The sequence below is a fragment of the Arcobacter sp. LA11 genome (assembly GCF_001895145.1).
Lineage (GTDB): Bacteria > Campylobacterota > Campylobacteria > Campylobacterales > Arcobacteraceae > Halarcobacter.
In genome coordinates this window covers 1-57671 of sequence record NZ_BDIR01000006.1, presented here as the reverse complement: position 1 = coordinate 57671, position 57671 = coordinate 1, and the positions used below count along the sequence as shown (strand labels likewise).

Below are 57671 nucleotides of genomic sequence, written 5' to 3'. Positions count from 1 at the left end.
ATTTACCTGAAATCATAGTCTTTGTATTTTTACTTTTATTTGCTGGGGGCTTTATTCATTACCAGTTGAAACAAATCAATAATAAACTTAGGAAGAAAGTAAAAGAAAGAACAGACCAACTGTTAAAGCAAAGTAGACTTGCTCAAATGGGTGAAATGATATCAATGATTGCCCATCAATGGAGGCAACCACTAACTGCAATTTCTGCAACTACAAACAGTTTATTAATTAAGCTAATATTAGAAGAAAAAATTTCAAATAATGATTTAAGAAAAGAAATATTACTAATATCAGATTATGCCCAACATCTATCAATGACAATCGATGATTTTAGAAACTTTTTTAAAAAAGACAAAGAAAAAAGTAGTATAACTTTAGAAAAAATTATAAAGAACTCAATGTCAATAGTTAATCCTTCTCTTGAATCAAAAGGGATAGAATTAAAGGTTGATTTTAACTGTAATAAAGAATTAAAGCTTTTCTCTTCTGAAGTGAATCAAGTTCTTTTAAATATTATAAAAAATTCTGAAGATGCTTTATTTGAAAATAATATTTCAAATCCATTAATCATAATAAGAACTTTTTTTGACCAGACTTATGCGATAATTGAAATTGAAGATAATGCAGGTGGAGTCCCCGAAGATATAATTGATAAGGTTTTTGATCCATATTTTTCTACTAAAGAAAGTAAAGATGGAACAGGTTTAGGACTTTATATGAGTAAACTAATTATAAATGACCATTGTAATGGTAAATTGAATATAAAAAATAGTCAAGATGGAGCTATATTTAAAATAAGAATTCCTCTTTAACTATAGTCTTATATTCAGTCAATACCATAGCCACGAGATATTAAGTTACCTAAGAATGGTAAAATAAATAATAATAATAGTTCAATTTTAATTAAGATAGTTATTATTTTAGGTATCTTAATTATTTCAGAACTATTATTTCTATTTTTAAGAAAAAATACTGTTGGATAAATTGATAATAATGAGATTAGAATAAATATTGTAATTTTTATATGAAAAATCCAGTTTGTTGAATAAAAACTACTATCTTTTCCTACCCACAACCATAATGATAATCCACCAATTAAAGTTATAATTGCACTTATTCCAAAAATCAAATCAATAAAAGCAACTTTTTTAAATTGTTTCATATTCATTTGTGAACTTAGAATTAAATGCTCAGCAACTAAAGTTGCAGATAAACTCATAATACCTATAAAATGTATATATCTAAAAATTATCTCTGACATTTTTAACCTTTATAATTTTTGGAATTCTATGTAAATATATCTTAATTAAGCAAATATTATTTATGAATATTAGCTTCTAATTTACTTGTATAATAAGAAATAGGATAAGTTAACATCAAATATCCAATAGCAAGCGGAATATAACTTTCAAGTGTTGAATAAGTATATGCATTTACTTCTTGGGCATTCATAGTAAATTCACTAATTGATATGATTGAAAGTAGTGATGAGTCTTTTATGATACTAGCAAACTGTCCTGTTAGTGCTGGCAACATTCTTCTAAAAGCTTGTGGGAATATTACATATACATACATTTGATATGCTGACATCCCTAGACTTAGACTTGTTTCATACTGTTCAAAATCTACTGATTCTATTGCTGCTCTTATTATCTCACATACATATGCTCCCGCAAAAAGTGCGAGAATAACAGTACCAACTATATATCTATTTTCAAAACCTAAGTTATTTGCAAATACGTAAAAGAAGATTAGTATTTGTACAAGAAGAGGTGTTCCTCTTATTAGCTCAATATAAAATCTTGAGAAAAATCTAAGAGGAATAAATCTTGAGTTTTGTCCATATGCAAAAAACAATCCAATAACAAAGCTTAAAATAAGTGCAAAAAAAGATATGATGATAGTCATTAAAAAACCATCAACAAACTTTTGTCTATATTCGTAAACACTTTCCCAATTAAAATTGTAAGATATGTTTTTAAACATAAAATAAAATGTAATAAGAACTAATCCAATAAGAAAAATTAGGTTAAAAAGATAAACAGCTATTGGAAGCCGTTTTTTCTTTTTAAAACCTAATTCATGAATAAATAAATCTTTTAAACGGATAATTATTTCCTAAAAGAAAAATGGAATATTTAATTCATCAAATGTTTTTTTAGCATCTGTTAAATATTTATTTGCAAGAGTATCAAATGTTCCATCTGCTTTTGCTTTCGTAATAAAAGAGTCAACTTCACCTTTTAAAGGATCATTTTGTTTTATAGCAACTCCCCAGTATTCAAAGTCTTTTTGAAAAGATTGAAGTAAAGGAACAGTTGTATCCATATTTTTTGCATAGTTTTTATAAATAGTTAATTGGTCATAAATAAACCCATCAGCTTTTCCTTGAACAACTTCAAGTACACAAGCAGCTTCTTTATCAAATACTAAAACTTCTGCATTTGGTAAATTGTCTTTTGCATAAATATGTCCAGTTGAACCTTTTTTTACTGCAACTTTTTTCCCTGCTACATTTAAATCATCAATAGATTTAACTCCTGATTCTTTATTTGCTAAGATTGCTAAAGAAGATTGTGCATATGGAATTGAAAAATCAATTGATTTTTTTCTTTCTTCTGTTATTGTCATAGATGAAATAATAAGGTCAACTTTTCCAGTTTTAAGTGAGGGAATTAAACCATCCCATGCAATATTTTCGATTACAACTTCTCTACCTAAATATTTACCTAGTGCTTTTGCAAAATCTACAGATACCCCTGAAGGTGTTCCATCTTTTTCACTCATTTCAAAAGGAGGGTAGGCTAATTCCATACCAACTTTCAAAACTTTTTTTTCAATTTTAGCTTCAGTTTTCTGTTCTTCTTTTTTCTCTCCACAACCTACTAAAACTAGAGCAAGTATTGATGAAAGAAATACTAAAAGGAGTTTCTTCATAATTTTTACCTTTATAAAATTTTCTGCATTATCTCATATTAATTATTTATATATAATAAGTTAAGTAAATTTAGGTCATAATTTTTTAATTTCTCTTAAAGAGTTTATCATGAATTTTGTAGAAAATGTAGGTAATAGAGTTATTTCATATTCTCTAGCTACATATGATTTTTTAGTCTTTTTTTTTAAAGTTATAGGCAATATGTTTTTACCAAGTAATTATGGTAAGTCATCAAGGATTTTTTTAGTTAAGCAAGTTTATTTAAGTAGTATCGAAAATCTATTTTCTTTTATTTTCTTAGCATTATTTTTAGGTTCAATTATTATTGTTATTGCAATTAGTTTTGCTTTAAATTTTAATTTGATTGACCAAATAGGCGATTTATTAGTACTCCTTGTGATAAATGAATTTTCACCTTTTTTTACAACCCTCTTTTTTATGTTTGTGTATAGTTTATCTTTAGCAGAAAAAATACAGAATATAAAAAAAGAAAGAAATAGTTTGATAAATAAAGTCTATATTCCAACATTAATAAATGGCTTGTTTATTGTTCCTCTTATGGCTTTATTTTTTGCAAGTATTATGTTAGCTAGTGGATATATAGTTTCATATTTATATTTAAATATTGATTTTTTTACATATAAAAATTTAATCATCAACTCAATAGCTTTTGAAAATATTATAGTTTTACTTATCAAAGGCTCTATTTTTGGATTTGTTACTGTACTTATTCCACTTTATTCTGGACATAAAAAGAAAAGTAATTATAATCTAACTCAAGTAGTAATAAAAAACTTGATTATAATATTAAGTATGCTAATCTTTGTAGAGTTATTATCTATATTGATACTTTATTAGAACATTTAGGAAAATTATGACTTATAATAATATAAGATTTAAAGTAGGTTTATTTGTACTTTTTTTAATTTTAAACTTATCAGGTGTTGTATATTATATTTTAGATAAAAAAGGTACTTTTGATAAAAGATATAACTACTCTTTTACTACATTTAGCGCTGATTCCTTTACTGTTGGAATGCCTGTAAAAGTATCTGGTTTTGCAGTGGGTAGAGTTGATGAAATTAAACTTTTAGATAATGGAAATGTTAAATTTATTTTCTCCGTAGATAAACAAAATCAAAAATGGGTTTGTGAAGAAAGTTTACTGATGATACGAAAGCCACTTCTTGGTTCACCCCATATTATTTTATACTCTGCAATTGGAAATCCTATTTTAAAAGATGGTTCAACCCTTGATGTTATAATAAACAATGATATCAATGATTTGGTTCTAAGTCTAGAACCTATAGTTAAAAAGATTGGTAATATTGTAAATTCTGTTGATAAAATTACTACTTATTTAGCCAAAGATAATTCAGAGTTGATGAAAATTATAAAAAATATTGAAGAGTTTACTACATCATTAGCAAAAGATAAATCTTTACTTACAAGTTTAACAGGTGATGAAAAAGCTACTGAAGCATTTATTCAAACTATAAATAAATTACCTAGATTAATTAATAACTTCAATAAAATGAGTTCAGATTTAAATAAAGATGTGGTACCTCAAGTCTCAGAATTAATCAAAGAATTAAATAATATAGCAAAAGATATTGAGTCAAAATTAAAAAGTTTAGATGGTGTTGTAAATTCTGTAGGTTCCTCAGATAAAGACATAAATACAATAAAAAAACAGATTAAAACAGGATTATCAAAAACTAATCAGATTATTGAAAAAGTTGATAACCTTTTTCAAACTGGACAAAATGAGAAAGTGGTGTTGCCATGAAAATATTTATTATGACTCTATTTCTATTTATAGTTTTTCAAGGTTGTTCTTTTAAATCTCCTCAAAATCAATGGGAGTTTAATAGTTCAAATTCTTTTAATTCATATGCCAGATATTTTTTAATTGATGAAGAAGATTTAGCACAAAGTGATTTACAAAGAGCAATAAAATATGCAAAACAAAGTGCAAACTTAGAACAACTAGGGCGTGTATACCTAGGAGCTTGTGCTCTAAATAAAAGTGTTGAACAAAATAATATGTGTAAAAACTATATTAAAATAGAAGAGTTTATTGTTTCAAAAGAGTTAAAAATATATTTTTCTATGTTAGTAAGTGAAGTAAAAGAAGAACAAATAAAATATTTACCTAAACAGTATAGAACTTTTGTGAACTATAAATCTTTAAAAAAATATGATTTAGCATTTGAATCTATAAAATCAATGGAACAATCAAGTTCAAAATTTATTGCAGCTAGTTTAATCAAAGACAAGTTAAAAAAAGAACAAATAAAATATCTAGTTGAAGAATCATCTTTTTTAGGATATAAAAAAATAGTACTTTTTTGGCTAGAATATTATTATGAAATAGAAGAAGATTTAAGTGAAAAAGAAAAGATTGCTAAGAAAATTAAGATTTTAAAGATTTAATCTTATTTTTAGTAATATTTTCTTGATGTATAATCAACTTTAAAGCCCTGATTTGTGTTATTTTTTGTAAATAATTTATAGTAAATAATTTAATTAAGACAATTTTTATCCTATTTAAATTATAATTCCACAAATTAATTTAAAATGACACTTTCTTATGGAATAGATTTTGCATAGAAATAGTTAAAAAAATAGGAATATGTATGGAAGTATATTTAGATAATAATGCGACAACAATGGTAGCTCCAGAAGTTTATAAAGCTATGGAACCATTCTTTTGTCATATTTATGGTAATCCAAATTCATTACACAAGTTTGGAGCAGGAACTCATCCAAAGATGATAGAAGCTTTAAATTATTTATATGATGGTATTAATGCTGCAGATGCTGATGATATAATAGTTACTGCAAATGCAACAGAGAGTAACAATACTGTATTAAAAGGTATTTGGATTGATAAAATTTTAAATGGTAATAAAAACCACATTATTACTTCTGAAGTTGAGCATCCGGCAATTACTGCCACATGTAAATTTCTAGAATCACAAGGTGTAAGTGTAACTTATCTTCCTGTGAATGAAGATGGTGTTTTAGAAGCTTCATCAGTAAAAGACTATATCAAAGAAGATACAGCTTTAGTATCTATCATGTGGGCAAACAATGAAACTGGTAAACTTTTTCCTATAAAAGAAATCGGAGCTATCTGCAAAGAAGCTGGTGTTGCTTTCCATACTGATGCAGTACAAGCAATTGGAAAAGTTCCTGTAGATGTTCAAGAGTGTAATGTAAACTATTTATCTCTTTCAGCACATAAATTCCATGGACCAAAAGGTGTTGGTGCTTTATATGTTCAAAAAGGTTATGAATTAACTCCATTGTTCCATGGTGGTGAACAAATGGGTGGTCATAGAGCAGGTACAGTAGATGTTGCATCAATGGTAGGAATGGGTGTTGCTATGAAACTTGCAGTTGAACATTTAGGTTATGAAAATACAGAAGTTAAAAGATTAAGAGATAAATTAGAAAATGCAATTTTAGAAATCCCTGAAACAATTGTAATTGGTGGAAAAGATAATAGAACTCCAAATACAACTTTAATCTCAATTAGAGGTGTTGAAGGTGAATCAATGTTATGGGATATGAATCAAAAAACAATTGGTGCATCAACTGGTTCAGCGTGTGCAAGTGAAGACTTAGAAGCAAATCCAGTAATGAATGCCTTTGGAAGTGATAGTGAGTTAGCTCACACAGGTGTAAGATTTTCTTTAAGTAGATTTACTACTGAAGAACAAATTGATTATGCAATTGAAGTGGTTAAAAATGCAGTAAATAGATTAAGAGATATTTCTAGTTCATATGCATACACACCAAAAAATCACGTGTCACAATTATAAGAAAAAAAGAATAGAAGAGAAGGAAAATTAATATGGCTAAGAATGATTTAATTAGTGGTTCAATCTGGGATGAGTATTCAAACCAAGTAATTAGAAGAATGGATGAACCTACTCATCAAGGTGAAATTACTGAAGATATGGCAGCAACTATAGGTGGTAAGTTAATTGTTGCAGACTTTGGAGCAGAATCATGTGGTGACGCAGTAAGACTTTACTGGGTTGTTGATGAGGAAACAGATGTAATTAAAGATTCAAAATTTAAATCTTTTGGTTGTGGTACAGCAATTGCATCTTCAGATGTTATGGCAGAACTTTGTATTGGAAAAACTGTTGATGAAGCTGTAAAGATTACAAATATCGATGTTGAGCATGCACTTAGAGATCATCCAGATGTTCCTGCTGTTCCACCACAAAAAATGCACTGTTCAGTTATGGCTTATGATGTTATCAAAAAAGCTGCAGGTGAATACAAAGGTGTTGATATGGAGTCTTTCGAGACTGAAGTTATCGTTTGTGAGTGTGCAAGGGTTACATTAGGAACGATTCAAGAAGTTATTAAATTAAATGATTTAAAAACTGTTGAAGAGATTACAGATTATACAAAAGCTGGAGCATTTTGTAAGTCTTGTATTAAACCAGGTGGACATGAAGAAAAAGATATCTACTTAGTTGATATTTTAGCTGATGTTAGAGCTGAGATGGAAGAAGAGAGACTTAAAAATGCAGCAGATGCAAGTGCAGCTGGTGAAGCTTCATTTGATAAGATGACAATTGTTCAAAGAATCAAATTAATTGATGGTATCTTAGATACTGATATTAGACCAATGTTAATGATGGATGGTGGAAACATGGAAATCATTGATATTAAAGAAAATATTCCTCATTATGACTTATATATTAGATACTTAGGTGCATGTAATGGTTGTGCTTCAGGAGATACTGGAACTTTATACGCGATTGAGTCAGTATTAAAACAAAAAGTTGATGAAAATATTAGAGTTTTACCAATCTAGTAATTAGAAATTTTAATCAGTAAAAAAAGAGAAGAGTCTTTCTTCTCTTTTTTTTTGTCTAAAATATATAAATTACATTATTTATTATGCAAAATTAAGAATTTTTTATGTAAAATTTTTTAATTAAAAATATTAATAAAAATAAAGGATTTCTGTCTTGAAAATAAAAAATATACTACTATTAATTTTTTTGTTATTTGGAAATACATATGCATGGGAAGCAAAAGTAACAGATATCCTACATCATGATTCGTATGCAGCAATCAGACTTAGTCCTGATCCTGGACCTGGAAATTGTACTGTTGGTTCACCTTATCTTCTTAAAATTGATGATACAATAGCCTCTAAACAAAAATTTAATATGCTTTTATCAGCTTTGATCTCAGGGAAAATTGTAAAAGGGTTTTCAGACTCTTGTTCAACTGCAATCTGGGGGACATCTAGACCAACACTTTATCGTTTGTATATAACTAACCGCAATTAAAATATAGTAAAAAAGAATAAAAAAACCTGTAATATTAGCTCTTTCTGTTTTATGGATTAAAAATTTGTTGATAGGGTACTTAATTATTCAATTGAGTATCTTTGATTCTAAATAAAAATATAATTATTTTTTAGATTACTAAGATAGCTTTCTAATAAACACTACTTTTAAATAAGAACCTTCTCTAAACTCATCTATAACTTTAAAATCTTTAGGAAGTGAAAAAGATTCTTCTATCTTATATTTTTTGTGGGATTCTTTAAATGCTTTCGCAATGAAATCTCTAAACGTTACCATTCCAAAATTTGCACAGTTTGTAGATGCAACAATTATTCCATCTTTATTTGTGATTTGAATTATCTCTTTTAAAAGTTTTACATAATCTTTTGCTACACTAAATGTTCGTTTTTTTGACCTTGCAAAACTTGGTGGATCAACTACAACCATATCAAATTTAAAACCTTTTTTTACTGCAAAGTTAAAGTAGTCAAATACATCTTGAACAATAATATCTTGTTGTTCTACATCTATATTATTTATTTCAAATTGTTCTTTAGTTTTAGGTCTACTTCTATTTGCTAAATCAACACTTGTAGTCTTTTTAGAACCTCCACAAGCTGCAAATACTGAAAAAGCTCCAGTGTAAGAAAAAGTATTTAATACTGATTTATTTTTTGAATATTTATCTCTTATAGTTTTTCTAACTTCTCTTTGGTCTAAAAAAACTCCAACCATAGGTCCATCATCTAAATAGATTGCAAAATTAATATCATTTTCTTTTACTATAAGTGGTTTAGGTGCTTCTTTTCCACAAACAAAGTCATTATCACCTTCAAGATATTGACCTTTTGTATCAAACCTTCTTTTTTGATAGATACCTTTATATTCTACTTGAGCTTTTAAGGCTTCAAGAATATCTTCTTTAAATTGGTAAATTCCTAAACTATACCAAGTTAGTAAATAAAATCCATTAAAATAATCTATTGTAAGACCACCAAGATTATCCCCTTCACCATTTAAAACTCTAAATGCCGTAGTTGATTTATTTTCAAAAAAGTCTTTTCTATATTCTATTGCATTGTTTATTCTTTTTTTGAAAAAATTTATATCTATTTTTTCTTCTTTTTTAGTAGATAAAACCCATCCAAAACCTTTGTTTTGTTTCCCATGATAGCCTTTTGCAATAAATTTTCTTTTATTATCCAAAAGATTAATTATTATTCCTTCTTCTGAAATTTTATCCCATGAAGCAATAGATTCTTTTGATATTAAAGGATAACCATCTTTATATTCATCAATACATCTTGGTTTAACAATTAGGTCTATTTCTTTGTACATTTTTTATTTTGTCCTTGGATATAATTTTTTAATTATACCCAAGGCATTTTAATATTTACTGTTAGTAAACGAATTTTTTTGTAGTAGTGTAGTTTAAATAATATTCTATTTCAAGTTCGGTCAATATTTTTATTGTATTTGTACTTCCTGGCACTCCTGCTGGATATCCAATAGTTACAATATATGGCCCATTTTTATCTAATAAATCTTTTTCTTTTAAAATTCTTAGCATTCTTTTAATCATTCTAGTGGCTTTAGATTCTTTTATAGTTTCTATTGGAGTAACTCCCCAGATTGGATTTAAAGAATTCAATATTTTTTGTGAATGTGTAAATGCATAGATTGGTGTTTTTGGTCTATATCGTGACATTTTTATTGCTGATTTACCTGAACTTGTAAGAGATAAAATTCCTTTTGCATCTAAATCATCTGCAAGTTTTGTAACGGTTGCTTGAATAACGTCAAATTCATCAAGATAATCAAACTTTTCTTGCTTATCATATTTGTAAATTTCTTCTGTTCTTTTTATAATATTACTCATTGTTTCAACAACATTTATTGGATTTTCTCCAACTGCTGTTTCTTCACTTAGCATTACAACATCAGTACCATCTAAAACAGCATTTGCAACATCAGATATTTCTGCTCTTGTTGCTCTTTCATTGCTTGTCATTGATAATAGCATCTGTGTTGCTGTAATAACTGGAATTCCCGCTTCATTTGATTTTCTAATTAACATCTTTTGGATTGTTGGAACATCAAAGTAGGGTACTTCTATTCCTAAGTCACCACGTGCAACCATTATTCCATCACTATGTTTTACAATTTCATCGATATTTTCAACTGCATCAAACTTTTCTATTTTTGCAATTAATTTTCCATCATATCCTTGTAAAAGCTTTTTTGCTTTTTTCATATCTTTTGCATTTTGTACAAATGAAATTGCAAAATAATCTACTTCATTTTCAATTCCCCAAGCTATATCATTTTCATCTTTTTTTGTAATTACATTTATATCAATTTGTGTATTCGGGAAATTTACACCTTTTCGTGAAGATAGCGTTCCATTATTTTCTATTCTAGCTTTAATGCTTCCTTTTACTGATACAACTTTTGCTCTTATGATTCCATCATATAAATATATATATTCATCTAGTTTAATCTTTTTTAAAATTTTAGGGTAGTTTATTGAAACAATATATTCATTAGATGATTTTTTATATCCAATTGTTTCTTCTTCTAAAAATGTAATTAAATCACCTTTTTTAAGTTCAAAGTTCTCTTTTAATTCTCCAACTCTAACTTTAGGACCTGAAATATCTTGAAGGATTCCTACTGTTGTATTTAAATTTTTCATAGCTGTTCTAATAGTATTTAATGTATTTAAATGATACTCATGAGTTCCATGGGAAAAATTTAATCTAAACATATTTGCGCCAGCTTTAATCAGCCCTTCAATGGTTTTTAAATTATCACTATTTGGTCCTAGTGTTGCCAATATTTTTGTTTTCTTTTCGATGATATCTCCTTTTAAATACTAGAGTTTTATCTAGTATTTAATATATGCTGTTTTAGTTGTTGTGTAAAAATCACTTGCGGCATATGATTTTTCTCTTGAACCATAAGATGAACCTTTTCTTCCTCCAAATGGTACATGATTATCCATTCCCGCTGTTGGAAGATTTATCATTACATTTCCTATTTCTGCATCGTGTTTAAACTGCATTGCTCTTTTTAAATCATTTGTAATAATTCCACCAGATAAACCAAATTCTGTGTCATTTAATACTTCAATTGCTTCATCATAATCTTTTACTTTAATTACACAAGCAATAGCTGCAAACATCTCTTCTTGATTTATTCTCATATTAGATTTACCATCTATAAATAAAGCAGGAGTAAAATAATAACCATCTGTTTCAGTTTTTATAGCTTCTCCTCCACAAACTAAAGTAGCACCTTCTTCTTGTCCTAATTTAATATATTCAAGATTTGCATCAAGCTGTTTTTGGTCAATACAAGGTCCAATTTGACTCTTAGGATTCATTGCATTTCCAACAACTAATGCTTTCATTTTTGCTTTGAATAGTTCAATAAATCTTGTATAGATACCCTCTGTTACTATTAGTTTTGAACAAGAAGTACATTTTTGACCATTTGCATTATAAGCACCTTTTATAGCTGCATCTACAGCTGTATTTATATCTGCATCATCTAAGATAATCAATGAGTTCTTACTACCCATTTCAAGTTGTAGTTTAGTCATTGAAGTGATTGATCTTTTTGCTAATTCTCTACCTGCTGCAACTGAACCTGTAAAAGTAATTGCTTGTACTTTTTTAGATTCTGCTAAAGCATTTCCTATAACTCCACCTTTTCCAAATACTAATGAAAATACTCCTTTTGGAAGTTTTGTAGTATCAATAATCTTTGCTAAAATATATGCAATAGCAGGAGTTTGACTTGATGGTTTTAAGATTACACTATTTCCATATGCAAGTGCAGGTGCTACTTTCCAAGCAGCAATTGCTAAAGGATAATTCCATGGTGTAATTACTCCAACAACTCCCACAGGTTCATTTATAACTTCAATATCAACTGAATCTCTTGGTGAATCCATAAATGCACCTTTTTGTCTAATTGCTTCAGCAGCAAAGTATGAAAAGAATTCTGCAGATTTTACAACTTCATCTGTTGCCTCTTTTATAGGTTTTCCTGCTTCTCTTGCAATAATCTCTCCATAATAATCTTTATTTGCGAGTAATTTTTCTGCAATATCATTAAGAATTTCTTGTCTTAAATAGATTGAAGATTTAGCCCAATCTTTTTGTACTTCTTTTGCAAAATTAATAGTGTCAAAAATATGATTATATGTCCCTCTATAAAATGTAGATACTATATCAGAGGTATCAGAAGGATTAATATTTTTACTTATTTCATGACTATCTTTCCATTCACCTGCTACTAGGTTTTTCATTGTTTCTTTACTAATTGTTTTTAAAAAGTTTGATTTTAATAAATCATTTTGATTTAAATTTTTCATCTTATCCCTTTCTGAATATTTATTATAACATTATAATGATTATAAACTTATACAAAACTTAATCATTATAATGTTATAACAAATAAAATATCTATAAAAAAATGATTTTATCTATATAAAATAGTGTTTTAATTGAGGAGATTTTAGAGATAATATGAATTATCTCTAAAATAAAGTTAAATAAAATAGGTTATTTTGTTAGTGTTTTTGATATTGCATCTTGCCATCCGGCATAAAGTTCTTCTTTTTTTCTTTCTTCCATTTTTGGTTGAAATCCTTTTTCAAGTTTCCAACTTTTTGAAAAATCATCTTTTTTTGGATAGAATCCTGCTTTCATACCTGCAAGCCAAGCAACACCTAAAGCAGTTGTCTCTAATATTTCAGGTCTATCTATAGATGAACCTAGAATATCTGATAAAAATTGCATAGTATAATCAGATGATGACATTCCTCCATCAACTCTTAGTATTGTTTTAGAGTTCTTAGATTTATTAAAACTACTCCAGTCATCATTCATAGCTTCAATTAAATCTCTAGTTTGATAACCAACACTTTCTAGAGCAGCTTTTGCAAATTCATTTGGACCAGAACCTCTTGTCAAACCATATAAGGCACCACGACATTTTGTATCCCAGTAAGGAGCACCTAATCCAGTAAATGCAGGAACTAAATATAGTTGTTGATTTTCATCTGCATTTAAAGCCATTTCTTGAGCATCACTTGCTTTTTCTATAATTTTTAATCCATCTCTTAACCATTGAATAACTGCACCGGCAATAAAAATTGAACCCTCTAAGGCATATGTTGTTTTTCCATTTAATCTATAAGCAATAGTTGTAAGAAGTCTATTTTTTGAAATAATCATATCTTCACCAATATTTAAAATAGCAAAACAACCTGTACCATAAGTTGATTTTGCCATTCCTGGTTCAAAACAAGCTTGACCTATAAGTGCAGATTGTTGATCTCCAGCAACTCCATTTATAGGAATTTCTTTTCCAAAAAGTTCTTTATTTAAAAATCCAAAATCATCAGCACAATCTTTAACCTCAGGTAACATATTCATAGGAATATCTAATAGTTTACAAATCTCTTTATCCCATTCATTTGTTTGAATATTATAAAGTATTGTTCTTGCAGCATTTGTAGCATCAGTTACATGAGTCTGTTTATTTGTTAGTTTCCAAATTAAAAAAGAATCAACAGTTCCAAAAAGTAAATCACCTTTTGAAGCCTTCTCTTTTGCTCCTTCAACATTTTGTAAAATCCATCTTAATTTCATTCCTGAAAAATAAGGATCTAATAAAAGCCCAGTTTTTTCCATTATCATTTTTTCGTAACCAGCTTTTTTTAATTCATTACACTCTGCTGATGTTCGTCTATCTTGCCATACTATTGCATTATAAATTGCTTCTCCTGTATGCTTATCCCAAACAACAGTAGTTTCTCTTTGATTAGTTATTCCTATAGATACAATATCTTCTATTCTAGCATTTGCTTTTTTTAATACTTCTTTACATGAATTTAAAGTTGTTTCTAATAAATCATTTGGATTATGTTCTACCCATCCCGAATCTGGAAAATATTGAGGAAACTCTTCTTGTGAAATTGCTTCAATCTTCATCTCTTTATTAAATAGTATTGCTCTACTTGAAGTTGTACCTTGATCTATTGCTAAAATGTATTTCATAATTGCCTACTTAAGTATATTCATTTGTTAGATTTTGTTAGTATAGCAAAAGCTGAGAATTTCTCTCAACTTTTACTTGTTTTTTATATATTATTTTGTCCAAGATTTGATTAGTTCATCATAAGAAACAGTCATTGGTTTTGGTTTCTCATTTGCTAATTTAGCTTTTGGAGAACCTGGTTGTTTTAACCAATATTCTGCATCACTTTTCTTATTAAGTTTTGGACCAATATCCCCTTGAACACCAGCTCTTTGAATTCTTTTAAGAACTTTTTCTTGTGCTTTACAAAGTGAGTTTAAAGCTTCTTGTGCTGTTTTTGCTCCAGAAGATGCATCACCAATATTTTGCCACCATAATTGTGCTAATTTTGGATAATCAGGTACGTTTGTTCCAGTTGGAGACCATTGTACTCTTGCAGGAGATCTGTAGAATTCTATAAGTCCACCAAGTTTTGGAGCTCTTTTTGTAAACGATTCATGGTTAATAGATGATTCTCTAATGAATGTTAACCCAACATGTGATTTTTTTAAGTCAACTGTTTTAGATGTAACAAACTGTGCATATAACCAAGCAGCTTGAGCATTTTTAACAGGTGTTGATTTCATTAAAGTCCAAGAACCAGCATCTTGATAACCAATTTTTGTACCTTCTGTCCAATAAGCACCATGTGGTGATGGAGCCATTCTCCATTTTGGAGTGCCATCTTCATTTACTACAGCAATTTTTTCTTTAACCATATCTGCTGTAAATGCAGTATACCAGAACATTTGTTGTGCAATTTCACCTTGAGCTGGAACTGGTCCTGCTTCAGAGAATACCATACCTGCAGCACTTGGTGGTGCATATTTTTTTAACCACTCATTGTATTTGTTAATTGCGTAAACAGCAGCAGGAGAGTTTGTTGCTCCACCTCTTTCAACACAAGAACCAACAGGTTGAGATTTGTCATTTACTCTAATTCCCCACTCATCTACAGGAAGACCATTTGGCTCACCAACGTCACCCATACCTGCCATAGACATCCAAGCATCTGTAAATCTCCATCCTAAAGATGGATCTTTTTTACCATAATCCATATGTCCATAAACTTTTTTACCATCAATAACACGACCTGTAAAGAACTCTGCAATATCTTCATAAGCAGACCAGTTAACAGGAACACCTAGTTTATAACCGTATTTTGCTTTAAAATCAGCCATATTTTTTGGGTCTGTGAACCAATCGTATCTGAACCAATAAAGGTTAGCAAATTGTTGGTCTGGCAATTGGTATAATTTCCCGTCAGGACCTGTTGTAAAAGAAGTACCAATAAAGTCTTTTAAGTCTAACCCTGGGTTAGTAACTGCTTTACCTTCTCCTGCCATCCAAGCTGTTAAATCTCTAGCTTGTTTATATCTCCAGTGTGTACCAATTAAATCAGAGTCATTGATATACGCATCATATATATTTTGACCTGTTTGCATTTGTGTTTGTAATTTTTCAACAACATCACCTTCTCCAATAATGTCGTGAATTACTTTAATACCTGTTAAATCGTAAAATGCTTTTGTTAATGTTTTACTCTCATAAACATGAGTTCCAATACCTTCAGATACAACTTTAATAGTCATTCCTTTATAAGGCATGGCAGCTTTTTCAAACCAATTAAGTTCGGCTTTTTGTTCAGCTTTTGTTAATACAGATGGTTGAAATTCATCCATCCACTTACTCATATCTGCTGCACTAAAAGCAGATGTACTTAAGGCTAACATTCCTGCTAGAACTGAAGTAGTAATTCCATTTTTAATTTTCATTTTATTTCCCTTATATTAATGTCACTATTAGTGTAAAAATCAACTTTAAAATTGACTTTTATACTAAAATTTTTATACCCAACGAAAAACCGCTAAAGCATAAAAAAAACAAACAATCATTCCTCCAAAAATTGGAGCACCAAATATTGCCAACCAAGCAAGACATATAAATGCCGAGCCTAAAAGGCTCAGAAAAAGTCGGTCACCAGGCGTAGTCTCAATACGTAGAATACCCATTCTAGGTGCTTGAGGCCATTTAATAGCCCAGATAGTCATGATTATTAAGGCAACGAAGATACAAATGAAAAATATTGCAGTTCCACTTGTCCATGCCATCCAAGATAAATTCATACTAGACCTCCTTAAACTCTACCAAGAGATAGACCCTTGGCAATATGATTTCTAACAAAATATATAACGATTGCACCAGGAACAAGTGTTAAAACTCCTGCTGCTGCTAAAACGCCCCAATCAACTCCTGAAGCTGAAACAGTTTTCGTCATAGTTACTGCTATTGATTTTGCATTTACTGATGTTAATGTTCTACTTAATAGTAATTCAACCCAAGAAAACATAAAACAAAAGAATGCTGCAACACCAATACCTGAAGCAATTAATGGTGTAAAGATTTTTGTAAAAAATCCAAAAAAGCTAAAACCATCAATGTATGCTGTTTCATCTATTTCTTTTGGTACACCACGCATAAAACCTTCCAAAATCCAAACCGATAGCGGAATATTGAATAATGTATGGGCTAAAGCCACCGCAATATGTGTATCAAATAAACCAACACTTGAGTAAAGTTGAAAGAATGGCAGCGCAAATACAGCAGGTGGTGCCATCCTGTTAGTTAATAACCAAAAGAATAGATGTTTATCTCCTAAAAATGTATATCGTGAAAATGCATAAGCTGCAGGTAGTGCAACTGCTACAGAAATAATAGTATTCATCACAACATAAGTCATTGAATTTATATATCCCCAATACCAAGTTGGATCGGTAAATATAACTATATAATTATCAAATGTTAAGTTATTTGGGAAAAGTGAAAATGTTCCTAATATCTCTTCATTTGTTTTTAAACTCATATTTACTAACCAGTAAACTGGTAACATTAAAAATATTATATAAATTAACATGATAGTAGGAGATTTGCTACTAAAAAAACCTTTTTTATTTGTTGTGTTCATGATTAATTCTCCTCCTTATCAATATTTGTCATAATTGTAAAAAATGCCCAAGATGCCAATAGTATCACCAAGAAGTATATTAATGAAAATGCTGCAGCAGGCCCAAGATCAAATTGACCAATTGCCATTTTAACTAAGTCAATAGAAAGAAAAGTTGTTGCATTTCCTGGTCCTCCACCTGTTACTACCATTGGTTCTGTATAAATCATAAAACTATCCATGAATCTTAAAAGTGATGCAATTAATAATACTCCCATCATCTTAGGAAGTTGGATATATCTAAATACTGCCCAATTTGAAGCTTGGTCAATTTTAGCTGCTTGATAATAAGCAGATGGGATTGATTGAAGTCCTGCATAACAAAGTAAAACTACCAATGAAGTCCAATGCCATACATCCATGATAATAATCGTTGCCCATGCATCAAAAACATTTTGAGTATAGTTATAATTAACTCCAAAAGAGGCTAAGGTATATCCTAGTAAACCAATATCAGTTCTTCCAAAAATTTGCCAAATAGTACCAACAACATTCCAAGGTACTAAAAGAGGTAAAGCTACAAGTACTAAACAAATAGATGCCCATACGCCTTTTTTAGGCATATGTAAAGCAATAAATATACCTAATGGAATTTCAATTGCTAAAATAATAGATGTAAAAAGTATTTGACGTCCTAGTGCATCATGGATTCTTTCTGAATGTAGGATTTCTTCAAACCATTCTAGTCCAACTGCAAAAAATTCATTGTTTCCAAATGTATCTTGAACTGAGTAGTTAACAACTGTCATTAAAGGAATAACAGCAGAAAAACCTACAAGTAAAAGTACTGGAAGTACTAAAAACCATGCTTTTTGATTTACTGTTTTTTTCATACTTTTTCTCCTTCTACTAACCAATCATCAGCATAAACATTTACTCTATCTAAATCAAAGTGCATATAAGTCATGTTTGGTGTGATTTTTGTATCTTCTGGTACTATGATATTTACACTCTTTCTATTGTATTTTGCTCTTACAATTTTATGATGTGCAACATCTTCTACTCTAAGAATATCAATTTTAATACCTTCTTCCTCAGATAATTTAATAAATTCAGGTCTTACCCCTAATTCAATTTTTCCAGATAGTTTTTTATAAGTAGAGCTAAGTTTGATTTCAGTACCCTGTAAATTTGCAATGTTTCCTTCTACTTTTGCATCAAAAACATTCATTCCTGGTGAGCCAATAAAGTATCCAACAAATGTATGTGCAGGTTTTTCAAATAACTCTTCTGGTGTTCCAATTTGTAAAACACAACCGTGATTCATTACTACTACTTTATCTGCAAAAGTTAATGCCTCTGTTTGGTCATGTGTAACAAAAATCATTGTATGTTTAAGTTCTTTATGTAAAGCTTTTAATTGAGTTCTTAATTCCCATTTCATATGTGGATCAATTACTGTTAATGGTTCATCAAATAAAATTGCATTAACATCTTCTCTAACCATTCCTCTTCCAAGGCTTATTTTTTGTTTTGCATCAGCAGTAAGACCTCTTGCTTTTTTATCTAACATATCTTCAACTTTTATAGCTCTTGCAATTGAACCAACTCTTTGTTGAATATATTGAGGGTCTGCTCCTCTATTTCTTAGAGGAAATTCAAGATTTTCTCTAACGGTCATTGTGTCATATACAACAGGAAACTGAAAAACTTGAGCAATATTTCTAGTTGTTGTATCTGCAAAAGTTACATCAGTATCATCAAATAATATACTTCCTTCTGATGGTGTTATAATTCCAGAAATGATATTTAATAAAGTAGATTTTCCACAACCTGATGGTCCAAGTAGTGCGTATGCTGCACCATCATCCCATTCATGATTTAAAGGTTGAAGTGCATAATCTTCTAAAGTTTTTGGGTTTTTTCCATAACTATGTCCTAAATTAGAAAGAGTTATTTTTGCCATTTTATTTCCTCCTTCTATCTTTCTTGCACATATGATGCAGTTTCTATTAACTCACCATCTATTGCAAATATAAAAATATGACGCGTATCTAAATATACAGATAGATTTGAATTATATTCTAAATTATGTACTCCATGAACTAAACCAATCCAATTGTCATTGTCATGATACATATGTAAAAAAGTTTCTGAACCAGTGATTTCTGTCACATCTAAGTGAGCTTCAAATTTGATTGCATTATCTGTATGTTTTGTAAGTTCTAAATGATTTGGTCTAAACCCTGCTAAATATTTTCCATCTTCTAATTTTGATAAGGCATCTGTTGCAGCTGCTTTTTCTCCATTTCCATAATAAATAAAATCGCCTTCTTTTTTTATATCTAGAAAATTCATTGATGGATTTGAAAATACTTTTGCTGTAGTTGCATTATTTGGAGTGTGATAAACTTTTGCAGTTTCATTAAATTGTGTAATTTTCCCTTCCCAAAGTGTAGCTACATTACCACCAAGTAGTAAAGCTTCTTCAGGTTCTGTTGTTGCATATACAAAAATTGCACCTGATTCTTCAAACATTTTAGGAATTTCTTCTCTTAATTCTTCTCTTAATTTATAATCTAGATTTGCTAATGGTTCATCTAATAATACTAGCCCTGAACCTTTCACTAAAGAACGAGCTAATGCACATCTTTGTTGTTGTCCACCAGAAAGTTCGAGAGGTTTTCTATCTAAAAACTTATCTAATCTCATTAATTTTGCAGTCTTTTTAACTGCTTCATCTATATATGTTTCATCTTTTTTCATAATTCGTAAAGGAGCTGCAATATTATCATATACACTCATAGAAGGATAATTGATAAATTGTTGATAAACCATTGCTACTTTTCTATCTTGTACTCTCATTCCTGTAACATCTTTACCTTCCCACAAGATTCGACCACTTGTAGGCACGTCAAGTCCAGCCATGATACGCATTAGTGTTGTTTTCCCAGATAAAGTTCGACCAAGAAGTACATTCATTGTACCTTTTTTGAGTGTTAGGTTTGTATTATAAATATGTGTTTGACCATTTACACTCATAGATACATTTTCGAGTTCTAAGGACATATAGTTTACTCCTTCTAAATTTATATATGTAAGTATATTCAATAAACATGAAATAAACATGAAACTAATATGAAATATACATATCATTCAAAAAATTGATTAATGTTTTTACATCATAACATTATAATGATGTCTTTAATAGTGACGTATAGAATTTTAAATTTTGCTTAAAATAATGGAGGATTTTATTCAAAAGAGGTTAAATTTTTAATTTTAGAAACGTAACATTAAAATAGCATTCCTATTTTAAGGGCTTTATGGTTATTTATAATTAAAAAGTACTTAAAAATTGTAACTAATATAGTTTTTATATATTATGAAAAATATGCTAAAAAACAGTAGAAATTATAAGAAATTTATTGAAATTATCAAAAATTAATATTCTTTTTATAGTTATAACATTATAATGACTTAAATAACATTATAACCTTATGATGTAAATAATAATATAAGGATGATAACTTAATGAAAAATAAAAATTTTGACATTATTATTATTGGTGGAGGAGCTACAGGAAGTGGTATAGCACTTGATGCAGCTTCAAGAGGTTTAAAAACTTTACTTTTAGAAAAGAATGATTTCTCGGAAGGTACTAGCTCTAGAAGTACTAAATTAGTACATGGAGGAGTTAGATATTTAGAAAAAGCAGTTAAACAATTAAATAAAGACCAATTTAACTTAGTAAAAGAAGGATTAAAAGAGAGATCTAGACTTTTAAAAAATGCACCTCACTTATGTTCAAAGTTAACATTGATTACTCCAATATATAAATGGTGGGAACTACCTTATATGTTTGTAGGATTAAGTTTATATGATTTTGTCTCTGGTACAAAAGGATTAGGACGAAGTGGAATAATTTCTAAATCAAAAATGTTAAAAAAATTTCCTGTGATTAAAAAAGATGGTTTAGTTGGGGGTGTTAAATATTATGATGGTTCATTTAATGATTCTAGATTAACTATTTCATTATTACAAACAGCAAGAAAGCATGGAGCAGATTGTAGAAACTACAATGAGGTAATTGCTTTTAAATATGATGATAATCAAAAAGTAATTGGTGTTGAAGTATTAGATAAGATTAATAATGAAAAGAAACTTTATGAAGGCACAAGTATCATAAATGCAGCAGGTGTATTTGCTGATAAAGTAAATGAACTTGATGAACAAAAAGCAAAAAAAATGTTGGATTTAAGTTCTGGGATTCATATTATATTAGATAAAAAATATCTTCCTTCTAAAGAAGGTTTAATGATACCAAAAACTGAAGATGGAAGAGTTTTATTTATTTTACCATGGATGGGTAAATGTCTTGTTGGTACTACTGATGATCCAACTACTTTAAGTGCGCACCCTGAGGTAAAGGAAAATGATGTAGAGTATATTTTAAGACATCTAGAAATTTATTTTGATTTAAAAATTGATAAGAGTGAGATATTAGCACAGTGGTGTGGGATAAGACCTCTTGTTGCTCCTGATGAAAATGCAGATACCTCTTCAATAGTTAGAGAACATGAAATTAGAGAAAATAAGTCTGGTCTTATTAGTATTATAGGTGGTAAATGGACAACTTATAGAAAGATGGCTGAGCAATTAGTTGATTTTGTTTATAAGTCGCAAAATATGAAAAAAGAAAAGTGTAGAACAAAAAAATTAAAACTTATTGGAAGTAAGAAATTAGATGTAAATTATGTTTCTAATAAAGTTGACATAAATACAAATGAATATTTGATATCTCAATATGGAGATAAAATTGATGAAGTTCTATCTTCAGTGGAAAAAATTGAGTATTTAAAAGAGGGTGAACCTTATACAAATGCCGAAGTTATATATACAATAAATGAAGAGTTTGTTAAAAAACCAATGGATTATTTAGTAAGAAGATGTAATGTGGCTTTAATAGATAAAAAAGTTTCCATTGAAATTTTAGAAAAAGTTTTACAAATCATGAAAATTGAGCTTTCATGGAGTGAGGAACAAACAATAAAAGAAAAAGAAGAAGCATTATCTTTGTTAAACAATTCTATTTAGATATAAAATATGTGTAAAACATTAGAGTTGAAATTTTTTAAAGTAAGATAATAACCCCAGAATTTATATCTTAAGTGCAATTTAAAACTGAATTATGTAATATGTGTACGGTACAGTAGATAGTAGGATACTATTTCAATATTACAACTATTATAAATTAAAGGATCTGACTTTTGTTCGCTAAAAATGGTATACCTCTATATCTTCAATTAAAAGAAAAATTGTTAGAAGATATAAAATTAAATTATAAAGTTAATGATATTATTCCTGCTGAAGGTAAACTAGAAAAGAAATATGAAGTTAGTAGAATAACTGTACGAAAAGCTATTGAAGAGTTAGAAAAAGATAATGTAGTTATAAAAAAGCAAGGTAAAGGAACTTATGTTCAAGAACAAAAAATTCTTTATGATGCAAACTCAATTGGTTCTTTAACTCAAAGATTATCAAAACAAAAACATTTATTGACAACAAAGTCAATTTCTTTTGAAATAATAGAAAAAGAAGAAGAGCATTTTGTAAAAGATATGCTAAATTGTGATAAGTTATTATGTATTAGAAGAACTAGACTATTAGATGAAGTTCCTTTTGCTCTAATGATAAATTATTTTGATGTTAATACTGTTCCTGATATTGATAAGAAACTAAACCTTGAATCTTTGTATGCATTCTTAAAAGAAGAATACAATATTGAATTCTATAATGCTGAAGAAATAGTAGAAGCAAAAGCTGCAAACGAAAGTGAATCAGAAAAATTAAATATTAAAGAAGGTTCTCCTCTTTTATCACTAAAAAGACTCTCTTATGATAAAAACAATAAACCAATAGAATATTCTAATTTAGTTATAAAAGCGGATATGTATAAACATAAGATTATTTTATCAAATGATAAAATGTCAAATTTATAAAGTTTACTGATTCTCTAGGTTTTAAGTACAGTTTAAAATTGTATGATGTAGTATATTTTTATAATTTATTATATAAGAAATTTAAGGATTTAGTGTTTGTTTAGTAAAAATGGTATTCCACTTTATGTACAATTAAAAAATAAACTTCAAAAAGATATTAGTGAAAATTATGAACCAGGAGAATTACTACCTTCTGAACTTAAAATTGAAAAAGAGTATGAAGTAAGTAGAATAACTGTACGAAAAGCAATTGAACTTTTAGAAAGAGAAAATATTCTTGAAAGAAAACAAGGTTCAGGAACATTTGTAAAAGAACAAAAAATTCTTTATGATGCAAATTCAATAGGTTCTTTAACTCAAAGACTTTCAAAACAAAATCATAAATTAACAACAAAATCAATCTCTTTTGAAATAATAGAAGAAGACCATTATGTAAAAGAGTTACTTCAATGTGATACTTTATTATGCATAAAAAGATTTAGGGAATTAAATGGCGTGCCATTTGCTTTGATGAGAAATTATTTAGATTTAAAACGTGTTCCTAATTTAGAAGAAAAATTTAATATAGAGTCTTTGTATACATTTTTAAAAGATGAATATTCAATAGAATTTTATAATGCAGAAGAGACTGTAGAAGCAAAAGATGCTACAAAAGAAGAATCTTTAAAATTAGGGATAAAAGAAAATGCATCTTTACTCTCTTTACATAGACTCTCTTTTGATAAGAATAATAAACCTGTAGAGTACTCAGATATTGTCATTAAAGCAGATATGTATAAACATAAAATCATTCTTTCAAATGACAAACTTTCAAATATTTGATACGTAAAATTTTTCTAAAAAGTTTAATAAACTACTCTTTGTTGATTGTTATCAATTAAAAAAAAATTACATTTATGTATAATTCATTTAAATAATACTAAGGAATAATTATGAGTGAAACTATAAGTTCATTTTTAACACAAGACCATAGAAACTGTGATGAAGAATTCGCAAATTTAGAGAATTCAGTTGCAAGTGAAAATTGGGCTGAAGTAGAAAAAGTTTTTGAAAAATTTACTACTGATTTACAACATCATTTTGATATGGAAGAAAAAGTTATGTTTCCTACATTTGAAGAAAGAACTGGTATGACACAAGGTCCAACTCAAATGATGAGAATGGAACATCAACAAATGACACAAATTATATCTCAAATGAAAGATGATGTATCTAATAAAAATAAAGATCATTTTTTTGGTTTAAGTGAAACATTGATGATGATTATGCAACAACATAATATGAAAGAAGAACAAATGTTATATAGAATGGCAGATAACCATTTAGGTGCAGACGCTTCTTCAGTTGTAAGTGAAATGAAAGACTTAGGAAAAGCATAATATATGTTTAACGAAGGTCTTTCTCTAGATCAAGCACCACCTATATCAGTACCTTTTAGATTTTTTTTAACAGCACCAATTTTTGCAATAATTATTGGTGTGTTAATTCTTACAAATGATGCTTCTCTTTTACTAAATAGATATTCTGATATAGCTATAGCAATCGTGCATTTATTTACTCTTGGTATTTTGTCTATGATTATAGTTGGTGCAATGCAACAGATGATGCCAGTTTTAGCTGGTGCAGTAATAAAAAAGCCAATTTTATTTGCAAATACTGTTCATACAACTTTAACTCTTGGTACAATTCTTTTTGCATTATATTTTATATTACATTTAAAAATATTGCTTATGATAGCTACAGCTCTTTTGGGTTTATCTTTTCTAACTTTTTTTATAGTTTCTATTAGACTTTTATTTAAAGTGAAATTTCTAAATTCTACAGTTATAGCTATGAGAATATTTGTAGTTGTAGGATTAATTACAATTTTATTAGGACTTCATTTAGCTGGTTCTCATATTGCTGATAATATAGGTCAAACACATTATTCAATTGTAAGTATTCATATATTATTTGGGATTTTTGGTTTTGCAACCTTGATAATTATGGGAGTTGCATTTCAAGTAATACCGATGTTTTACGTGGCAAAAAGTTTCCCTAAGTTTATAGAGAATAGAGTACCTTTTATAATAGTATTTTTACTTTTAGTTTATACTCTTTTTGAGTTCGCATCTTTTGATTTAACTATAGTAAAACTCTCTTTTGTAATCTTTATATCTGCTTTTGCATATTTTGGGATTCATAGTTTAAATAATAGAAAAAGACCAATCTTTGATGTAACTCTTCTTTATTGGAAAACCTCTTTATATATGTTGATAATTGGTTTATTTGTTTGGTTCTTTGCAAAAGAGGATGTTTCTTATCTTTTATCAATTTTATTTGGTTTAGGTTTTCTGTTTTCTTTATTACAAGGTATGATATATAAAATTATTCCTTTTTTATGTTGGTTTCATCTAACATCAAAAGGATATTTTACTGTTCCAACGATGAGAGAGTTAATAGTTGAAAATATGATTAGAATACAGTTTTATATGTATATGTCTTCTTTAGTATTTTTTATATTAGCCTTTTTTCTAACACCTATTTTTATCTATATTGCAGCAGGATTATTTATATTTTCTAATCTATTTTTTTTATTTAACTTAATACTTGCGCTAAAGAAATATAATGAAATAGCAAAAACTGACCCAATGGATATGTCTAGTTTTCAAATGCCTTCTTAATAAATTTTCTTAATAGCTATTGTGTTATAATACGCCAAAATTATGGCGTATTATAAAAAGGATAGCAATCAATGTCTAATGAACAGATTTTAAAAAATACAAATGCACAAATTTTAGATGAGTTTAATGCCTCTATTATGTTTGATAAAGAACTTTATTCTCAAGATATTAAAGGTTCAATTGCCCATTCTCAAATGTTATGTGAACAAGGTGTATTGACAAAAGAAGAACAAAAATCTATAGAAAATGGTTTACTTCAAGTTAAAGAAGAAATAGAAACAGGTAAGTTTGAATTCTCATTGGCTTACGAAGATATTCATATGGCAGTTGAAAATAGATTAACTGAGATTATTGGAGAACCAGGGAAAAGACTTCATACTGCAAGAAGTAGAAATGATCAAGTTGCAACTGATTTTAGACTTTATGTTCAAGAAAAATCTTTAAGTATCAAAGAACAGCTAAAAGAACTTGTAGGTACATTTATTGAAGTTGCAAATAAACATACTACTACGCTAATTCCCGGTATGACACATTTACAACATGCTCAACCATTAAACTTTGGTTATCATATGTTAGCATATGCAAATATGTTTAAAAGAGACTTTGAAAGATTTGAAAGCTCATATGAAAGAAACAATTATTCTCCTTTAGGAAGTGCTGCACTAGCTGGAACGCCACATAATATTGATAGAGATAGTACTTCTAAGAAGCTTGGTTTTATTTCACCAACTTCACATGCAATGGATACTGTTTCAGACAGAGACTTTGCTTTAGAAATTTTATTTAATATTTCAACTTCAATGATGCATATAAGTAGAATATCAGAAGAGCTAGTAACATGGTCTTCATATGAGTTTCAATTTGTTAGAATGAGTGATGAATATGCTACAACTTCATCTATTATGCCACAAAAGAAGAACCCTGATGTTCCTGAACTTTTAAGAGGAAAAACAGGTAGAGTTTATGGAAATCTTATTTCTTTATTGACTGTTATGAAAGGTTTACCTTTAGCTTATAATAAAGATACTCAAGAAGACAAAGAGGGTGTTTTTGATTCAGTTAAAACTATAGAGATATCTTTGAAAATTTTAAATGAAGTTATTAAAACTATGATTGTAAATGTAGATAAAATGGAAAATGCTTGTAAAATTGGACATTTAAGTGCTACCGATCTAGCTGATTTTTTAGTTCAAAAACAAAATATGCCTTTTAGAACAGCTTATTATATTACAAAAGATGTTGTGGAAAAAGCAAACTCTTTGAATAAAGATATTTCAGAACTTACTATTGATGAAATCAGAGAATCAAATGAAGAAATAAAAAATATTGATGATGAAATCATTATGTATTTAGATTTAAGAAACTCAATGAATGCAAGAAATTCATTTGGCGGAACATCTACAATACAAACAGTTGAACAAATAAAAGTTTTTGAAGAGTGGTTAGAAAAAAAGTAAAAATAAAAAATAGATGAGAATTTAATTCTCATCTATCTAAAGGTTAAAATTTATTATCCTAAGAATTGTTTTACAGTAGAGTAAAGTGCTTGGATATCAGTTTTTCCAATAAATCCATCTACTCCAATTTGAGTCATTTTATTTCTTACTGCATCTGTAGTCATTGAAGAGTTTACGACAACAGGAATATTTGAATAAGCAGTATTTGTTTTAATAAAAGATGCTACTTGGAAACCATCAGTCTCAGGCATTTCAATATCTGTAATAATTAATGCAATTTCATCTGGTCCAAGTTCTTCTATTCGTTGTAAAAGAAGAGCTCCGTTATTATAAATTTCAAAGTTTACTTTTGCTTTTTTAAAGAATTTACTTAATACTTCTCTTGCTACACCAGAATCTTCTGCTGCAAGAACTAACTTTTTAGTACTTAAAGGTGATTCAACATATTTATTTAAAGTATCTTCTCCATCATCAACCCAACCTAAATCTTGTAAAAGTTGTTCTGCATTAAAAACTGTACATAATTCATCTTTATCTTGAACTTTTACGTAAGTTGTATATGTAATTTTAGAGTTAGTTTCTTCTGAATGTCTTAATTCTTCAGTTGTTTTTTCAACAATATCAAGCATGTCTTTAATTAAAAAACCTACTTTTTTATGGTTGAATTCACAATAAATTATTAGTTTATATTCTGATGTTTCCATAGTAGGTAAACCTAACCATGCATCAAGATTAATTAGTGTTACAGGTTCCCCTCTAATTGTTGCAATACCTGCTACTACCTTTGTATCAGTAGGTGTATCATTGATTGTTACTTCTTCTGTTATTATAAATGCTTTTACTTTTGCAATATTAATTGCATAAATATTATTATGACCAGTGTAGAATACAGCTAATTGTTGTACGTTTCTTAGATGGCCTTGAGTCATTTGCTCAACACTGTTAATACCACTCATGAATACCCTTTATTTACTTTGTTGCTAAATTATATTGCTTTTTATCTTATATTTAACTTTAAAAAATTATTTTATTTCTTTTTCGATAATATTTTTTGGATTGTAATTGATGCAATCATAAATCCAAATGAACCAGTTACTGCCTCAAAACTTCCTTTTTCAAGGCACTTTGGTTCTTCACTTGAGAATACAACTTTAAACTTCTTCTTAAATCCAATCTTTTTAAGTTCATATCTTATTTTTCTTATAAATGGGTCATTGAATGTTTCCCAAATTGATTTATATTCAATCTTGCTAGGATCTATTCTTTTTGCACTACCACTTGTTGTAATAACTTTTGTATAAAACTTGTTAATTAAATGAACTTTTGGTTTTATATCATCAATCGCATCTAAAATATAATCATATGATGAAAAATCAAAGTTATCAATCCATTCAGGTGTTATTTTTACATTTATAGGAGTAACTTCTGGATACTTTTCTTTTAATGTTTCTACTTTTATTCTGTCGATATTTCCATGACTACCTAATTGTCTATTCATATTTGACTCTTCGTAAGTATCAAAGTCAACAATTGTTATATCTGTAATCCCTGTATTATAAAGTGAATCAAGGGCAAAACTTCCTACTCCTCCCACTCCAAGTAGTATTAGTTTTGTATTTTTGAAGGTATTAAAATTTTCTTCACCAAAAAGTTTTATAGTTCTATCATATCTCTGCATTTATACTCTTTTATTAAAATTTCGGTATTATATCAAATATTTAACAAAAAATAAATTTATATATTAGGAGGCTTTCTATGGATAAAGAGCCAATGACACGAGTAGGATATGAAAAAATAACAAATGATTTAGATTTTTTAAAAAGTAAGGAAAGACCTGAAACTGTAATTGCATTAGATGAAGCGAGACAATTAGGTGATTTAAAAGAAAATGCAGAATATCATGCTGCAAAAGAAAAATTAGCTTTAATTGATGTTCAAATTGCAGAATTAGGAGCAGTTATTAGCAAAGCAGTTATTATAGATCCAGAAACACTTCCTCATGATAAAGTTAGTTTTGGTTCTACTGTTGAGCTTGTTGATTGTGATACTGATGAAGAATTCAAGTACTCTATTGTAGGTGGAGTAGAATCAAGTGCAGAAAAAGGTCTGATCTCTTTTAACTCTCCTTTAGCAAAACAACTTTTAGGAAAAGAAGAAGGTGATGAAATTACTGCAACCCTTCCTGGTGGTCAAAAAACTTTTGAAGTATTATCTGTAGGATACAAGGAGCTTGAATTATAATGAATGTAGCAATTATTGGAGCTAGTGGTTATACTGGATTAGAATTAATAAAAATATTGATAACTCACCCAAAATTTAATATTACATATATAGCAAACTCGACAGGTGAGCAGAATGTTCAAGAGTTACATCCTTGTTTACAAGATGTTATAAATATAGAAGTAAGTAAAGCAAATGCAAAAGAAGTATCACAAGTAGCTGATTTGGCATTTTTAGCACTTCCACATAAAACATCAATGTATTTTGCAAAAGAGTTATTAGAGCTTAATGTAAAAGTAGTTGATTTATCTGCAGATTATAGACTTGAACTTGATACTTATGAAGAACATTATTGTCCACATGAAGATAAAGAACATATAGAAGATTCTGTATATGGATTACCAGAGTTTTATAAAGATGATTTAAAAAATGCAAAACTTGTTGCAAATCCAGGTTGTTACCCAACAGCATCACTTTTAGCACTTTTACCTTTTGTAGATTTTATTCAAGAAGGAACACCAATTTTTATTGATGCAAAATCTGGTGTTAGTGGAGCAGGAAAGAAACTTAGTGAAGTAGCTCATTTTGTAAATTTAAATGAAAATACTCATGCCTACAATCCTTTTAAACACAGACATATGCCAGAAATTGAAGAGAAAGTAAAATTAATTAAGAATAAAGATTTTCAAATAAATTTTGTCCCTCATTTACTACCAGTTACACGAGGTATGTTAGTTTCAGTATATGCAACATTAAAAGATGAAATTGATGTTGAAAAAATATTAGAAAACACTTACGAAAATAGTGAATTCGTTAGAGTTCGAAAAACTCCTGTGGATTTAAAATCAACTGCTGGAACAAACTTTTGTGATATTTTTGTAGCTAGAAATGGTAAAGCATTATTTATTAATTCTTCAATTGATAACCTTCTAAGAGGAGCTTCTTCTCAAGCTGTTGTAAATGCAAATATCATGTGTGGTTATGATGAAGGTGAAGGGATTTCTAAGATAGCCTATGTTCCTTAGTATTGACCATGGAGCTATATTTGTAGCTGATTCTCATTACAATGAAAGAAGACCTGAGTTTTTAATTTTTTTAAAAAAGTTACGAAATAAAGAGATTAAAACAACTCAGCTTTTTTTGATGGGTGATATGTTTGATTTTATATCTGCTGAAAGCAAATATTTTATAAAAAGAAATCAAGAACTTATTGATATTATAAATGAATTATCACATCAGATACAAATAATATATTTAGAAGGTAATCATGATTATAACATGGATTCACTTTTTCAGAAAGTATTAGTAGTAAAAAGAGAAAAACAACCTTTAAATGCGCAGTATAATGGTAAAAGTGTATCTTTATCCCATGGCGATAATTTTACTCCTTGGCATTATAATTTATATTGTAAAGTTATTAGAAATCATGCTTTATTAGTTTTTCTAAACTTAATAGATTTTAATGGTTTTATTTCTAAAAAAATTTATTATTCTCTTATAAAGAAAAATATTTGTTCAAAGATGAAAGACTTTGATAGTTTTGCTAAAAAAAGAATAAATAACTACAAAAGTGATATAATTGTAGAAGGTCATTTCCATCAAGGAAAAGAATTTAGTTTAAATAATCAACAATATATAAATATTCCATCACTATTTTGTGATAAAAAATATATAGTTTTAAAAGAAGATTTTGAAGGAGAAAATCTATGAATAGTTTTAGTATAACTATGATTTTTGTATTACTTGTTTTAGTAATATTACTAATAGCAGTTGTAATAATGCTTTTAAATAAAAAAACACCAAGTGTTGAACAGACAGTTAAAAAAGAAAAAGTCATAGAAAATGTCCCTATGCCAAATATTCTTGGACTTTTTTTACCTCCAAAAATAGAAAAGTTATCTAAAACTGAACTTTTAAATATAGTTAGAAAAGTATATGAGGCTTACAAGATATTTGATTATAAATCTATGGATATAAATGAATTAGATAAAAAAGAGTGGCATACATGGCAAATATCTTTTCTTCTAATGTTATATAAAAAAAACGAAGAGTTTTTTATACCAAATCACGAAGATATCTTTCATCCTTTTTTATTGAATTCAAGTGAAAATGACATGAAAAGCTTCATGAGAAGTGTAGTGAAAAAATATGATAATTATGTAAATATAGAAGATACAAAAGATAATCTATGTAAAGAACACATTTGGACAAATAGAGATGTCTCTATTATGTTTTATTTCTTAGCAAATTATAAAAATTATAAAAAATAAAAGGATAGTTTATCTCTAAATTCAAAGTAAATAGTGAATATGAACCAGCTGGTGATCAACCAAATGCAATCAAAGACATAAGTGAATCAATTCTTAATGGTAATAAATATACTACATTAGAAGGTGTTACAGGTTCAGGTAAAACCTATACTATGGCAAAAGTTATTGAAAAAACTCAAATGCCAACACTTATTATGACTCATAATAAAACACTAGCTGCACAGTTGTATTCTGAATTTAGACAATTCTTTCCAAACAATCATGTTGAATATTTTATTTCATACTATGATTACTATCAACCTGAAGCATATATTCCTAGAACAGATCTGTTTATTGAAAAAGATTCTTCTATAAATAGTGAGCTTGAAAGGTTAAGACTTAGTGCCACTGCTTCTTTACTCTCTTTTGATGATGTTATTGTTATTGCTTCTGTATCAGCTAACTATGGTCTTGGTAATCCAGAAGAATACAAAGCAATGGTTCAAAGAATTGAAGTAGGATTTGAATACTCGCAAAGAGAACTTTTACTTAAACTTGTTGAGATGGGCTATAAAAGAAATGATAGTTTTTTTGATAGGGCAGACTTTAGAGTAAATGGTGATGTAATAGATATTTTCCCTGCTTATTATGAAGATGAGTTTATTAGAGTTGAGTTTTTTGGTGATGAGGTTGAATCAATTTCTAAACATGAATATCTTACAAATGAAAAACATAAAGATTTAGAAGAAGCTATTATTTACTCTGTAAATCCTTTTGTTGTAACAAGTGAAAATTTAGGACGTGCTGTAAAGCAGATTGAAGAAGAGCTTGATGATAGATTAAAATATTATGAAGAAGAAGATAGAAGAGTAGAATATCAAAGATTAAAACAAAGAGTAGAGTTTGATTTAGAGATGATAGAAAGTACAGGTATGTGTAAAGGAATTGAAAACTATGCACGACATTTAACTGGATTGAAACCTGGTGAAACTCCTTACTCTATGGTAAATTATTTTGAACAAATTGGAAAAAATTTTTTACTTATTGTTGATGAATCTCATGTATCACTTCCTCAATTTAGAGGAATGCATGCAGCAGATAGAAGTAGAAAAGAAGTTTTAGTTGATTATGGATTTAGACTTCCAAGTGCTTTAGACAATAGACCTTTGATGTTTGACGAGTTTATAAATAAATCTCCTCACTATCTTTTTGTAAGTGCAACACCAGCTGATTTAGAGATAGAAAAAAGTGATGTAGTTGCAAGGCAAGTTATACGACCAACTGGATTACTTGACCCAACTATTGAGATAATGGATTCAGAATTTCAAGTTGAAAAACTTCATGATGAGATAAAAAAAGTTACTGTAAAAAACGAAAGAGTTCTTGTAACAGTATTAACTAAAAAGATGGCAGAAGAACTTACTACTTATTATTCTGACTTGGGAATAAAAGTAAAATATATGCATAGTGATATTGATGCAATCGAAAGAAATCAGATTATTCGTGAGCTTAGACTAGGGGAGTTTGATGTACTTGTTGGAATCAACTTACTTAGAGAAGGTCTTGATATTCCAGAAACTTCTTTAGTGGCTATATTAGATGCAGATAAAGAAGGATTTTTAAGGTCTCGTACATCTTTAGTTCAAACTATGGGTAGGGCTGCAAGAAATGAAAATGGAAAAGTAATCTTATTTGCAAAAAGAGTAACAGACTCGATGCAGTATGCAATTGATTTAACAAATAAAAGAAGAGCAATCCAAGAAGCACATAATAAAGAAAATGGAATTACTCCAAAAAGTACAAAAAGAACACTTGATGAAAACCTTAAGATGGAAGAGTATGATGATGTAGCTTGGAAAAGAGATAAAATGCAAAAAATGCCAGCTGCAGAACGTAAAAAAATGTTAATTGAGTTGAATAAACAGATGACAAAAGCTGCTAAAGATTTACATTTTGAAGAAGCAATTAGACTTCGTGATGAGATTGAGAAATTGAAAAAGTTGTAAAAATTTTAATTTTCTAAGGTTGTTTATAAACCAGAATCTCCTTCACCACTGAAATTACATGAATGATAATTATGTGGATTTGCTCTACTTCCATCTCCATGATTAGATGAGGTAGAGTTGTCATTTTTTTCTTTATTTTCTTTGAAAATAATGTGAATTAAATAAATTATAAAAGGTATAGGAATTATTAGTAATAGCATTTCTATATATGGTTTATATTCAATCATTTAATATCTTTTTTATAAAAATCATATAAATACATTATCTTTATTGTATTAGTAATTATACATAACTTTATCATATTATATTAATATAATAAGTTATTTACTGATAAGTGACTAATGTCCATGAAATTATTAAAAAAGATAAACTACAAATAAATATTAATAAGCAAAATAAGTTAATAAGAAATATGTTAATAGTTAATTTAAAAGTAAAGTTAATAGGTCTTTTAAAAATATATTTATAAGAAGTCACTTCTATTATTGTGAAAATGAGTGGTAATAGAATTAAGAATAACATATCGTTAGTATTAGAATTTACTAAATAAGAAATTCCTAAAAGTAAAATTATTACTGTAGATATTGTATTTGATGCGAGGAATAATTTAAACTGGTATATTTTTTTCAAAATAAAAATTTTTTTATAAAAATTTATTTTAATTAGTGTAATTATAAATACTGATAGTATCAAACCCGGAATACTTATATAGTATGGAGTACCTTGTCCTGCCCCAAGTAATAAATTTGGTAGTAAGAGCAAGTAGAAATTTTTTTTAATAATTACATCCTTTAAAAAGGTCATCTCTTTAGTTATAATTTCCATAATTATAAAAAAGAGTATAACTTAGTTTTAATAAAAACTCATTACAATTTTACAAACATTTTATATAGGAAGAAAAACTTGCCAAGATTAAAAAAAGCAACAAAAGAAGATATTCAGATTATTAAAGAAGCATTTCAAGAAAAATACAATGATGCTGTTACAGAGTTGGAGTATAAAAATGATTATGAATTACTTATTGCAATTATCCTTTCTGCTCAATGTACTGATAAAAGAGTAAATATTATAACTCCCGCACTTTTTGAAAAGTATCCTTCTGTTTTTGAACTTGCAGATGCAAATCTTGAAGATGTAAAAGATTTACTTAAATCATGTTCTTTTTTTAATAATAAATCAAAAAATATTATCAAAATGGCTCAAAGTGTAATTACTAATTATGGCGGCGATATTCCTCATGTTCAAAAAGAGCTTATGAAACTTGCAGGTGTTGGAAATAAAACTGCAAATGTATTTATGATTGAGTTTGAAGGTGCAAATCTTATGGCTGTGGATACACACGTTTTTAGAGTATCTCATAGGCTTGGTCTTTCATATGAGAAAACTGTAGAAAAAACAGAAGCTGATTTAGTGAAGAAACTAAAAGATGATTTACATATTTTTCATCAAGCCATGGTTTTATTTGGAAGGTATACTTGTAAAGCTATAAGCCCTGATTGTGATAATTGTTTATTCCCTCATGTATGTAAAACTACGAAGTCTTTTAAACCCCAATAAAGAGATACTTTAATATAATTCTCCTAATTATAAATTAGGAAGATAAATGATAATTACAAATATAGATTATATCCCTGAAAAAGAGATAAAAGAGCATTTAGGTATTGTGTCAGGTTCAACAGTTCGGGCTAAACATTTTGGTAAAGATTTGCTATCAGGAATTAAAAATATTTTTGGTGGTGAGTTAAAAGCATATACTGAGCTTCTTGGTGAATCTAGAGAAGAAGCAATAAAAAGAATGGAAGAACAAGCACAATCTTTAGGTGCTGATGCAATCATCAACGTTAGATTTTCTACTTCCTCTGTATCTTCTGGTGCTGCAGAATTATATGTGTATGGAACAGCAGTAAAGATTTAGTATGTATTATGATTTAGTCATTATTGTTGTACTTATTATACTTGGGTTTATTTTTGGTTCAATTGCTGAACGAAGACATTTTACTTCAATTAAAAAAAGAGAAGAAGAATATCTTTTTTTACCTATTCATACTTTTAAAAGAGCTACTATAGAAAATATTAACGAAGTGAAACTTGTGAGTGGAAATGTAGTTGTTTCAATTGATTACTTTAAACAGTTTTTCGCAGCATTAGTAAACTTCTTTGGTGGAAATATTCAAACCTATGAAACATTATTAGACAGAGCTAGAAGAGAAGCCATTTTAAGAATGAAGGAACAAGCTTTAGATTCTAAAGAAATAGCGAATGTAAAAGTAGAAACTAGTTCGATATCAAAAAATGCAAAAGGTGGAGTAGGTTCAGTTGAAGTTATAGCTTATGGTACAGCTATTTACTAATGAAATATATCCAAAAGCTACCTGATGAAAGTGTAAATGTTTCAAAAAACAATATTTTTTTTGAGACATTTAAATTTTTGTTTTCATTTCTAGTTTTATTTGCAATAGTCTATTTTAGTTTAATTGGTTTGAGTAATTTAATTGTTACAAACTTATCCTATGAAAATGAAAAAAAGCTTTTGACTTTTATAGATTTTGATATTAATAATACAACTGAAGATAAAAAACTTAGTAAAATTCTTGAAGATTTAAAATTATGTACTTCTTTAAAAAATGATTTAAAAGTAAGAGTTTTAGAATCTGATATACAAAATGCATTTGCTTTACCTGGTGGAACTATAATAGTAACTTCTGAACTTCTAAAAAATGCAAAAAGTGATAATGAACTATATTTTATTCTAGGTCATGAATTAGGACACTATATAAATAAAGATCATTTAAAAAGATTTGGACAAAGTATCGTAATGATGGGATTGAACTTAATTTTACCTAGTGATATGAATTTTTTATCAAGTAGTTCCTTTCAAATAACAAATTCTAAATATTCAAAAGAACAGGAGTTTGAAGCTGATAAAAATGGTTTGAATTTGATGTTCTGTTCTCTAAAAGATATGACAGACGCTAAGAGCTTTTTTGAAAGAATAAATAATATAGATAAAAGTAGTGAATTTTCATATATATTTGCCACACATCCTCATCCTTTAAATAGGATTGAAAATATAGAGTCTATAATCAATAGTCTTAAACAAAAAAATTAAATTTAAATCTAACTTAAACTTATAATAAACTTTATGATATAATATACTATAAAATTTAATATAAGGATAAGTTCATGGCTGAATATATAAAAGTTAAAGATGTTGTATTATCACAGTATTTTAGAGAAGACAAAATCACTATTACACATGTGGAAAAACCATATGGTGAATTTAGTAGTCCTGTTGCAAGAATTCATAGAGTTGAAAATGGTAAAAGAACAGGATTAATTGAAATTCCTTATGAAAATTTAGAAGATGTGATTGATGCTTTACGTAAAGCAGAGGATGTTAATGATAGTATTCCTCATAATGACATTCATGGTGATTTAAAGTCTGAAGTAGGTGGTGGAGCATAGAAAAGGTATATACCTTTTCTATATATTTTTTATATCACTGTTTTGTATTACAATCTTCTTTTAATGTATTTAAATTTTCAAAAATATATTCATCTTCAATTTTTTTAACTCTAACTTCCTTAGCAGTACAAAATAATTCTTTTCCATCTTTTTTAATAATATAGTCAAAAGTATAAAGAAAATTAACTTTTGAACTAACATTTTTATTGTTCAATCTCTCAAATGACAATTTTAAAATATTTACATTTTTTTCTTTCTCATACTTTTCTTTAAAAATCTTTGGTACTATTTCTTCTTGTTTATTTGATAAAAAAACTACTGTTATAATTGTAATAATAACGACTGATAATAAAATAACAATCTCTTTAGTTTCGAATTTATTGTTAACTTTATATATTATAAATGCAGCTAATGCAATTAATACTAAAGCAAATACCATAATTTGCATAATCTATTTCCTTTTTTTTAATCTGTTTTTAAAATCATTTGCTGATAAATACTTACCTGTTGAAGTAGTTTTAGGTAAAAATTCATCTTCTTCAGGTTTTTGATTTAATTTTTGTTTGTAAGCATCTTTAGATAAATATCTTTTATTACTTTGATTCCCCATAGATGAGGATACAGGTTTAATATCTTTTTTAACTTTATTTTTTGTATCTACTGATAAGTTTGTTATTAATTCAGATTTCAAATTTTCAAGTATATTTAAAACTGTAGGTAAATTTTTATCATTTACATCAATTGTAATCTTTGCCATTAACTATAATCCATTTTTTAAATTTAATAGGATTTTACCGATATTTAGATTAAAACTATGATAATTATATCAATGATTTACAGCTATTGCTTCCTCTGTAACAATAAAAGAACCCATTCCAAATAATATTGAACCAGATACTCTTTCTTGAATTATTTGCGCTTTTTTATTTTTAAGTAACCAAGACGAAATTTTACTAGAAAATATAGCAACAAGAATATCACAAGGTATTGCCGTAATTGTTACAATTAGACCTAAAATAAAAAGTTGTAATGAAATTGACCCAGTTTCAGGAGAAACAAATTGAGGTAATAATGCAATAAAAAATAGAGCTGTTTTTGGATTTGTTACTTCAACAATAATACTCTCTTTAAAAACAGTCATCAATGGTTTTGTATTTGTTTTTATAACTTTTTCATTATTCATAGAATTACTATTTTTCCAATAACAATATCCCAAATAAATTAAATAAGCCGCACCTGCTAGTTTTACTATAGTATAAAGAGTTGGTGAGTATTTAAAAAGTGCAGATAATCCAAGTACGGTTGCAAATACATGAATCATACTACCAACAGCTAATCCCATTGCAGCAACAATACCACCTCTTACACCTTGAGCAATAGCTCTTGCCATAACATATAAATTTGATGGACCAGGGGAAATATTCATTAACATAGCTGCCGCTGTAAATGTAAGTAAAACTTCTATTGATATCATACTAACCTCATAATTCTAATGATATGATTATATCAAGTGATGATAAAAAACAAATGAAAATATTAATCAAAATCCATTCTAACTTGAGTTTGTCCTGTAGTACAGAACTCTTCGTCTATTTGTTTTGCAATTTCTAAGAAGTTTATTCCTTGAACTTCTTTAAGACCTTTCATAATTTGTTTTTTACCATTTACTAACTCTTTTGATTTTATACCATGAGAAATAGATAATGAGGCTTCAACAAAGGCAGAAAGTTTATCACACTGTTTAAGTGCTACACCATCTATAGCATTGTATTTATCCATATTATATTTTGATACATCTTCAACTTTTTCAATTTTATTTTCATAGATTCTATTTTCAAATTCATCTTTTCCATCTTCAAATAAACCTAGGATATAACAAAAGTCATCATGCATCGAGTTTGGAATATTTGGTAATATTTCTTCATTTATTTTTTTGATTTCATATTCTGCAATTATATCTGATAAGTCATCCACTGAATATTTCACAGGTGTAATGATATCTCTAGTTAGTGCTTCTGGTAAATCATGAAATAATGAAACAAAAAAGTTGTTTTCTAACCTTTTATCACAAGCATTTACTTCAAGTGAATAAAAGTAAGAAAATATTGCAACTGTAAGCATGTGACCTAGTACCGATGTTTCTGGAACTCTTGGTGTTTGAGCCCATCTTTTTTGAAATCTAAGTCTTCCACTTAAGTCAACAATTTTTGCAAGCTTTTTATTTAAAGCAATTTTACGAACACCAATTAATTCGTAATAATCCTCAATCTCTTCTTCTACACTTTTTTTAACATCTTCAATATCTGAAAGAAAAGCTGAAGTTTGATATACAATTGAGAACTCCCATTTTGTAGATAAATATGAAGCAGCTTTTAATATAAAGCGTTCTTTTTTATACATATTTGGATTATTTAAATAGTCTTCAAATTTTTGTAAAAAGTTTCCGTTATCAATATCTTTTAATGAAGTATTTAAATTCGCAATAACCCAAGAATTTATCTCTTTGGCTCTTTTTTGTAAAGCATTTCTAAATACATCTGGACGTATGTCTGTTACAACTACTCTTCGTAAAAATTCATAAATACCTGCTTCAATCAAGTGTGTATAGTTTATATCTTTTTCAAATTTTGCAATAAAATATGCAATAATAAATTTATGAGCTTGTTTATCTAATTCAACTAGTTCAACCATCCGTGGATAATCATTCCACCTTTGAATAGAAGCTGAAGAAAATACATAATCAATTATCTTAGGGTTTATCATTAGTTATCTTTTTTGTCTTTATTATTTGTTCCATCATCAGAAAAGAACATCATTTTTTTGCCTAGCATCATTAGTGCAACAACAACTCCTACAACTACATATGCTACCCATGGTTCTCTCATAAATATTCCTTATTTAAGCTCTACAACTTCCAAAAAGTTTATTGATTTTTTCTACTCTGCCTTCATGTCTTCCACCTTCGAAAGAGGCTTTATCCCATGCATCAATAATAGCTTCAACTATACCAAATCCAGAAACTCTTTCTCCTAGACAAATAACATTTGCATCATTGTGTTCTCTTGCCATTTGTGCTGAGTATTCGTTATGACAAAGTGCAGCTCTAATTCCATCAAATTTATTTGCTGCCATTGACATGCCAATACCTGAACCACAAATTAAAATACCTTTGCTATTTTCATTTGATAATACCTCTTTACAAAGTTTTGCAGCAAAATCTGGATAATCAACTCTATCTTTAGTATTTGGTCCTAAGTCAATTACTTCATGACCTCTTGCTTCGAATAGTTCTTTTACATAAGCTTTAATATCAATACCTGCATGGTCAGCTGCTATAAAATATTTCATTTTAATAAATTCCTTTTTCATGGTTGATTTCTAATTCTTTTCCAGACATATCTTCTTCTAAACTACTAACAGTTCTAAAAACTCTATCCCATCTAATAACTTTGTCTTTACTCCATGAGAAATAAATAAACCAAGGTTTACCTACTACATATTTATACGGAACTGTTCCCCAAAATCTTGAGTCATTAGAATGGTCTCTATTATCTCCCATCATAAAAGTTTCATCTTCAGGTATTTGAATAGGTCTCATATCAAATAGTTGATAAGGTTGTAATCCATCTTTTACTACTTTAGGGTCATTATGAATACCTGGGTGTTCAAGTTTATAAGGGTTTTTGACAAAAAGTTTTCCACCAGCTTCTACAATATTCTCTTTTGGGTAGTTTTCTTTAACGTATTCATTCCCTTCTACTGGATGTAAATACAGATCTTTATTATTTAACATAATAATATCACCACCAGTTGCAACAGCTCTTTTTACGTAATGAATCGAGTCATTTTTTGGATATCTAAATACTACAATATCTCCACGTTTTGGCCTATTGCCTTCTATTAAATGTCCATTATCATTAAAATCAGGTAATACTTGTAATTCAATCCATGGTATTCTTGGCGTTGGAACTCCATATGAAAATTTCTTAACAAAAAGCATGTCACCTATTAGTAAAGTATTTTTCATACTTCCACTTGGAATAACAAATGCTTGTGCAATAAAAAATATAATTGTTAGAACAATTACAATTGTACCAGTCCATGAACTAGACCAGTTATATAGTTTTCTTAACATTAATTATTTTCTCTTTTTTCTCTTAATTTTGCAGCTTTAACTGTATTCTTTAAAAGCATTGCGATAGTCATTGGACCAACTCCCCCAGGTACAGGAGTAATGTATGAACATTTATCTTTACAAGCTTCATAATCAACATCACCAACAAGCTTTCCACTTTCTAATCTATTAATACCAACATCAACAACAATTGCACCTTCTTTTACCATATCTTCTGATACTAAATTTACTCTTCCTGCTGCAACTATTAGAATATCTGCATTTAGTGTATGTGATTTTAAATCTTTAGTTTTTGAGTTACAAACTTGAACAGTAGCTTTTGCATTTATCATAAGTGCTGCCATTGGTTTTCCAACTATATCAGATGCTCCAATGATACATACATTTTTTCCAACTAAATCAATGTTGTACTCTTCAAGCATTCTCATAACACCAAAAGGTGTTGCTGGTAAAAATGCATCAAGGTTAGATACCATTCTTCCTACATTGTATGGATGGAAACCATCAACATCTTTTTGTGGGTCAATTGCTTCTAAGATAGTTGTTGTATCAACTTGTGGAGGTAGTGGTAGTTGAACTAAAATTCCATCGAGGTTTGGATTTTTATTCATTCTGTCAATAATATCTAATATTTCATTTTGTGAAATTGTATCTGGCATTTCATGTACAACAGAATAAATTCCTGCATTTTTACATGATTTTGCTTTCATCCCTACGTAAGTTGCACTTGCTGCGTCATTCCCTACTAAAATTACAGCTAGTCCTGGAGTAATATGTGTTTTATTTTGAAGTTCTTCAACTTCAACTTTTACTTCTTCTTTTATTTTATTTGATAATGCTTTACCGTCAAGTACTGTCATTGATTTTTAGCCTCATATTTATTTAATTTTAGGTTGATATAATATCCAAAATTTTTTTACATAAAGGTTAAGATTGAAACACCTTCTTTTGATGTTCTTTTTAGTCTCTTTTTCTACTGCTCAAGAGATAGATAATTCTTTTATCACTCAACTTGAATATGGTGAAATGCTTTATAAAAATCCAAGAGGTGTTGGTTGTATTAAATGTCATAAAAAAGCAGATAAAAGTGTAGTCATTGCTAAGTATAAAGAAATAGATAAAAAAACAAAAAAACTTGTAGAAAAATCAATTGTTGTACCGGCAATAAATAAAGTAAGTTTTGAGAAATTTGTAGAAAAAATGAAAGCTGATAAAACTGAATCAAAAGTAATGCCTACGTATTTTTTAACTGATGATGAATTAAAATCTCTTTATTATTATATTAAAAACATAAATAAAAAATAAAACTTATAGTTTCATTAAACTAACTTTTATAAAACTTTTTATATAATCACGCCTCAAATAAAAACACAAAGGATCGTTATGTTAGAGGGTATCGTAAGAGATAGTATGACAAAACAAGCAACTAAAACTTTAAGAAGAGATGGTTACTTAGTAGCAAATATCTACGGAAAAGGTTTAGAAAACGTTAGTGCAGCATTCAAAAAGAATGATTTCATTAAATATTTAAGAAATAAAGAAACAATTGCATTTGATGTAAATGTTAGTGGAACAGTTTTAAAAGTAGTAGTACAAGAGTATCAAAAATGTCCAATTACTTCTGATTTATTACATGTTGATTTAATGGTTGCTCAACCAGGTGTAAGAACTTCTTATAAAGTTCCTGTAGCTGTTGAAGGTACACCAAAAGGTCTTAAAAATAAAGGTCTTTTCATTTACCATAAAAAGAGAGTTCCAGTTAAATGTACAATTGAAAACTTACCACAAGCTTTCAACTTACAAGTAGCTGACCTTGATACTGGTCACTCAATCTTAGTAAGAGATTTAGTAATGCCAGAAGGTGTTGAGTGTTTCTTAGACCCAAGAGTTCCTGTTGTAGGTGTTATTAAAGCTAAGTAATTAGTAATGCATTTAATAGTAGGTCTTGGCAATATTGGTGAAAGATACCAATTAACACGGCACAATGTAGGCTTTTTAGTTATCGATGAGATAACTAAAAGTCTTACAACTTCAAATATAAACAAAGCTAACTTTCAAGCAGATGTTTTAAAATCAGGATACAACTTATTTGTTAAACCAAAAACTTATATGAATCACTCAGGTGATAGTATAGTTTCTATCAAAGAATATTATAAAATTGATATGGAAGATATTATTGTAATACATGATGATTTAGATTTACCATTTGGAACTGTAAAGTTTAAAATTGGTGGTGGCCATGGCGGACACAATGGTTTAAGATCAATTGATTCTCATATAGGAAAAGATTATATAAGAGTTCGAATTGGTATTGGTAAACCAGAAAATAAAGCAGATGTAGCAAATTATGTATTATCAAACTTTTCAAAAGAAGAATTAAATAAATTAGAAGGTATAATCTCTCATACTATTAAAGCAATAGATGCACTTAAAAGTGATGATATTGTTGAAGTAAAATCAAAATTTACATTGAAATAAATGAGCATATTAACCAAATATATTTTAAAAAAATATCTATTAAATTTTATTATTGTTTTAGTATCTTTACAACTTTTTTTTGTTGGAATGGATTTTTTACAAAACTCTAAAGACTTGCCTAGTTCTGCCAACTTACAACTTTTATACTTAATGTATAATGGATTTTTTACACTAACACTTACTTTGCCATTATCTTTAGTCTTTGGTTGGATTTTAACCTTAGTTATATTTGTGAGAAACAATGAGTTAGTTGCTTTTACATCTTTAGGTGCGAAGAGATTTAATATTTATTCACCAGTTGTATTAGTTTCAGTTGTCTTGTTATTAGTTCTTATGTCAATACAAATGACTCCTATGGCTTATTCTTATGAACAGAAAAAGAAAATTTTAGATGGAAATTATTTTACAAATACAAAATCAGATATTTTTTTAAAATATGATGATAATTATATTTACTTTAAAAAGTTATTACCTCTTAAAAAACAAGCAGAAGATATTCATATTTATAAAATAAAAGATGATGACATTGTTGAAACAATTATTGCTAAGAAAGCCTATTTTCAAAATGATAAATGGTATGTTGTAGATGCAAAAATAGTAAAGAAACCAAAAGAGTTAAATTTTGAAACTTCTAAATTAGAAGTAAGATATGAAAAATTTTTAAATACATTAGAAGGGTTTAAACCAAAAATTTTGGATAATGTATATGAAGAAAAGTCTAGTTTTTCAATTATTGATGCTATTTCAGCTTTAGATTTATTGTCAAAACAAAATGTTAATACAGATAAAATTAGAGCTGCAATTTATTATGAAATTGTAATTCCCCTTTTTATTTTACCCTTGATAATGCTTATTTTTGTGTATACTTCATATAATAGAAGATTTTTTAATATTGGTTCTTTTACATCATTTTCTATTTTTGGAACATTAATAGTTTGGGGTGTTTTCTTTATGTTATATAAGTTTTCAAATAGTGGTGTAATGAAACCAGAATTTTCATTATTATTGCCAATGCTAGGGTGGTTCTTGATATCATTTATAATTTATAGGAAAAAGAATAAAATATAATGGAAAAGATAAAAGCATATGGAATTTTACTTTATAAGATAGAAAAAAAATCTATTAAAGTTTTGTTATGTAAGTCTGTAAAAAGCCTTGATAAATGGGGTTGTTTAAAAGGTATGCAAAGTGGAACTGAAACTGCAAAAGAGTGTGCAAAAAGAGAGTTTCATGAAGAGTGTTCAATTAAAGTAGAAACTTATCTTTTTGAAGACTATTTTTATCAAGAGAATAATGAAAAAGATGTTGGTATTTGGATTGTAAATGCTAATAAAATAAAAGGTCTTGACGATTACTTTTTAGATGAAAAATTACATGATAATTATTTGTCATGGGAAAACTCAAAAGTTAAATTTTTTGATATAAAAGAGTTACCTAATATAAAAAAGAAACAAATTGAATTAGTCTCTGAGATTAAGGATTTTTTGCAAAATAAGAATCAATTCCATTAGCAATACCAAGAGCTAATTTTTTTTGATACCTAGTCTCGTATAATCTTCGACCTTCTTCTTTATGTGATATATAACCAATCTCAATTAAAATTGATGGCATTTGAGCTCCAACTAGAACCCAAAAAGGACCTTCTCTAACTCCACCATCCACAGCATCTTTATATAATGATCTTGCAGTAAATAGTATATTTCTTTGTGTATCAATAGCAAGTTTTTGCGAAGCTGTTATTCTTGGTCTATTTAAAGATTCTAAAAATACATTTTTTGTTGAATAACTCATTGTTCTTATATCTGATTTATTTTCTTTTGCTGCAACTCTTTTTGCTCTCTCACTTCTTGCAGGACTTAGAAAAAATGTTTCTATTCCTCTTGCTTCATGAATTCTACTTTTGTGTGCTGCATTTGCATGGATAGATAAAAATATATCAGCTTTCTTTTTATTTGCCAATATAGTTCTATTTTTTACTTTTATAAATCGGTCATTGTTTCTTGTTAAATAAACTTTATAGCCTCTTTTTTTTAAAATAGACTCTAAGTATTTGGTTACTTTAAATACAACAACTTTTTCATATCTCTTTCCTTTTCCAACTGCACCAACATCTTTCCCTCCATGTCCTGCATCAAGTACTATGACTCTATTTTGACCAGTTTTAATAACTTTTGGAGATTTTGATATTTTTGCTTTACTTGTACTTTTTTTTGATGATTTGTTTTTTAAGTTTAATACACTTATTGTAAGTCTTTTTTTATTTACACTATATACCGTTTTTAGATTTATTTTATCCTCAAATAAAATTCTAAGAGTGTTGTATTTCTCTTGTTTTATAACAATTTGTTTTACACCAGATATTCTTAATTTTGTAGGATGTGCATCTTTAAAACGTCCTTTTATATCATATATATCTTGATTTGCATTTTTGACTTTTTTTTCGAAAAATCTTACATAGTCTTTTGTTATATTTGTATTAAATTCTATAGTGATTTTATTATCTTTTGAAACTACTGATTTTATTGTATATTGTGATTTATTTGTATCTATTTTAGAAATTTTAGGTTTTTTTATTTTAGTAATCTTCTTAATTTTAATAGGCTTTGTTATTTTTATAGGTTCTATTCTTGATTTATTATTGATTGTACCGTTGTATTTCTTTAACTCTTTTTCATATTTAGTAATATTTTTTTTTAATTTCTTTCCAGATGAAACTAGAATCTTTAGGTTTTTTATTTCTAAGTCTTGATTATTATTTAGGACAGCTTTTAAATATCCTACTCGAGCATTATTATATTCACGCAATAAGTTTTCATTTGCATGAAGAAAGTTAAAAGATAAAAATAGAAGAACTAGGAGAATAAATTTATTAAAAATTTTATTCTCCTTTTGTTAGTTTTTCCATTAATTCATGAACAGAAATGATTTTATTTAATTTATAACCATTTGAACCAGTAAAGAAAAGTCCTGTATCTAAATCACCTTGGTAGGCAGCACCCAATCTATCAGCAATACAATATCCAACGGCTTTCGCTTCTACACCTCTATTACATGGTGCAACACAGTTCGAAATACATTGTACTTTTGGTGCAGTATCATTTTCTATTGAAGTTTGTAAATTAGTAACAACTCTTCTTGCTGGTAATCCTACAGGAGATTTTCCTAATTTAATATCTTCTTCTTTTGCATTTAATAATACATTCTTTAATGTAGCATCGGCATCACATTCAAATGTTCCAATAAATCTTGTTGCCATTTGTACTCCAGTACAACCCATGTCAATAAATTTATCAATGTCATTTTTATCCCAAATTCCACCTGCTGCGATAATTGGAATATCTTCACCCCAATTTTTTGATTCTTCAATAACTGGACCTACAATATTCTCTAATTGGAACTCTTCTTTAAAACAGTCTTCATATTTAAATCCTTGGTGTCCACCACTTAAAGGACCCTCAACAATAATTGCATCTGGAACTTTGTTATATTTTTTCCATTTTTTACAGATTAGCTTTAAAGCACGTGCAGAAGATACAATTGGAACTAGTGCAACTTCTGGGTAATTTTGTGTAAATTCTGGCATATTTGTAGGTAATCCAGCTCCTGTAATGATAATATTTATACCTGCTTCACAAGCATCTTTTACCATTCTTCCATAGTCATTACATGCATATAAAATATTACAAGCTAAAGGAGCATCTCCACAAATTTTTCTTGCATTTTCTACAATTTCAAAAAAAGAATCTCTAGAGTAAAAGTTCATAACATCTTTTGGTTTATCTTTTCTCATTTCAACATGTACATTTTCACTTTTATTTCGGTAATAACCAGTACCTACTGAAGAGATAACTCCAAGGCCACCTTCTTTACTAACATTTCCAGCTAATTGGTCCCAGCTAATTCCAACACCCATTCCACCTTGTATAATTGGATGTTTTATTTCATATTTTCCTATTTTCAAAACTGGCCTTTTATTTTATTATTATCTTAGCGAAATTCTTTTTACCTTTTTGTAAAATGTATTCCCCAGCTTCTAAATTTAGTTTATCATCATTTACTTTTTCTTGATTTAAACTAACTGCATTTGCTTTTACATCACGTCTTGCTTGTGAAGTTGAATTAACTAATTTACTATCAACTAAAGCTTGACAAATCCAAATACCACTTTCAAGTTCATATTCTGGTATATCTGTTGGTATATCTTTTTTTGCAAATACTTTTTTAAACTCTGCTTTTGCAGTTTCCCCTGAACCTTCTCCATGAAATCTATCAACAATTTCAATAGCAAGAGAATCTTTTACATCTTTTGGATGTAAAGTTTTATTTTTCACACCTTCTTGTAATTGCTCAATCTCTTTTAAAGATCTAGTTGAAAGAAGTTCAAAATATCTCCACATAAGTTCATCTGAAATAGATAGTACCTTTCCAAACATATCAAAAGCTTCATCTGTTACACCAATATAATTATTTAAGGATTTTGACATTTTTTGAATTCCATCTAATCCTTCAAGAATTGGCATCATTAATACTGCTTGTTGTTTTCCAGTATTATAAGCTTTTTGTAAAGTTCTTCCCATAAGTAAATTAAACTTCTGGTCTGTTCCTCCAAGTTCTATATCCGTATTCATAGCAACTGAATCATAACCTTGAAGTAATGGATATGTAAATTCACTTACTGCAATTGGAGTGTTTGATGCATATCTTTTAGCAAAATCATCACGTTCAAGCATTCTTGCAACTGTTAAGTTTGACGCAAGTGAAATCATTCCTCCTGTTCCTAATTCTTTTAACCATTTAGAGTTAAACATTACTTCAGTTTTTTCTGGGTCTAAAATTTTAAATACTTGTTCTTTATATGATTTCGCATTTTCTAGAACATCATTTTCACTTAAAACTTTTCTTGTTTCACTTTTACCTGTAGGATCACCTATTGTTGCAGTAAAATCTCCTATAAGAAATTGAACAATTCCTCCAAATCTTTGGAATGTAGCAAGCTTTTGAATAAGTACAGTATGTCCTAAATGTAAATCAGGTGCAGTAGGATCAAAACCTGCTTTGACGTAGAAGTTAACACCATTTTCATAATAGTTCTTTAATAATTTTTCAATACCTTCTAAATCAATTATTTCAGCTGTTCCTCTTTGTATTTCAGCTAGGGCCTCTTTGATTTTCTCTTCCATTTATCCTCTTCTCTTCCTATTTATTATATGCATCTTTTTTTGAAAAAAACTCAATTACTTTTGCTTTTTTCTCGATGATTCTTCTTACTTCTTCTATATTTGAATTATTTACTTCAAATTCTATATCACAATATTGTCTATATGAATGTTTTTCTCTACCATAATCAACAGATAGAATATATCCTTCATATTGGCTCATATAACTTAATAATCTTGCTAATTCACCTTTAGTATTTGGTAAACTTACAACCATTTTATAATGATACAAAGTGTCTTTTGTCCATTTACAAAATAGCATATCATCTGTAGACATGATTTTTTTATAAGCTTTATCACACATTTTGTGATGAATTAAAGCTTTATTTCCATCCTTAAAAGCTACGATTTCATCGGCAAATTTGGGGTGGCAACAGTGGTCAAATGATACAGAATTTATACTAAAATTCGAATATATAAGTATATTGTCAAATTTATGTTTTTTGATTTTACTTGTATATATTTTAAATCTAGCTACAAAACCTTGTTCTTTAATGATTTTTTTCTCAATTTGATGTTTAACGTGTTTAAAATAATCAAGTATTTGAGGTATTTTATGTAAAGAATCAGTTTTTATTATTGATGTTATATTTTTGATATATTTTGAAAAAACTGTATTAACAATATTTCTTCCACTTAACTCATCAATTTCTTTTTGTCTTTGAGAACATAAAAGTCTTATTTGTTTTTTTGCTCGGTTTGTTTTAACCATATCATTCCATGAACATCTAGGAATTGCATAATCAACAGTTTTAATAGCTACAATATCAGAACTATGTAGTTCTGTTAAAAGTGGTTTTTTCACTTTATTAATATAACACTCTATGGCATTTTTCCCAACATCAGTATGAACTGCATATGCAAAGTCATAGGCAGTAGAACCTCTAGGCAAATTAAAAGTATCTCCGTGTGGTGAATATACTACAATTTCTTCAGAATAAAGATCTTCTTTTGTATCTGCATAAAATTCTTCAATATTGTCATTTGAGTATTCTAATGACTTAAGCCAATTAAGATTTGGTTGCTGTTTTGCTCCACTTTTATACATCCAGTGAGCAGCAATCCCATATTCTGCAACTTTATTCATTTCAAAAGTTCTGATTTGAACTTCATAAATTTTTGAATTGTAAAATACTGTTGTATGAATAGTTTGATAACCATTCTCTTTTGGAGTTGATACATAATCTTTAAATCTAGAAATCAAAGGTTTATATTCTAAGTGTAAAAATCCTAAGATTTTATAACAGTCAATATCATTATCTACTAAAATCCTAATTGCAAAAAGGTCAAGTACTTCATCCATACTTACACCTTTTCTTTGCATTTTTAAATATATAGAGTAATAGTGTTTTATTCTAGAAAATATTTGAACTTTATTTAAATCAAAACCATTTTTTTCTAATAGATTTTTTGTTGATGATATAAACTTATTAAATGTAAGTTGTATTGCATGCTGATGTTCTTTTATAAAATCATCAATTCTTTTATATTCTTCTGGGTATATATAAAAAAATGCTAAGTCTTCAAGCGTATTTTTAACTGTTGATATACCGAGTCTATGAGCAATTGGAACATAAACTACAAGAGTCTCTTCTGCTATTCTTAGTTGTTTATTTGCAGGCAAAGCTGCTAGTGTTAACATATTATGAAGTCTATCACAAAGTTTTACTACTAAAACTCTTACATCATCAATTGATGCAATAAGCATTTTTCTAAAAGTCATTGCTGAAGATAGTAATTTTTTATTTGAACTTGAAGGTATTAATTCATGCTCTCTAATTTCATCAATTTTTGTAAGACCATCAACCATATGAGCAATGTCTTCACCCCATTTATTCTTTACAAAATCTAAATCATATTTTGTATCTTCTACAACATCATGTAAAAGTGCAGTTGCAATAATATCTTCTTCGTTTGAAAAGTGTGAAGCAATAGAGGCAACTAATATTGGATGAACACAATAAGGTTCACCGCTTTTCCTAAACTGACCTTCATGTGCTTGGATTGTGAAATCAACAATTTCTTGAAGTTTTGGAGTAATACTAGCTTCATTTTGCAGAAGTGAGACAGCATCATCAATATTGTTGATGCTCTCTATTTTTTGAATAAAAGGATCCATTCTTTCCCTTAATAATTGTAAAAAATTTTACTTTTACAATTATTCTTTATTTACTAATCCTTCAATCTTTAAAAGACCTTCTGCAATTTCATCAATTGCAATATCAGTATATTTCATATTTTGTGTATTTTGTTCTAATAAAGGTTTTGCACCTTTACTTAATTCATCTGCTCTTTGCCCAACAGCAATAGCAAGAATATATCTATCGTTATTTGTTCTTTTTAAAGCTTTTGACATTCGTTCTTCTAATCTCATTATATTCCTTTTATATTATTTTACAATTGAACATTTTGTATAATCACCCTTGATTATACTTAATAAGTTCCCTTTTTCATTCATATTAGCAACAACTATTGGCAGTTGATTATCTTTTGCTAAAGCAATTGCAGTATCATCCATAACTTTAATATGGTCTTCTAATGCTTGGTCATAAGAAATTGTATCTAATTTAACCGCATCTTCAAACTTCATAGGGTCTTTATCATAAATACCATCAACTTTTGTTGCTTTAATTAACATTGAAGCATCAATTTCTGTTGCTCTTAATGTTGCAGCAGTATCAGTTGTAAAGTAAGGGTTCCCTGTACCAGCACTGAAAATTACAACTCGACCTTTTTCTAAGTGTCTCATAGCTTTTCTTACAATAAATGGTTCAGCAATTTGTTCCATTTTAATAGCTGTTTGTAATCTTGCACTCAAACCTTTATGTTCTAAGGCTTCTTGCATAGCAATACCATTTACAACAGTAGCTAACATACCCATATAGTCAGCACTTGTTCTTTTAATAACACCATCAGCAGCAGCAGTAACACCACGAACAATGTTTCCTCCACCAATAACTATTCCAACTTCAATATCATTATTTACTAAATCTTTAATCTCTTCGGCAATATAATCTAAGATTTGAGTGTTTATACCGTAACCCTCATCACCAGCTAACGCTTCACCAGAAAATTTTACTAGTACTCTTTTATTCATAGTGTTCCTTTAATTATTGTGCGATTTTATCTAAAAATTCCTAAAAAAATAGTTAATTAATATCATATTAGCTTAATGACCATTCATAAAATGGCAAAACATTTACTTCTATATTTTGATGAAAAAATTGCTCATCATTTGATACTGTGATAATAAAAAGTTCTTTTATTTTATATTCATCTACAATCTTATAAATTTTTTTTAATTGAGATTGCATCATAAAAGAGTTAAAAAATGGGATTGAAACTATTGCAAGTTTTTTTGAAGGTATAAAAAAATCTATATAGTCTAAATAATATATATCTTTGTATTTATTAATTAATTCACAAAAGATAATATTTGTTAACTCATTTTTAAATTTCTTTTTATGTGTAATTGCACTTAAAAATGCAGGATTATAAGAGTATATTTTTTTAGTTGCTTTTTTTTGTTCATATTTTTCAATAAAATAGACAATTTTATTTTTTTCAAAATATTTACACTCTTCATAAAATTTATCTTTTGATATTTTAATTTTATTTTTAAGGGCTAAATATAGCTGATTTAAGGACTTTTTTTCATCAATATTTAGAAATAATATCTTTAGTATCTCTTGAGATGTTTTGTCTTTATTTATAAGTATTATTAAATCATGTAATCTATTAAAAGTATGTATTTCATCAATATTAACAACACCTGGAAGATTTCCATTTTTCAAATAGTTATTAAATGTTTGTGTAATATTTTGATTTTTTTTATCATGTAATAAATACTCTTCAAAATCTAAAGGAGTTAGAAATAATTTTTTATAACCTTTTAAAGTTGTATCTAGTTTTGTGGATATTATTACACTTTCACAAAAAGGTATTTTAAAATCAAATTCAAAGTTTTCTAAAACAATAACTTTGATTTTATTTCTAAAAACATACTCTTCTAAGTTTTTTTCAATTTCATCTTTTTCATTTCTATAATCACTAAAATCTATATAAATATAATCTTCTTGATTGTAGTTTGATAAGTAATCAAATATTAAAAAACTTTTACCAGATTTTGGAGGTCCAGTTATAATAGTTCGTGGATGGTTTATCTTTATTTTTCTTTCAATAAAGTTTATTTTTGAGAATTCTAGTTCATGGCAAAATTCAAGAGTAGTCATTTTCTATTTTCATATAGAATAATAGCTTCTTTGATTGCATTTATATAACTTTTTGTATTTAACTTTCTATCATTTTTATAAGCTATATCAAAAGCAGTTCCATGATCAACTGAAGTTCTTATTATAGGAAGATTTAGACTTACATTTATACTTTGATCAAAATATAAAGCTTTTAATGGTGCTAATCCTTGATCATGATACATTGCTACAAAGTATTTATAGTTTTTTCTTGACATTGGTGAAAACGCTGTATCTGGAACCATAGGCCCTTTGAAAATATCTTTCTTCAGTTTTTTATTTGCGTTTCTAATTGCTTTGAATATTTCTACTTCTTCATCACCTAAAACACCATTGTCACTTGCATGAGGGTTTAATCCTAATACACCGATTTTTTTAGCTTTTACGCTTTTGTAAAAATCTAGTAAAAATTGAGTTAAATCTTTTTCGTCTATTTTTTTAGCAACTTTTTTTAAAGCTATATGCTCTGTAAATAAAGATACAAACATTTTTTTACAGCCTAACATCATAATTGCATTTTTCCCAAAAAAGTCTCTTAATACTTCAGTATGCCCTTTATATTTGATATTAGCTTTGTTCCATGATTCTTTGTTTATTGGTAAAGTAACAATAGCTGAAACTTTTTCTTTATTTGCTAAATTAATAGCTTCCATAAATGAGTCATATGAAAATCTTCCAGCTCGTTTAGAAACTTGCCCTGGTTTAATTTCAAAATCACCTTTGATATTATATGTTTTAAAATCTTTTGGAATAGATATTTCTAAAAGTTTAGAACTTTTTTTTAGCATATCTTTATTTATACAGTAAATGGGATTACATAATGTAGATATTTTTTCATGGGATTTTAATGCAATTTCTATGCCTATACCGTTTAAATCACCTACAGATATTGCTATGTTAGGCTTTTGGTTCATATAAGTTCTTTCATGTCTTTTATTGCTGTTTCAAGTCCTGTAAATACAGATCTTGCAATAATACTTTGCCCTATATTTAACTCTTCTATTGTTTTAATTGAAGAAATTTTTGTAACATTTTGATAATTTAATCCATGTCCTGCAGCAACTTTTAGATTAAGTTCTTGTGCTAAACTAGCAGCTTTTTTTATCTCTTTTCTACTGTTGTTTAGTAGTTTCTTTAATTCATTTCTAGGTAATTCTAACTCTTTAATACTATGGTGAGAGTTTGAAAGGTTTCCATGAAGCATTGCATAAATATTTGCAAAAGCTCCTGTATGAAGCTCAATCCATTCAACTTTTAATTTTGAACTTAATTCAATCATGTTTTTATCTGAGTCAATAAAAAGTGATACTTCAATTTCATTTTCATGAAGTTTTTTTACAGCTTTTTTAATTCTATCAAAACTTCCTTCTAAATCTAAACCACCTTCTGTTGTAACTTCTTCTCTTTTTTCTGGAACAAGTGTTGCTCTTGCTGGTTTTAATTTGCATACAATATCAATAATCTCTTCATCAATTGCACATTCTAGGTTTACTGGTAAAGAAGATTGCTCTATTATAACCTTTGCATCATTATCATGTATATGACGTCTATCTTCTCTTAAATGAATAGTAATTTGATCAGCGCCCCCAAGTTTACAAATTCCAAGTGCATCAAGTGGATTTGGGTCATTTATTTTTCTAGCTTCTCTTAATACTGCAATATGGTCAATATTTACTCCAAGTAACAATTTTAATCCTTTATGCTAAATCATTTAATGTTGCAATATTTGCAGCAAGTTTGTTATGTACTTCTAAATACTCATCTTCTGGTTTACTATCAGCTACTACTCCTGCTCCTGCTTGGAAAATTACTTTATCTTCTGTAAGCATTGTAGTTCTAATAGTAATTGCACTATCCATATTTCCATCAAATCCAAAATATGCAATACTTCCTGAATAGAAATTTCTTTTTATTCCTTCAAATTGGGCAATTAATTCCATTGCTCTAATTTTTGGAGCTCCTGTCATAGTTCCCGCTGTAAATGTAGCAGCAAATAAATCAAACATGTCATATTTTTCATCAATAATAGCTTCAACATCTGAGACAATATGCATTACATGTGAGTATCTTTCTATTCTCATTAAATCAGTAACTTTTACTGTCCCAGGACGTGCAACCCGTCCAATATCATTACGTCCTAAATCAACTAACATTAGATGTTCTGCTCTTTCTTTTACATCATTTATTAGTTCGATTTCCATTTCGATATCTTTATCTAAAGTTTTCCCTCTTTTTCTTGTTCCTGCAATTGGTCTTAAAAGTAAATGTCCATCTACAAGTTTTATCATAACTTCTGGAGAACTTCCTGCAATTGAAAAGTTTTCATATTCTAAGAAAAATAGATATGGACTAGGGTTTTTACTTCTTAATGCTCGATAAAAACTTAAGTGGTCTACTTTTGCTTTTTGTATAAATCTATTTGACATAAGAATTTGAAATACATCACCTGAACGTACCATTTCTTTAGATTTTGCAACCATTTGAAAAAACTCTTCTTTTGTAAAATTGAATTTTCCTTCATCTATCAAAGTTGCTTTTTTAAGTGGTGTGTATGTATATGGAGTAAATAACTCTTTTTCAATTCTTTCTAAATCATCTTTTTTAGAATCAACTGAAGTAACCATAATTAATTTAGAAGTTTTATGAGAAAATCCTAAAACAATATTTGGCCTTATTAGATCTAAATCTGGAATATTTAATTGGTCTATTAAATTATTCATAGACTCTTTTAGTTTTGGTTCAAACTCTTTTCCAATATCATAACCGATATTGCCAATGAATCCATCAACTAAACCAATTCCAAGTTCGGCAGCTTTTTGTTTATAAAATTGCTTATCAAACTCTTTATAATATTTTTGTAAAAATTTAAGTGGATTTGATTCTACTTCTTTTACAGTTCCTTCTTCATTTTTATAGAAACAGGTATTGTTTTCGTACCAAACTCTTTCACGTTCCCCAATAGCTATAAATGAGTAGTTCCCATCAGCAGAATTGATTGTACTTTCAAATAAAAAAGTGATTTCATTTTTATATAAGTTTTTAACTTTTTCGTAGATCGAAACAGGAGTGAATTGATCTAGAAAAAGTTCTTTTGAATAAAATTGCATTAATAATTTGCCTTAAAATGTTAATATAAATGCTCCAGAAATATTTAGTTTTTTCTTAATATTTTCTGTTGCTAATTTTGCTTGTCCTCTTGATTGATATGGCCCAATTAATACTTTGTGAAACAATTTATTGTTAATTGTTACTTTATATACTTTATATTTGAAACCTTTTTTTGTTATATCACTAAGATATTTGTTATTTGGCATTTTTGAGAATGCTCCAACTTGAACAAATGTCCCTTTTGGTGAAGTTGTTATACTTGAGTTTTTAGCCGGCTTAGGAGTAGCCTTTTTAACTACTGGTGTAGTTTTTTTAACTTCTTTTTTTACGATTGGTTTTGGCTTTTCTTTCTCAACTTTTTTTTCTATTTTAGGTTCAACTAAAGCTTTTTTCTTTGGAGGAACATAGATTGGTTCAGTCTTTTTTATTTCAAAAACATCTGGTTTTGCTTCTTTAACTGCTTCTTCAATCTCTTTTTCTTCAATTTTTTGAAGATTTAGTTTTTCATCAATTTTTTCTTCTTTGATTACTTCTTTTTCATTTTCATTTTTTATATTTTTTAATTTTTCATTTATGATTTTTTGATATTGTTCTTCAATATTCTCATTTTCTAAAACTTTTTCACTAGCTGTGTTTTGAGATTTAGAAAAAGAGTCATCTTTTGTAGAATCATTATTTAATAGGCGAATGATTATGATTGTTAATAAAAATAAAATTACTAAAATTAAACCAAGTACTAGGTATTTTTTCTTATTTATTTCATTAGAAGTTGGAGATTTACCAAGCATGATATCACTGTATTCTTGTTCTTCTTGAATCTCAATTTCTCTATCAAGTCTAGGAGGAACTGTTTTTTCAGGTTCCTCATAGATTGACTCAGCATTGTTTATTTCATTTAATCTTTGTTCAATCTCTTCTTTTTCTTGTTTAAGTTGAACTTTTTTTATAAATTCTTCGCCTCTAATTTCCATAAAATATCCTTAAGTTAACAAGTTTTATAATTGTCTTTGAATTTAGTTTCTAAATCCTAATAAGTCGAATGATTGTAAATAACAAAATTACGAGCTAAAGCTTTTAACTCTTCTTTAATAGAAGATTGTAATTGAGTATTTTCAATATCATC

At 28.1% G+C, this 57671-nt stretch carries 63 protein-coding genes (1 of these 63 running past the window's edge); 28 read left to right on the top strand and 35 right to left on the bottom strand.

Annotation, left to right across the window (positions count from 1 at the left end; translation table 11 throughout):
* Nucleotides 1-812: the 3' portion of a transporter substrate-binding domain-containing protein gene (locus tag BT997_RS08460; RefSeq protein WP_072681187.1), read on the top strand. The gene continues 853 nt to the left of window position 1, outside the view; the window shows 812 of its 1665 coding nt (coding positions 854-1665); the start codon falls outside the window, past its left edge; its stop codon occupies nt 810-812.
* Nucleotides 813-826: 14 nt separating this feature from the next.
* On the opposite strand, the gene BT997_RS08455 is transcribed toward BT997_RS08460, so the two are convergent.
* The 3 genes from BT997_RS08455 to BT997_RS08445 all read right to left on the bottom strand — a co-directional run bounded on the left by BT997_RS08455 (nt 827) and on the right by BT997_RS08445 (nt 2937).
* On the bottom strand, nt 827-1261 hold the full coding sequence (locus BT997_RS08455; protein ID WP_072681186.1) for a DUF2214 family protein: 435 nt from the start codon (nt 1259-1261) through the stop codon (nt 827-829).
* Nucleotides 1262-1317: 56 nt separating this feature from the next.
* The gene (locus BT997_RS08450; RefSeq protein ID WP_258239462.1) at nt 1318-1986 is read right to left on the bottom strand and encodes an amino acid ABC transporter permease; all 669 of its coding nucleotides are present in this window, start codon (nt 1984-1986) and stop codon (nt 1318-1320) included.
* A gap of 132 nt (nt 1987-2118) precedes the next feature.
* Nucleotides 2119-2937: a transporter substrate-binding domain-containing protein gene (locus BT997_RS08445; protein ID WP_072681182.1), complete on the bottom strand. Its 819-nt coding sequence runs from the start codon at nt 2935-2937 to the stop codon at nt 2119-2121.
* Between the two features lie 109 nt (nt 2938-3046).
* Here BT997_RS08445 and BT997_RS08440 point away from each other — a divergent pair, with 109 nt between their 5' ends.
* From BT997_RS08440 to BT997_RS08415, 6 genes are all read left to right on the top strand, one after another.
* Nucleotides 3047-3796: an ABC transporter permease gene (locus BT997_RS08440; protein WP_072681180.1), complete on the top strand. Its 750-nt coding sequence runs from the start codon at nt 3047-3049 to the stop codon at nt 3794-3796.
* 16 nt (nt 3797-3812) lie between these two features.
* Entirely contained in the window at nt 3813-4727 is a 915-nt protein-coding gene (locus BT997_RS08435) for an MlaD family protein (protein ID WP_072681178.1), read from the top strand.
* Nucleotides 4724-5374, top strand: coding sequence for a hypothetical protein (locus tag BT997_RS08430; protein WP_072681176.1), 651 nt, complete (start codon nt 4724-4726; stop codon nt 5372-5374). The genes BT997_RS08435 and BT997_RS08430 overlap by 4 nt, the downstream gene beginning before the upstream one ends.
* A gap of 203 nt (nt 5375-5577) precedes the next feature.
* Nucleotides 5578-6768 (top strand): NifS family cysteine desulfurase, encoded by a 1191-nt coding sequence (locus BT997_RS08425; protein ID WP_072681174.1) that lies wholly within the window; start codon nt 5578-5580, stop codon nt 6766-6768.
* 32 nt (nt 6769-6800) lie between these two features.
* A complete protein-coding gene (locus tag BT997_RS08420) occupies nt 6801-7781 on the top strand; it encodes an iron-sulfur cluster assembly scaffold protein (protein ID WP_072681173.1) in 981 nt (326 codons plus the stop codon).
* 157 nt (nt 7782-7938) lie between these two features.
* Nucleotides 7939-8265, top strand: coding sequence for a hypothetical protein (locus BT997_RS08415; protein WP_072681172.1), 327 nt, complete (start codon nt 7939-7941; stop codon nt 8263-8265).
* A 138-nt stretch (nt 8266-8403) separates the two neighbouring features.
* On the opposite strand, the gene BT997_RS08410 is transcribed toward BT997_RS08415, so the two are convergent.
* The 10 genes from BT997_RS08410 to BT997_RS08365 form a co-directional block, all read right to left on the bottom strand.
* On the bottom strand, nt 8404-9603 hold the full coding sequence (locus BT997_RS08410) for a class I SAM-dependent rRNA methyltransferase (protein ID WP_072681170.1): 1200 nt from the start codon (nt 9601-9603) through the stop codon (nt 8404-8406).
* Nucleotides 9604-9664: 61 nt separating this feature from the next.
* Nucleotides 9665-11122: a pyruvate kinase gene (gene pyk / locus BT997_RS08405; RefSeq protein WP_072681168.1), complete on the bottom strand. Its 1458-nt coding sequence runs from the start codon at nt 11120-11122 to the stop codon at nt 9665-9667.
* A gap of 30 nt (nt 11123-11152) precedes the next feature.
* Nucleotides 11153-12646, bottom strand: a complete 1494-nt coding sequence (locus BT997_RS08400) for an aldehyde dehydrogenase family protein (protein ID WP_083568603.1) — start codon at nt 12644-12646, stop codon at nt 11153-11155.
* 190 nt (nt 12647-12836) lie between these two features.
* Nucleotides 12837-14336, bottom strand: a complete 1500-nt coding sequence (gene glpK, locus BT997_RS08395; RefSeq protein ID WP_072681166.1) for a glycerol kinase GlpK — start codon at nt 14334-14336, stop codon at nt 12837-12839.
* Nucleotides 14337-14426: 90 nt separating this feature from the next.
* On the bottom strand, nt 14427-16130 hold the full coding sequence (locus tag BT997_RS08390) for an ABC transporter substrate-binding protein (protein WP_083568599.1): 1704 nt from the start codon (nt 16128-16130) through the stop codon (nt 14427-14429).
* A gap of 72 nt (nt 16131-16202) precedes the next feature.
* Nucleotides 16203-16481: a DUF2160 domain-containing protein gene (locus BT997_RS08385; RefSeq protein ID WP_072681164.1), complete on the bottom strand. Its 279-nt coding sequence runs from the start codon at nt 16479-16481 to the stop codon at nt 16203-16205.
* Nucleotides 16482-16492: 11 nt separating this feature from the next.
* Nucleotides 16493-17320 (bottom strand): carbohydrate ABC transporter permease, encoded by an 828-nt coding sequence (locus BT997_RS08380; protein ID WP_072681162.1) that lies wholly within the window; start codon nt 17318-17320, stop codon nt 16493-16495.
* Between the two features lie 2 nt (nt 17321-17322).
* The gene (locus BT997_RS08375) at nt 17323-18192 is read right to left on the bottom strand and encodes a carbohydrate ABC transporter permease (protein WP_072681160.1); all 870 of its coding nucleotides are present in this window, start codon (nt 18190-18192) and stop codon (nt 17323-17325) included.
* On the bottom strand, nt 18189-19265 hold the full coding sequence (locus tag BT997_RS08370) for an ABC transporter ATP-binding protein (RefSeq protein ID WP_072681158.1): 1077 nt from the start codon (nt 19263-19265) through the stop codon (nt 18189-18191). The genes BT997_RS08375 and BT997_RS08370 overlap by 4 nt, the downstream gene beginning before the upstream one ends.
* 14 nt (nt 19266-19279) lie before the next feature.
* Nucleotides 19280-20368 carry an ABC transporter ATP-binding protein gene (locus BT997_RS08365; RefSeq protein ID WP_072681156.1) on the bottom strand — a complete coding sequence of 363 codons (1089 nt, stop codon included), beginning with the start codon at nt 20366-20368 and terminating at the stop codon, nt 19280-19282.
* A 465-nt stretch (nt 20369-20833) separates the two neighbouring features.
* On the opposite strand from BT997_RS08365, the gene BT997_RS08360 reads away from it, so the two are divergent.
* The 6 genes from BT997_RS08360 to argH all read left to right on the top strand — a co-directional run bounded on the left by BT997_RS08360 (nt 20834) and on the right by argH (nt 27421).
* Nucleotides 20834-22396: a glycerol-3-phosphate dehydrogenase/oxidase gene (locus BT997_RS08360; protein WP_072681154.1), complete on the top strand. Its 1563-nt coding sequence runs from the start codon at nt 20834-20836 to the stop codon at nt 22394-22396.
* Nucleotides 22397-22569: 173 nt separating this feature from the next.
* Nucleotides 22570-23301: a GntR family transcriptional regulator gene (locus BT997_RS08355; protein WP_072681152.1), complete on the top strand. Its 732-nt coding sequence runs from the start codon at nt 22570-22572 to the stop codon at nt 23299-23301.
* A 96-nt stretch (nt 23302-23397) separates the two neighbouring features.
* Complete coding sequence (locus BT997_RS08350; protein ID WP_072681150.1) at nt 23398-24123, top strand: GntR family transcriptional regulator; 726 nt, start codon at nt 23398-23400, stop codon at nt 24121-24123.
* Between the two features lie 110 nt (nt 24124-24233).
* On the top strand, nt 24234-24680 hold the full coding sequence (locus BT997_RS08345; RefSeq protein ID WP_072681149.1) for a hemerythrin domain-containing protein: 447 nt from the start codon (nt 24234-24236) through the stop codon (nt 24678-24680).
* 3 nt (nt 24681-24683) lie between these two features.
* Entirely contained in the window at nt 24684-25964 is a 1281-nt protein-coding gene (locus BT997_RS08340) for a hypothetical protein (protein ID WP_072681147.1), read from the top strand.
* A gap of 71 nt (nt 25965-26035) precedes the next feature.
* A complete protein-coding gene (argH, locus tag BT997_RS08335) occupies nt 26036-27421 on the top strand; it encodes an argininosuccinate lyase (protein ID WP_072681145.1) in 1386 nt (461 codons plus the stop codon).
* 53 nt (nt 27422-27474) lie between these two features.
* Here argH and BT997_RS08330 read toward each other — a convergent pair whose 3' ends face one another.
* Both BT997_RS08330 and BT997_RS08325 read right to left on the bottom strand, forming a co-directional pair.
* The gene (locus tag BT997_RS08330) at nt 27475-28377 is read right to left on the bottom strand and encodes a chemotaxis protein CheV (protein WP_072681143.1); all 903 of its coding nucleotides are present in this window, start codon (nt 28375-28377) and stop codon (nt 27475-27477) included.
* Nucleotides 28378-28448: 71 nt separating this feature from the next.
* The gene (locus BT997_RS08325; RefSeq protein ID WP_072681142.1) at nt 28449-29099 is read right to left on the bottom strand and encodes a ThiF family adenylyltransferase; all 651 of its coding nucleotides are present in this window, start codon (nt 29097-29099) and stop codon (nt 28449-28451) included.
* A 77-nt stretch (nt 29100-29176) separates the two neighbouring features.
* Here BT997_RS08325 and greA point away from each other — a divergent pair, with 77 nt between their 5' ends.
* From greA to uvrB, 5 genes are read left to right on the top strand one after another with little or no spacing between them, the layout of a single operon-like run.
* A complete protein-coding gene (gene greA, locus BT997_RS08320) occupies nt 29177-29662 on the top strand; it encodes a transcription elongation factor GreA (RefSeq protein ID WP_072681141.1) in 486 nt (161 codons plus the stop codon).
* Entirely contained in the window at nt 29662-30666 is a 1005-nt protein-coding gene (argC, locus tag BT997_RS08315; protein ID WP_072681139.1) for an N-acetyl-gamma-glutamyl-phosphate reductase, read from the top strand. The genes greA and argC overlap by 1 nt, the downstream gene beginning before the upstream one ends.
* Nucleotides 30656-31351, top strand: a complete 696-nt coding sequence (locus tag BT997_RS08310) for a UDP-2,3-diacylglucosamine diphosphatase (protein WP_072681137.1) — start codon at nt 30656-30658, stop codon at nt 31349-31351. The genes argC and BT997_RS08310 overlap by 11 nt, the downstream gene beginning before the upstream one ends.
* Complete coding sequence (locus tag BT997_RS08305; RefSeq protein WP_072681135.1) at nt 31348-31911, top strand: hypothetical protein; 564 nt, start codon at nt 31348-31350, stop codon at nt 31909-31911. The genes BT997_RS08310 and BT997_RS08305 overlap by 4 nt, the downstream gene beginning before the upstream one ends.
* A gap of 11 nt (nt 31912-31922) precedes the next feature.
* Nucleotides 31923-33896: an excinuclease ABC subunit UvrB gene (gene uvrB, locus BT997_RS08300; protein WP_072681133.1), complete on the top strand. Its 1974-nt coding sequence runs from the start codon at nt 31923-31925 to the stop codon at nt 33894-33896.
* Nucleotides 33897-33919: 23 nt separating this feature from the next.
* Here uvrB and BT997_RS08295 read toward each other — a convergent pair whose 3' ends face one another.
* Nucleotides 33920-34123, bottom strand: coding sequence for a hypothetical protein (locus BT997_RS08295; RefSeq protein ID WP_072681131.1), 204 nt, complete (start codon nt 34121-34123; stop codon nt 33920-33922).
* 676 nt (nt 34124-34799) lie between these two features.
* Here BT997_RS08295 and nth point away from each other — a divergent pair.
* The 5 genes from nth to BT997_RS08270 all read left to right on the top strand — a co-directional run bounded on the left by nth (nt 34800) and on the right by BT997_RS08270 (nt 37361).
* On the top strand, nt 34800-35453 hold the full coding sequence (nth, locus tag BT997_RS08290; RefSeq protein WP_072681128.1) for an endonuclease III: 654 nt from the start codon (nt 34800-34802) through the stop codon (nt 35451-35453).
* 46 nt (nt 35454-35499) lie between these two features.
* The gene (locus BT997_RS08285) at nt 35500-35811 is read left to right on the top strand and encodes a YbjQ family protein (RefSeq protein WP_072681126.1); all 312 of its coding nucleotides are present in this window, start codon (nt 35500-35502) and stop codon (nt 35809-35811) included.
* 1 nt (nt 35812) lies between these two features.
* The gene (locus BT997_RS08280; protein ID WP_072681124.1) at nt 35813-36247 is read left to right on the top strand and encodes a YbjQ family protein; all 435 of its coding nucleotides are present in this window, start codon (nt 35813-35815) and stop codon (nt 36245-36247) included.
* The gene (locus BT997_RS08275; RefSeq protein ID WP_072681122.1) at nt 36247-37005 is read left to right on the top strand and encodes a M48 family metallopeptidase; all 759 of its coding nucleotides are present in this window, start codon (nt 36247-36249) and stop codon (nt 37003-37005) included. Before BT997_RS08280 ends, BT997_RS08275 begins: the two co-directional genes overlap by 1 nt.
* Before the next feature lie 74 nt (nt 37006-37079).
* Nucleotides 37080-37361: a hypothetical protein gene (locus tag BT997_RS08270; protein WP_072681120.1), complete on the top strand. Its 282-nt coding sequence runs from the start codon at nt 37080-37082 to the stop codon at nt 37359-37361.
* 34 nt (nt 37362-37395) lie between these two features.
* On the opposite strand, the gene BT997_RS08265 is transcribed toward BT997_RS08270, so the two are convergent.
* From BT997_RS08265 to folD, 8 genes are all read right to left on the bottom strand, one after another.
* The gene (locus BT997_RS08265; protein WP_072681118.1) at nt 37396-37809 is read right to left on the bottom strand and encodes a hypothetical protein; all 414 of its coding nucleotides are present in this window, start codon (nt 37807-37809) and stop codon (nt 37396-37398) included.
* Nucleotides 37810-37812: 3 nt separating this feature from the next.
* Nucleotides 37813-38118 (bottom strand): hypothetical protein, encoded by a 306-nt coding sequence (locus tag BT997_RS08260; RefSeq protein ID WP_072681116.1) that lies wholly within the window; start codon nt 38116-38118, stop codon nt 37813-37815.
* Between the two features lie 69 nt (nt 38119-38187).
* Nucleotides 38188-38835, bottom strand: coding sequence for a LysE family translocator (locus tag BT997_RS08255; RefSeq protein WP_072681114.1), 648 nt, complete (start codon nt 38833-38835; stop codon nt 38188-38190).
* A gap of 62 nt (nt 38836-38897) precedes the next feature.
* Nucleotides 38898-40124 carry an HD domain-containing protein gene (locus tag BT997_RS08250; RefSeq protein ID WP_072681113.1) on the bottom strand — a complete coding sequence of 409 codons (1227 nt, stop codon included), beginning with the start codon at nt 40122-40124 and terminating at the stop codon, nt 38898-38900.
* The gene (locus tag BT997_RS15710; RefSeq protein ID WP_258239461.1) at nt 40124-40246 is read right to left on the bottom strand and encodes a hypothetical protein; all 123 of its coding nucleotides are present in this window, start codon (nt 40244-40246) and stop codon (nt 40124-40126) included. Before BT997_RS15710 ends, BT997_RS08250 begins: the two co-directional genes overlap by 1 nt.
* A gap of 13 nt (nt 40247-40259) precedes the next feature.
* Nucleotides 40260-40709 (bottom strand): ribose 5-phosphate isomerase B, encoded by a 450-nt coding sequence (rpiB, locus tag BT997_RS08245; protein ID WP_072681111.1) that lies wholly within the window; start codon nt 40707-40709, stop codon nt 40260-40262.
* A 1-nt stretch (nt 40710) separates the two neighbouring features.
* Nucleotides 40711-41496: a signal peptidase I gene (lepB, locus tag BT997_RS08240; RefSeq protein ID WP_072681110.1), complete on the bottom strand. Its 786-nt coding sequence runs from the start codon at nt 41494-41496 to the stop codon at nt 40711-40713.
* Nucleotides 41496-42356, bottom strand: coding sequence for a bifunctional methylenetetrahydrofolate dehydrogenase/methenyltetrahydrofolate cyclohydrolase FolD (gene folD, locus BT997_RS08235; RefSeq protein ID WP_072681107.1), 861 nt, complete (start codon nt 42354-42356; stop codon nt 41496-41498). Before folD ends, lepB begins: the two co-directional genes overlap by 1 nt.
* A 73-nt stretch (nt 42357-42429) precedes the next feature.
* Here folD and BT997_RS08230 point away from each other — a divergent pair, with 73 nt between their 5' ends.
* From BT997_RS08230 to BT997_RS08210, 5 genes are all read left to right on the top strand, one after another.
* The gene (locus tag BT997_RS08230) at nt 42430-42801 is read left to right on the top strand and encodes a c-type cytochrome (protein ID WP_258239460.1); all 372 of its coding nucleotides are present in this window, start codon (nt 42430-42432) and stop codon (nt 42799-42801) included.
* A gap of 78 nt (nt 42802-42879) precedes the next feature.
* Nucleotides 42880-43416, top strand: a complete 537-nt coding sequence (locus BT997_RS08225) for a 50S ribosomal protein L25/general stress protein Ctc (protein WP_072681105.1) — start codon at nt 42880-42882, stop codon at nt 43414-43416.
* Nucleotides 43417-43422: 6 nt separating this feature from the next.
* Nucleotides 43423-43974 carry an aminoacyl-tRNA hydrolase gene (gene pth, locus BT997_RS08220; RefSeq protein ID WP_072681103.1) on the top strand — a complete coding sequence of 184 codons (552 nt, stop codon included), beginning with the start codon at nt 43423-43425 and terminating at the stop codon, nt 43972-43974.
* The gene (locus BT997_RS08215; protein WP_072681101.1) at nt 43975-45042 is read left to right on the top strand and encodes an LptF/LptG family permease; all 1068 of its coding nucleotides are present in this window, start codon (nt 43975-43977) and stop codon (nt 45040-45042) included.
* A complete protein-coding gene (locus BT997_RS08210) occupies nt 45042-45485 on the top strand; it encodes an NUDIX domain-containing protein (protein ID WP_072681099.1) in 444 nt (147 codons plus the stop codon). Before BT997_RS08215 ends, BT997_RS08210 begins: the two co-directional genes overlap by 1 nt.
* On the opposite strand, the gene BT997_RS08205 is transcribed toward BT997_RS08210, so the two are convergent.
* The 11 genes from BT997_RS08205 to BT997_RS08155 form a co-directional block, all read right to left on the bottom strand.
* Entirely contained in the window at nt 45448-46779 is a 1332-nt protein-coding gene (locus tag BT997_RS08205; protein WP_174247218.1) for an N-acetylmuramoyl-L-alanine amidase, read from the bottom strand. The genes BT997_RS08210 and BT997_RS08205 overlap by 38 nt on opposite strands.
* 73 nt (nt 46780-46852) lie before the next feature.
* Nucleotides 46853-47935, bottom strand: coding sequence for a nitronate monooxygenase (locus BT997_RS08200; RefSeq protein ID WP_072681095.1), 1083 nt, complete (start codon nt 47933-47935; stop codon nt 46853-46855).
* A 10-nt stretch (nt 47936-47945) separates the two neighbouring features.
* Entirely contained in the window at nt 47946-49154 is a 1209-nt protein-coding gene (tyrS, locus tag BT997_RS08195; RefSeq protein WP_072681093.1) for a tyrosine--tRNA ligase, read from the bottom strand.
* A 16-nt stretch (nt 49155-49170) separates the two neighbouring features.
* A complete protein-coding gene (locus BT997_RS08190) occupies nt 49171-51309 on the bottom strand; it encodes a bifunctional (p)ppGpp synthetase/guanosine-3',5'-bis(diphosphate) 3'-pyrophosphohydrolase (protein ID WP_072681090.1) in 2139 nt (712 codons plus the stop codon).
* A gap of 39 nt (nt 51310-51348) precedes the next feature.
* Entirely contained in the window at nt 51349-51564 is a 216-nt protein-coding gene (locus BT997_RS08185; RefSeq protein WP_174247217.1) for a DNA-directed RNA polymerase subunit omega, read from the bottom strand.
* A gap of 15 nt (nt 51565-51579) precedes the next feature.
* A complete protein-coding gene (gene pyrH, locus BT997_RS08180) occupies nt 51580-52287 on the bottom strand; it encodes a UMP kinase (protein ID WP_072681086.1) in 708 nt (235 codons plus the stop codon).
* Nucleotides 52288-52354: 67 nt separating this feature from the next.
* Entirely contained in the window at nt 52355-53422 is a 1068-nt protein-coding gene (locus tag BT997_RS08175) for an AAA family ATPase (RefSeq protein WP_072681084.1), read from the bottom strand.
* Entirely contained in the window at nt 53419-54354 is a 936-nt protein-coding gene (pdxA, locus tag BT997_RS08170; RefSeq protein ID WP_072681082.1) for a 4-hydroxythreonine-4-phosphate dehydrogenase, read from the bottom strand. Before pdxA ends, BT997_RS08175 begins: the two co-directional genes overlap by 4 nt.
* Nucleotides 54351-55127, bottom strand: a complete 777-nt coding sequence (locus tag BT997_RS08165) for a pyridoxine 5'-phosphate synthase (protein WP_072681080.1) — start codon at nt 55125-55127, stop codon at nt 54351-54353. The genes pdxA and BT997_RS08165 overlap by 4 nt, the downstream gene beginning before the upstream one ends.
* A 10-nt stretch (nt 55128-55137) precedes the next feature.
* Nucleotides 55138-56547: an anthranilate synthase component I family protein gene (locus tag BT997_RS08160; RefSeq protein WP_072681079.1), complete on the bottom strand. Its 1410-nt coding sequence runs from the start codon at nt 56545-56547 to the stop codon at nt 55138-55140.
* 12 nt (nt 56548-56559) lie between these two features.
* Complete coding sequence (locus BT997_RS08155; RefSeq protein ID WP_072681077.1) at nt 56560-57519, bottom strand: SPOR domain-containing protein; 960 nt, start codon at nt 57517-57519, stop codon at nt 56560-56562.
* Nucleotides 57520-57671 lie beyond the last annotated feature (152 nt).

What these genes read in the sequence shown, in the direction of transcription:
- BT997_RS08455 (WP_072681186.1), bottom strand. Translation starts at nt 1,261, where the DNA reads ATGTCAGAGATAATTTTTAGATATATACATTTTATAGGTATTATGAGT.
- BT997_RS08450 (WP_258239462.1), bottom strand. Translation starts at nt 1,986, where the DNA reads ATGTTTAAAAACATATCTTACAATTTTAATTGGGAAAGTGTTTACGAA.
- BT997_RS08445 (WP_072681182.1), bottom strand. Translation starts at nt 2,937, where the DNA reads ATGAAGAAACTCCTTTTAGTATTTCTTTCATCAATACTTGCTCTAGTT.
- BT997_RS08440 (WP_072681180.1), top strand. Translation starts at nt 3,047, where the DNA reads ATGAATTTTGTAGAAAATGTAGGTAATAGAGTTATTTCATATTCTCTA.
- BT997_RS08435 (WP_072681178.1), top strand. Translation starts at nt 3,813, where the DNA reads ATGACTTATAATAATATAAGATTTAAAGTAGGTTTATTTGTACTTTTT.
- BT997_RS08430 (WP_072681176.1), top strand. Translation starts at nt 4,724, where the DNA reads ATGAAAATATTTATTATGACTCTATTTCTATTTATAGTTTTTCAAGGT.
- BT997_RS08425 (WP_072681174.1), top strand. Translation starts at nt 5,578, where the DNA reads ATGGAAGTATATTTAGATAATAATGCGACAACAATGGTAGCTCCAGAA.
- BT997_RS08420 (WP_072681173.1), top strand. Translation starts at nt 6,801, where the DNA reads ATGGCTAAGAATGATTTAATTAGTGGTTCAATCTGGGATGAGTATTCA.
- BT997_RS08410 (WP_072681170.1), bottom strand. Translation starts at nt 9,603, where the DNA reads ATGTACAAAGAAATAGACCTAATTGTTAAACCAAGATGTATTGATGAA.
- BT997_RS08400 (WP_083568603.1), bottom strand. Translation starts at nt 12,646, where the DNA reads ATGAAAAATTTAAATCAAAATGATTTATTAAAATCAAACTTTTTAAAA.
- glpK (WP_072681166.1), bottom strand. Translation starts at nt 14,336, where the DNA reads ATGAAATACATTTTAGCAATAGATCAAGGTACAACTTCAAGTAGAGCA.
- BT997_RS08390 (WP_083568599.1), bottom strand. Translation starts at nt 16,130, where the DNA reads ATGAAAATTAAAAATGGAATTACTACTTCAGTTCTAGCAGGAATGTTA.
- BT997_RS08385 (WP_072681164.1), bottom strand. Translation starts at nt 16,481, where the DNA reads ATGAATTTATCTTGGATGGCATGGACAAGTGGAACTGCAATATTTTTC.
- BT997_RS08380 (WP_072681162.1), bottom strand. Translation starts at nt 17,320, where the DNA reads ATGAACACAACAAATAAAAAAGGTTTTTTTAGTAGCAAATCTCCTACT.
- BT997_RS08375 (WP_072681160.1), bottom strand. Translation starts at nt 18,192, where the DNA reads ATGAAAAAAACAGTAAATCAAAAAGCATGGTTTTTAGTACTTCCAGTA.
- BT997_RS08370 (WP_072681158.1), bottom strand. Translation starts at nt 19,265, where the DNA reads ATGGCAAAAATAACTCTTTCTAATTTAGGACATAGTTATGGAAAAAAC.
- BT997_RS08365 (WP_072681156.1), bottom strand. Translation starts at nt 20,368, where the DNA reads ATGTCCTTAGAACTCGAAAATGTATCTATGAGTGTAAATGGTCAAACA.
- BT997_RS08360 (WP_072681154.1), top strand. Translation starts at nt 20,834, where the DNA reads ATGAAAAATAAAAATTTTGACATTATTATTATTGGTGGAGGAGCTACA.
- BT997_RS08345 (WP_072681149.1), top strand. Translation starts at nt 24,234, where the DNA reads ATGAGTGAAACTATAAGTTCATTTTTAACACAAGACCATAGAAACTGT.
- BT997_RS08340 (WP_072681147.1), top strand. Translation starts at nt 24,684, where the DNA reads ATGTTTAACGAAGGTCTTTCTCTAGATCAAGCACCACCTATATCAGTA.
- argH (WP_072681145.1), top strand. Translation starts at nt 26,036, where the DNA reads ATGTCTAATGAACAGATTTTAAAAAATACAAATGCACAAATTTTAGAT.
- BT997_RS08330 (WP_072681143.1), bottom strand. Translation starts at nt 28,377, where the DNA reads ATGAGTGGTATTAACAGTGTTGAGCAAATGACTCAAGGCCATCTAAGA.
- BT997_RS08325 (WP_072681142.1), bottom strand. Translation starts at nt 29,099, where the DNA reads ATGCAGAGATATGATAGAACTATAAAACTTTTTGGTGAAGAAAATTTT.
- greA (WP_072681141.1), top strand. Translation starts at nt 29,177, where the DNA reads ATGGATAAAGAGCCAATGACACGAGTAGGATATGAAAAAATAACAAAT.
- argC (WP_072681139.1), top strand. Translation starts at nt 29,662, where the DNA reads ATGAATGTAGCAATTATTGGAGCTAGTGGTTATACTGGATTAGAATTA.
- BT997_RS08310 (WP_072681137.1), top strand. Translation starts at nt 30,656, where the DNA reads ATGTTCCTTAGTATTGACCATGGAGCTATATTTGTAGCTGATTCTCAT.
- BT997_RS08305 (WP_072681135.1), top strand. Translation starts at nt 31,348, where the DNA reads ATGAATAGTTTTAGTATAACTATGATTTTTGTATTACTTGTTTTAGTA.
- BT997_RS08295 (WP_072681131.1), bottom strand. Translation starts at nt 34,123, where the DNA reads ATGATTGAATATAAACCATATATAGAAATGCTATTACTAATAATTCCT.
- BT997_RS08285 (WP_072681126.1), top strand. Translation starts at nt 35,500, where the DNA reads ATGATAATTACAAATATAGATTATATCCCTGAAAAAGAGATAAAAGAG.
- BT997_RS08280 (WP_072681124.1), top strand. Translation starts at nt 35,813, where the DNA reads ATGTATTATGATTTAGTCATTATTGTTGTACTTATTATACTTGGGTTT.
- BT997_RS08275 (WP_072681122.1), top strand. Translation starts at nt 36,247, where the DNA reads ATGAAATATATCCAAAAGCTACCTGATGAAAGTGTAAATGTTTCAAAA.
- BT997_RS08270 (WP_072681120.1), top strand. Translation starts at nt 37,080, where the DNA reads ATGGCTGAATATATAAAAGTTAAAGATGTTGTATTATCACAGTATTTT.
- BT997_RS08265 (WP_072681118.1), bottom strand. Translation starts at nt 37,809, where the DNA reads ATGCAAATTATGGTATTTGCTTTAGTATTAATTGCATTAGCTGCATTT.
- BT997_RS08260 (WP_072681116.1), bottom strand. Translation starts at nt 38,118, where the DNA reads ATGGCAAAGATTACAATTGATGTAAATGATAAAAATTTACCTACAGTT.
- BT997_RS08255 (WP_072681114.1), bottom strand. Translation starts at nt 38,835, where the DNA reads ATGATATCAATAGAAGTTTTACTTACATTTACAGCGGCAGCTATGTTA.
- BT997_RS08250 (WP_072681113.1), bottom strand. Translation starts at nt 40,124, where the DNA reads ATGATAAACCCTAAGATAATTGATTATGTATTTTCTTCAGCTTCTATT.
- BT997_RS15710 (WP_258239461.1), bottom strand. Translation starts at nt 40,246, where the DNA reads ATGAGAGAACCATGGGTAGCATATGTAGTTGTAGGAGTTGTTGTTGCA.
- rpiB (WP_072681111.1), bottom strand. Translation starts at nt 40,709, where the DNA reads ATGAAATATTTTATAGCAGCTGACCATGCAGGTATTGATATTAAAGCT.
- lepB (WP_072681110.1), bottom strand. Translation starts at nt 41,496, where the DNA reads ATGTTAAGAAAACTATATAACTGGTCTAGTTCATGGACTGGTACAATT.
- folD (WP_072681107.1), bottom strand. Translation starts at nt 42,356, where the DNA reads ATGACAGTACTTGACGGTAAAGCATTATCAAATAAAATAAAAGAAGAA.
- BT997_RS08225 (WP_072681105.1), top strand. Translation starts at nt 42,880, where the DNA reads ATGTTAGAGGGTATCGTAAGAGATAGTATGACAAAACAAGCAACTAAA.
- pth (WP_072681103.1), top strand. Translation starts at nt 43,423, where the DNA reads ATGCATTTAATAGTAGGTCTTGGCAATATTGGTGAAAGATACCAATTA.
- BT997_RS08215 (WP_072681101.1), top strand. Translation starts at nt 43,975, where the DNA reads ATGAGCATATTAACCAAATATATTTTAAAAAAATATCTATTAAATTTT.
- BT997_RS08210 (WP_072681099.1), top strand. Translation starts at nt 45,042, where the DNA reads ATGGAAAAGATAAAAGCATATGGAATTTTACTTTATAAGATAGAAAAA.
- tyrS (WP_072681093.1), bottom strand. Translation starts at nt 49,154, where the DNA reads ATGGAAGAGAAAATCAAAGAGGCCCTAGCTGAAATACAAAGAGGAACA.
- BT997_RS08190 (WP_072681090.1), bottom strand. Translation starts at nt 51,309, where the DNA reads ATGGATCCTTTTATTCAAAAAATAGAGAGCATCAACAATATTGATGAT.
- BT997_RS08185 (WP_174247217.1), bottom strand. Translation starts at nt 51,564, where the DNA reads ATGAGATTAGAAGAACGAATGTCAAAAGCTTTAAAAAGAACAAATAAC.
- pyrH (WP_072681086.1), bottom strand. Translation starts at nt 52,287, where the DNA reads ATGAATAAAAGAGTACTAGTAAAATTTTCTGGTGAAGCGTTAGCTGGT.
- BT997_RS08175 (WP_072681084.1), bottom strand. Translation starts at nt 53,422, where the DNA reads ATGACTACTCTTGAATTTTGCCATGAACTAGAATTCTCAAAAATAAAC.
- pdxA (WP_072681082.1), bottom strand. Translation starts at nt 54,354, where the DNA reads ATGAACCAAAAGCCTAACATAGCAATATCTGTAGGTGATTTAAACGGT.
- BT997_RS08160 (WP_072681079.1), bottom strand. Translation starts at nt 56,547, where the DNA reads ATGCAATTTTATTCAAAAGAACTTTTTCTAGATCAATTCACTCCTGTT.
- BT997_RS08155 (WP_072681077.1), bottom strand. Translation starts at nt 57,519, where the DNA reads ATGGAAATTAGAGGCGAAGAATTTATAAAAAAAGTTCAACTTAAACAA.